This window comes from Actinomyces radicidentis, from assembly GCF_001553565.1.
GTDB classification, from domain to species: domain Bacteria; phylum Actinomycetota; class Actinomycetes; order Actinomycetales; family Actinomycetaceae; genus Actinomyces; species Actinomyces radicidentis.
The window spans coordinates 2125487-2183157 of record NZ_CP014228.1; the positions used below are offsets into that span (position 1 = coordinate 2125487).

A 57671-nucleotide genomic window follows, 5' to 3' on the forward strand; every position below is an offset into this window, starting at 1 on the left:
GGCGGCAGAGCCCGGGCGCCCGCTGGCGCACGATGTCCCGATCTCGAGGTCAGGATGTCCCGATCTCGGCGAGGCTGGGAGGCGGGCGTGCGGTTTCTCGCACGGACCGCCACCGCCACGGGAATACCGCGCCATGACGCCGAGAACCCGCCCAGCGCCGTCGCCGACCGCCCCTCCCGCGGGCCGCCCGCTGACCCTAGGATGCAGCCATGGCGGACACGAGCAGTGAGGCGACCCAGGAGACCGGACCCAAGGACGACTTCGTCCACCTCCACGTCCACACCGACTACTCGATGCTCGACGGCGCCGGCAAGATCAAGGACTACGTCGCCGAGGCCAAGCGCCTCGGCCAGCCCGCCCTCGCCATCACCGACCACGGCTACATGTTCGGCGCCTACGAGTTCTACGACGCCTGCAAGTCCGCCGGCATCAAGCCCATCATCGGCGTCGAGGCCTACATGACGCCCGGCACCTCCCGCTTCGACAAGACCCGCGTCTTCTGGGGCGACGAGTCCCAGCGCTCCGACGACGTCTCCGCCCGCGGCTCCTACACGCACATGACGCTGCTGTCCCGCAACGACGAGGGCCTCCACAACCTCATGCGCCTGGACTCCTACGCCTCCCTCGAGGGCCAGTTCGGCAAGAGCCCGCGCATGGACCGCGAGCTCCTCGGCCGCTACGGCGGCGGCCTCATCGGCACCTCCGGCTGCCCCTCCTCCGAGATCCAGACCCGCCTGCGCCTGGGCCAGTGGGACGAGGCCCTGCGCTGCGCCGGCGAGCTCCAGGACATCTTCGGCAAGGAGTTCTTCTACGTCGAGCTCATGGATCACGGGCTCGAGATCGAGCGTCGCGTCACCAAGGACCTCCTGCGCCTCGCCAAGGAGATCGGCGCCCCGCTCGTCGCCACGAACGACTCCCACTACGTGCGCCCCGACGACCGCGTCGTCCAGGACGCCATGCTGTGCATCAACTCCGGAAGCGTCCTCACCGACCCGGACCGCTTCCACTTCGACGGCGACTCCTACTACCTGCGCCCCGGCCGCGAGATGCGCGAGCTCTTCAAGGAGATGCCCGAGGCCTGCGACAACACCCTCCTCGTCGCCGAGCAGTGCGACGTCCACTACCAGAGCGTCGACGAGGGCGCCTCCTTCATGCCCGCCTTCCCCGTCCCCGAGGGCGAGACCATGGAGTCCTGGTTCATCAAGGAGTGCTGGAAGGGGATGGACAAGCGCTTCAACGGCAACATCCCCGACGACTGCCGCGCGCAGGCCGAGTACGAGATCGGCGTCATCGTCCAGATGGGCTTCCCCGGCTACTTCCTCGTCGTCGCGGACTACATCAACTGGGCCAAGGACCACGGCATCCGCGTCGGACCGGGCCGAGGCTCGGGCGCAGGCTCCATCGTCGCCTACGCCATGGGCATCACGGAGCTCAACCCCCTCAACCACGGCCTCATCTTCGAGCGCTTCCTCAACCCCGAGCGCATCTCGATGCCCGACATCGACGTCGACTTCGACGAGCGCCGGCGCGAGGAGGTCATCGAGTACGTCAAGGACAAGTACGGCGGGGACAAGATCTCCCAGGTCGTCACCTACGGCGTCATCAAGGCCAAGCAGTCCCTCAAGGACTCCAGCCGCGTCATGGGCTACCCCTACGCCGTCGGCGACCGGCTCACCAAGGCGATGCCGCCCTCCATCCAGGGCAAGGACATCTCCATCAACGGCATCTTCAACCCGCAGGACAAGCGCTACGGAGAGGCCGAGGAGTTCCGCAAGCTCCACGCCGAGGACCCCGACGCGCAGAAGATCGTCGACCTCGCCCGCGGCCTGGAGGGCATGACCCGCCAGTGGGGCGTCCACGCCTGCGCCGTCATCATGTCCTCCGCGACGCTCACCGACGTCATCCCCATGATGCAGCGCCTCCAGGACGGTGCCTACATCACGCAGTTCGACTACCCGACCTGCGAGCACCTCGGCCTGCTCAAGATGGACTTCCTGGGCCTGCGCAACCTCACGGTCATCTCCGACGCCCTGGAGAACATCGTCGCCAACGGCAAGGACGCGGTCGACATCGACCACATCGAGCTCGACGACCGCGAGACCTACCAGATGCTCTCCCGCGGCGAGACCCTCGGCGTCTTCCAGCTCGACGGCGGCGGCATGCGCACCCTCCTGCGTCTCATGAAGCCCGACAACTTCGAGGACATCTCCGCCGTCGGCGCCCTCTACCGCCCCGGCCCCATGGGCGCGGACTCCCACACGAACTACGCGCTGCGCAAGAACGGGCTCCAGGAGATCGTCCCGATCCACCCCGAGCTCAAGGACGCCCTCGAGCCCATCCTGTCGACGACCTACGGCCTCATCGTCTACCAGGAGCAGGTCATGAAGATCGCCCAGGAGCTCGCGGGCTTCTCCCTGGGCAAGGCCGACAAGCTCCGCAAGGCCATGGGCAAGAAGAAGCCCGAGATCCTGGCCAAGGAGTTCGTCGGCTTCCGGCAGGGCATGCTGGACAACGGCTACTCCGAGGAGTCCATCCAGACCCTGTGGGACGTCGTGGTCCCGTTCTCCGCCTACGCCTTCAACAAGGCGCACTCCGCGGCCTACGGCGTCGTCACCTACTGGACCGCCTTCCTCAAGTGCCACTACCCGACCGAGTACATGGCCGCGATCCTCACGTCCCAGAAGGACAACAAGGACAAGCTCGCCGTCTACCTCGGCGAGTGCCGCCACATGGGCATCCAGGTCCTCCCGCCGGACGTCAACGACTCCCGCGCCCAGTTCTCCGCCGTCGGGGACGACATCCGCTTCGGCCTGGCCGCGATCCGCAACGTCGGCACGAACGTCGTCGACGGGATCATCGCCGCCCGCGAGGAGAAGGGCGCCTTCGAGAGCTTCGAGGACTTCCTCGACAAGGTGCCCGCGGTCGTCTGCAACAAGCGCACCATCGACTCCCTCATCAAGGCCGGCGCCTTCGACTCCCTCGGTCAGACCCGTCGCAGCCTCCAGGCCTGCCACGAGGAGTTCGTCGACGAGGTCATCGGCGTCAAGCGCAACGAGGCCGCCGGCCAGTTCGACCTGTTCGCCTCGATCATGGGCGGCGACGACGCCGGCGCCGACGACGTCTTCGGCAACGGCCCGGTCTTCTCCACCGAGGTCCCGAACCTGCCCGAGTGGGACAAGAAGGACAAGCTCGCCTACGAGCGCGACATGCTCGGCCTCTACGTCTCCGACCACCCGCTCCTGGGCCTCGAGGGCGTCCTGGGCAAGCTCGCCGACGTCGAGATCGCGGACCTCATCGAGAACGAGGAGCGGCCCGACGGCGCCATGGTGACCGTCGCCGGCCTCATCACGTCGCTGCAGCGCAAGACGACGAAGCAGGGCAACCTCTGGGCCATCGCCCAGATCGAGGACCTCGGCGGCTCCGTGGAGGCGCTGTTCTTCCCGAGCACGTACCAGACGGTCTCGACGATGCTGGCGCCGGACACCGTGGTGACCGTGCGCGGGCGCCTCAACCGCCGCGACGGCCAGGTGGCGCTCTACGCGCAGGAGATGACCATCCCGGACGTCTCCTCCGCGACGCACGAGGCCGTCACCATCACCCTGCCGACGAACCGCTGCACCGGGCCGCTCGTGGAGCGTCTGCGCGACGTCCTCACGAAGCACCCGGGGATGTCGACGGTGCGCCTCAACCTCACGAGCCCCGGTCGTGAGGTGCGCACGCAGCTCGACAACTCGCTGCGTGTCGAGGCCTCGCAGGCCTTCTACTCCGACATCAAGGCGCTGCTCGGACCGGGCTGCCTCAAGCACTGACGGTGCGGCGGGCGACGGCGCGCCAGGGGCCGCCCGGGCTGGATTGCGCCGAACTCGTCCCTTCCGTCCCGAGGCCCACAGCAAGGATGGTGGTCTCGGAGCGGAACCCACGAGTTGAGCGCGATGACCGGGTGGAGCGCCGGGGCTCCCCAAGTCCAGCTCGTGAGCACCGGGTCCCCAGAACCGCATCGCCGGACGTCGCGTGTGCGACCCGCTCACCAGGATGTCCGGCATGAGCCTTGATGCGCCGCCATCCCTGCCCTTGCCGCGTCTCCGCTTCGCCTCAGAGGCACCGGGTGCCCGGCCCGGAGACCTCGACGGTGCACGGGTGGTCATGCGCGGATGCGTCCTTGTGCCCCGCCCCGACCGGGCGCTGTGGGAGCAGCAGCGCGAGATGACCTTGGCCCGCGCCCTCGCAGCCCTGCGATCATGCCCCTCCGCCCGGGCCCTCACGCACGAGAGCGCTGCGCTGCTCGGTCAAGTCCCTTGTTGTGGTGTTCTTTCAGGCGGTCAGGGGCAGGGGTTGGGTGTCGTTGGTGAGGGTGTGGGTGAGTCGTTGCATGGAGGTCTGGGACAGGTAGCGGCGTTCGCCGTACTGCCACTCCTCGTGCTGCTCGAGCAGGACGGCGCCGATGAGGCGGGTCACGGAGTCTGGGTTGGGGAAGACCTGGACGACGTCGGCGCGGCGCTTGATCTCGGCGTTGACGCGTTCGATGGGGTTGTTGGACCAGATCTTCTTCCAGTGCTCGGTGGGGAAGGCGGCGAACGCGGTCAGGTCAGCCTCGGCGGCCTCGAGCATGTCGGCGATGTCCGGGAAGGTGCCTCTCAGGGAGTCGGTGACCTGGTGGTAGGTGGCGCGCACGGCCTGGGGGCTGGTCTGGGCGAACACCGTGGAGATGAGGGCGTTGACGGGCTTGGAGCGTGCTGATCCCAGGCGGGAGGTGATGTTGCGGGCGAAGTGCACGCGGCAGCGCTGCCAGGCCGCGCCGGGCAGGATCGCCTTGACGGCGGCCTTCAGGCCGGCGTGGGAGTCGGACACGACCAGGGCGACACCCTCGGGCCGGGAGGGCCCGCACACGGCCAGGCCCCGCTCGCGCAGGGAGCGCAGGAAGCTGGTCCAGAAGTCGGTGGACTCGCTGTCGCCCACGGCCATGCCCAGGATCTCGCGGCGCCCGGCGGCGGAGACCCCTACCGCGACGACGGTGGCCTGGGAGACGACGCGGTGTCCGACGCGCACGTCGAGGTAGGTGGCGTCCAGGTAGAGGTAGGGGAACCAGGTGTGGTCCAGAGGCCGGTTCAGGAAGGCACCGACCGTCTGGTCGATGTCGGCGCAGATCCGTGAGACCTGGGACTTGGAGATGCCGGACTCGCAGCCCAGGGCCTTGACCAGGTCATCGACCTTGCGGGTGGAGACCCCCTCGACCCAGGCGGTGGCGATCACCGCGTACAGGGCCTTGTCGACCCTCCTGCGCGGGGACAGCAGGGACGGGAAGAAGGAACCCCGGCGCAGCTTGGGGATGGCCAGGTCGACCTCCCCGGCAGTGGTCGCCACCGTCTTGGAGCGCGTCCCATTGCGGCGCGTGATGCGATCCGGGGTGCGCTCGTAGCGGGAGGCGCCGATCACCGCTTCGGCTTCGGCGTCGATGAGGTCCTGCAGTCCGGCGGCCAGCAGACGGCGGAACATCTCGTCGCGTGAGGCCTCAGGGTCGGCCAGGAGTTCCCCGATCAAGGCGGACAAGGCAGACTGATGGTGGGTCATCGCGGGTCCCTTCAGATGGTTCTTGGCGGAATCACACCCGCGATGACCCCCAGCCACCTCGACCAGCGGCCCCCGCGGGAATTGCCACCACGCTAAGGGACACACCCCGCTGCTCCACGGTCTTCCGCTGCTCAACCCCGAGCCCGACGTGCGCGTGGCAGTGCCGAGCCTGCCGAGAACAGGACGGCGCAGTCTGGGACGGGCTCTGTACTCGGACTCCCGGGGAAGCACGTGGGGCCGGGAGGTCTCGCTCGTCCGGAGCAGCCGGTCGCTGGAGGACGACGACGTCACCCGGGTCGCAGGCCTCCCGGTGACGACCCTCCGACGGACGGTCGTCGACTGCGCTATGGACCTTCCATCGCGGGAGGCGATCTGCGTCGTCGACGCCGGGCTCCGTCGGTTGTGTGAGCCGGACCGGTGGACTGGGCGTTGTGCGATCGACCCGGACGATGAACGAGCGCGGCTTCTGAACCTCCTCGAGTCGCTGCCTGCGCGCCGCGGCGTTCGACGGGCGCGTGCCGTGCTGGGCTTCGCCAGCCCGTGGGCCGAGTCTCCGGGGGAGAGCGTCCTGCGATGGCGGCTCGCGGTGGATGGGCTTCCCGATCCCGTTCTCCAGCAGGTGGTCGAGGACCGTGCGCACCGGTGGTTCATCGATCTCGCCTGGCCGGCCTCGGGGCTCGCCGTCGAGTTCGACGGGTACGCCAAGTACGGGACCGCCGAGGACCTGCGAGCCGAGAAGCGGCGCGAGCTGCGGCTGCAGGCGCTGGGATGGACGGTGCTCCGGTTCGACTGGGCCGGGATCGGGCGCTCCGATGAGCTGACGGCGCGGGTTCGTGCGCACCTGGCGCCGGGTGAGGCTCCTGCTCCGGTGCGCACCTATCTGCGCGCGTAGGCGATCCAGCACGGCGCGGTGCGAAGACGCCGAACTCGTACTTTTCGCCCCGAGACCCACAGCGAGGACGGTGGTCTCGCAGCGAAAGGTACGAGTTCGGCGTGCGGAGGCGGGCGGGGAGCCGGCGCTCAGTCGCGGAGGGCGACGACGGCGCCGTCGGCACCGGTGGGGAGGTCGACCTCGACGACGTCGCCGTCGGACAGGTGGTGCCCGCGCCGGGTCTCGACCTCGCCGTTGACGAGGACGTCGCCGGACTGGACCGCGACCCGCGCCTCCGAGCCGTCCTCGACGAGGTTCGCGAGCTTGAGGAACTGGCCGAGCTTGATCTCGCCGCGCACGGGCACGGACGGGTACGCGGGGTCAGGGGCCTGGGGAGTCGTCATGGCGTCAGTCTCCCAGAGATGACGCGTTCGCCAGAAGCCGGGCGGCTCGGGGCGAACCGCCCCGAGCCGCCCGCAGAAGGCCCGGCACCGTCACCGGCCGTCGTTGCCCGCTGCCCGCCGCCCGCTGCACTGGCCGGCGCCTTTCGCCCGTCGTCCCGTGGTGCGCCGACCGGCCGTGCTCCGTGCTCGCCGTGGGCATACCAAGCACCCGTGCTCGTGCCCGACTGGTGAGAAGCCGCGTGCGAGCGACCAATGGTCACAATAGGATCACGGCGTACGGGGTGCTCCCTCGCGTCCCGTACCTCTGATTCGACGACCGGTTTTCCCTGCGAACCGTCCGCTCCCGGGACTCGGGGTGCGCGCGGACCCGGGACGCCTCGGGGACCGTCGCGCCGAACCAGGTCCCGCGCAGCGGCCGTGCGTGATGCGCGCCAGCGGGGGTGCGCTGCGACGCGCTCCGCCGGCAGGCTCCGGGAGCAGGTGGGGGAGGATGGGGTCATGGCCCCGTCCTCCCCCACCTTCGCGTCCGGGGACCTCCCCGCCGGCGACACCGGATCCGACGCCGCCGGCCGTCCGGGCACGCCGGCCGCCGATCCGCCGCTCTCCACCTCCGACCTCGCCCTCACCGAGGGGGAGCGGTACCCCGTCGGCGAGCGGCTCTTCACGCTGACACCGCGCCTCGCCGAAGCGGCCCGCCGCGCCCGCGCCGCGCTCATCGAGGCGGCCCGGCACGGCGAGGTCCTCACCTACGGCGAGCTCTCCGAGGAGATCGACGGCATGGTCCTGCCCCGGCACATGGGGCCGCTCATGCACATGCTCGGCCACGACTGCCGCCTGCGCGACGAGCCCCTCCTGCCCGCCCTCGTCATCAACAAGGCGAAGGGCGAGGTCGGTTCCGACGACGACGCGTGGGCCGCCCCGGAGCGCCTCGAGGTCTGGGAGTACTGGGCGGAGCGCTGAGGCTGGGCTCTCAGAACACCTCGACGGCGGTGCCCTCCACGGGCAGCCCGGCGATGAAGCGCTCGAGGTAGCGGGCGTACTCGGCGACCTCCTCGGGCGTCGCCGTCAGCGTCACCGACTCGTCGTCGGCGAAGACGGTCTCCTCGAGCCAGTCCTCCAGCGTGGCGCCCTCGCCGTGCAGCGTGTAGGCGGCGAGCAGCGCCATGCCCCAGGCCCCGCCCTCGGTGGCCGACGTGCCCACGGACACGGGCGTGTCGAAGGCCGCGGCGAGGACGCGCTGGGGGATCTCCGGCGTCCTGAAGATGCCGCCGTGGGCGCGCATCGAGTCGATCGGCACGTCGGCGGAGCGACGCAGCACCTGCACGCCGTAGGCCATTGACGCGAAGAGCGCGAAGAGGTGGGAGCGCATGAGGCCGGCCAGTGACAGGTGCGCGTCGGGTCGGCGCATCGTGAGCGGGCGGCCCTCCGCGAGGCCGACGAGCGCGTCGCCGGACAGGAAGTTGTAGGACATGACCCCGGCCGTGTCCATCGTCCCCGTGGCCGCCTCGCCGAGAAGCACGTCGAAGAGCCGGCCGCGCTGGACGGGGTGCCCGATGGCAGCGGCGAACTGGGAGAAGACCTCCACCCAGGCGTTGAGGTCGGAGGTGCAGTTGTTGGCATGCGCCATGGCGACCGGTGCCCCCGACGGCGTGGCGACGAGGTCGATCTCGGTGATGAGGCTGCGCAGCGGCTGCTCGAGGACGATCATCGCGAAGGCGCTCGTGCCGGCGGAGACGTTGCCGGTGCGCGGTCGGACGGCGTTCGTGGCGACCATGCCGGTGCCAGCGTCGCCCTCGGGCGGAACGACGACGGCGCCCGGCCGGAGCTCTCCGCTGGGGTCGAGCAGGGCTGCGCCGTCGGCCGTGAGCGCGCCGACGCGCTCGCCCGCGACGGCGATGGTGGGCAGGACCTCGGCCAGGTGCCAGGGCAGGCCGCGGTCGGCGACGGCGTCGTCGAAGGCGGTGATCATGCCGGCGTCGAAGGAGCGGCCGTCGGCGCCGATGGGGAAGACGCCGGAGGCCTCGCCGACGCCGAGGACGTGGTCGCCGGTGAGACGCCAGGTGACGTAGCCGGCGAGCGTCGTGATCCGGTCGATGCGAGCGACGTGCTCCTCGCCGTCGACGACGGCGTGGTGGAGGTGCGCGATGGACCAGCGCTGCGGGATATTGAGGCCGAAGAGCTCGGAGAGGGCCGCGGCGGAGTCGCCCGTGATGGTGTTGCGCCAGGTGCGGAAGCCGGTGAGGAGCTCGCCGTCGGCGCCCAGGGGGAGGTAGCCGTGCATCATTCCGGAGACGCCGAGGGCGCCGACGGTCGTGATCGGCGAGCCGTAGCGCTCGCGGTAGGCGGCGGCGAGCGTGGCGTAGGCGTCCTGGAGGCCGGAGACGACGGCCTCGATGCGGTAGGTCCAGATCCCGTCGACGAACTCGTTCTCCCAGTCGTGCCCACCGGTCGCAAGGACGGCGCCGTCGGCGTCGACGAGGACGGCCTTGATGCGGGTGGAGCCGAACTCGATGCCGAGCGAGGCGCTCGTGAGGTCGGGGGAGTCGGGGTGTGAGGGCGTGGTGGTCATCCGAGTGCTCCGTTGCGTCGACGATGAGGTCCTCGCGCCGATGGTAGGCGAGCCGACGCCCCGATGTGAGCGTTCAACCTCGGTGGCGGAGCCGGGGGAGCGGGCGGCCGGTCACCTCTGTCGCCGGGCGACCGGCCGGCGAGCTCCGATGCCGTGCAGCCCGGTCCTACCGCACCGGCTCACGGGACGATGTTTCCGACGCGTGACGACCTCGCGACCACCCGACCCGCCCCTGAAACCTGCTCATGATGTCCTGCGAGACGGCAGCGTCACGCCCGGCGGCGTACCCCTTCCCGGAGGTGAACGATGTCGTCAGAACCGGTGGTCCACGCCTCGAGCGACTCAGGCACGCCGCGCTCAACACCCTGCGCGGCTGCCTCGGCAACCTCGTCGAGTCGTTCGACGTGTACACGTACACGGTCTTCGTGACCTACTTCGAGGCCCAGTTCTTCGACCCGGCGGACAAGAACTCAACGATCTACGCCTATGCCGTCTTCGCCATCACCTTCCTCATGCGGCCGCTCGGCTCGTGGTGGTTCGGGCGCTTCGCGGACCGTCACGGCCGCCGCGCCTCCCTCAGCCTCTCGGTGACGATCATGGCGGGGGCGAGCCTCGTCGTCGCCTGCCTGCCGACCCGCGCCTCGATCGGCGCGTGGGCGGCGGTGCTGCTCATCTGCTGCCGCCTCGTCCAGGGCTTCACCACCGGCGGCGAGTACGGCACCTCCGCCACGTACATGTCGGAGACCGCGACCCGCGACCGACGCGGCTTCCTCTCGAGCTTCCAGTACGTCACCCTCGTCGGCGGGCAGGCCCTGGCGCAGCTGGTCCTCCTCATCCTCACGAGCGTCCTCACCGACGACCAGCTCCACGCCTGGGGCTGGCGCATCCCCTTCGTCATCGGAGGCCTCGGCACCTTCGTCGTCCTGTGGATCCGCCGCTCCATGGAGGAGTCGCTGTCCGAGGGCCACCTCCAGGAGATCGCCGAGGGCAAGGACCGCCAGTCCGGCTCCCTGTCCGAGCTGCTCACGCACTACTGGCGCCCGCTGCTGCTGGTCTTCCTCATCACCCTGGGCGGGACGATCGCCTTCTACGTCTACTCGGTCAATGCCCCCGCCATGGTCAAGGCGGCCTACGAGGGCAGCGCCGGCACGGCCACGTGGATCAACCTCGCGGCGCTCGTCATCCTCATGGTCCTCCAGCCGGTCTACGGCCTCATCTCGGACAGGATCGGCCGCAAACCGCTGCTCGTCCTCTTCGGCTGCGGCGCGCTGGTCTACACCTACGTGCTCATCCACTTCCTGCCCCGCACGACGACCCCGGCGGCCAGCCTCCTGCTGCTCGTGGGCGCCTACGTCTTCCTCACCGGCTACACCTCGATCAACGCCCTGGTGAAGGCGGAGCAGTTCCCGGCGCACGTGCGCGCCCTGGGCGTGGGCCTCGGCTACGGGCTCGCGAACTCGATCTTCGGCGGCACCGCCCCGATGATCTAGGAGTGGGCCAAGCCCCGTGACGCCGTCGGCACCTTCATCGGATACGTGACGGTCTGCGTCGCGATCTCGCTCGTCGTCTACGTCTTCTTCCTGACGAACAAGGGCGACACGCACCTCGACGCCGAGCAGGGCCACTCCTTCCGCCGCGACTGGGTGCCCGACGACGACGGGCGGGGTGTCCGCGGGCACGTGACCCGTGGACGCCCCGCCCGTACGTTCAGGCCTCAGCCGCGGTCGACGGCGTCTGGCGCCGGCTCGACGGCGCTCTCAGACGCGCTCTCGTCCCACTCATCGGTGTCGGTCTCGTCCCCGAGCTCGAGGTTGAGCACGAGGGCGCGTTCCCCGCCGGGCTCGCTCACGCGCAGCGCGTGGCGGGCGACGTCGAAGACCGCCTCCCCGCCGTCGGCGGCGAGGGCGACGGCCCGGGCGAGGCGCTCGGCGTCGTGGTGCCGGCCGACGACGTCGACGGTGCGGGTCCCGACGGCGTCGACGCGCTCGCCGGCCAGTCGGACGGCGTGAGCGCCGTCGGCGCTCAGCGAGACGGGGACGACGTCGTCGGACTGACGGACGAGGCGGGCCTGGATCCAGTGGGTGTCGTGCCCGGGGCGGTAGCTGCCGCAGCCGGAGCCTCCGCAGGGTTCGGAGGGGCGGGTGGGCGTGAGGGTGCCGGTCATCGGCGTTCTCCTTGTTCGCGATCTTCCGCTCGCGGTCGCGGGCGGCGGATCTTCCTCCGGAGGCACCGGGCGCGATGACCGGTTGCCAGCCGACGAGCCGGAGGGCTTGGCGTCGGACTTCTTGATCCGCCGCAGAGTCTGCCACAGGCCCGTGCCGGGCAGCGGGGCTCGTCATCAAGGTGCAACCCGGAGCGGCCCTGCCTGAAACACGGCTGGCGTGTCATGACGGAGCCCGATGAGGCGCCCCTCACGTTCCCGACCCCTGGAAGGACCCCCGTCATGCCGACCACGCCGCTTCCCCAGGCGACCGCCGACGACGTCCTGGCCATCTCCGAGCAGCTCGGCCTCGGCATCAGCCGCGACGACGCCCCCGAGTACGCCTGGCTCGTCACCGAGCAGTCCCGCGCCTACGAGGCCGTCGCCGACTGGGACGCGACCGGCGGCACCTACACCGAGGACCGCTGCTTCACGATCCCGGACGACGCGGACAACCCCCAGCACGCCTGGTCCTGCCGCACCGAGATCACCGCCACCGGGCCCGAGGCGGCCGGCGGGCCCCTCGCTGGGAGGAGCGTCGCGATCAAGGACTCGATCCCCGTCGCCGGCGTGCCCTTCTACAACGGCTCCAACCTCTTCGACGGCTACATCCCCGACTTCGACGCCGAGGTCGTCACCCGGCTGCTCGCCGCCGGCGCCACCATCACCGGCAAGACCCACACCGAGTACCTGTGCCTGTCCGGCGACTCCCACACGAACCACTTCGCGGACACGCAGAACCCGTGGCGGGAGGGCTTCTCCGCCGGAGGCTCCTCCTCGGGATCCGGCGTCGTCGTGGCGCTCGGCGAGGCGGACATGGCCCTCGGCGCCGACCAGGGCGGCTCCATCCGCTGCCCGGCGTCCCTGTGCGGGATCGTCGGCCTCAAGCCCACCTAAGGGCTCGTGCCGTACACGGGGATCGCGACGCTGGAGGGCAGCTTCGACCACGTGGGGCCCATGACGGCGACCGTCGCCGACAACGCGCTGCTGCTCTCCGTGCTCGCCGGCCCCGACGGCGTCGACCCGCGGCAGGTCGGTCACGAGCCCGACGACTACCTCGGGGCGCTCGACGGCGGGGTCGAGGGGCTGCGGATCGGCGTCCTCAAAGAGGGCTTCGAGCAGCCCGACGCCGACACGCGCGTCAACAGCAAGGTGCGCGACGCCGTGCGCGTCCTCGAGCGGCTGGGCGCGACCGTCGTCGAGGTGTCCGTGCCCCGGCACGCCGACGGGCTCGCGCTGTGGACCCCGATCGGTTACGACGGCGTCACCGCCACCGTCTTCCAGGGCGGCGGCATCGGCATCGGGCGCGACGACTACTACCCGACCTCCCTCATGCAGTGGGCATTCGACCACGCGGACCGGCTCGCCGACGCCCCGCCGAGCGTCAAGATGTACTTCCTGACCTCGACCTTCGCCCGCCGGCACATTGGGAACGTCGGCTACGGGCACGCGATCAACGCCGGCCGGGAGCTGAGGCGCGCCTACGACGCCGTCCTGGCCGACGTCGACGTCCTCGTCATGCCGACGACGCCGACCACCGCCCGCCCGCTCATCGAGCGGGGGAGCGCCACCATCAGCGAGGAGGTCGCCGCCGCCGTCCCGCAGCTGAGCAATACCTGCCCCTTCGACATCACCCACCACCCGGGGCTGTCGATCCCGGCCGGCGAGGTCGACGGGCTGCCGGTCGGGATGATGCTCGTCGGAAAGCACTACGACGAGGCGACGCTGTACCGGGTGGCCGCCGCGTACGAGGCGACGGGGGAGGGGAGGTATCGGTGAGGGGCCTGAGCCGCCGATGCGGAGAGCCCCAAGGATCGGAGCACGTGCAAGCTCCGGGCCGCGCGCCGTGACTCCGGTGCCGCGAGCATGAACCATCGATGTTGATCAGATTGATGCAGGGTATGTCTCCCATCGGGCTTCCCGGTTGCGTATCGTGAGAGGCTGGCCGGAATCGTCTGGCCGTTCCATTCAAGTCGAGGACGACAGATGGCAGCCCATGCAAAGGTTCGGTACACCGCCGTAGGCCGGGACGGTGCGCGCGCGGTCCTCACACTGACGAGCGATGAGCAGCTCATTGAGGAGTGGGCCGGGCTCGATGCGGAGCCCACGTTCTCCGGCGCCGCGCGTCTCGTCGGCAATGCGGCCCTGTGCGCGCGTCTCCATCAGTACGTCGCGGCGAAGAAGGCGCAGCGCGTTGCGGCGCAGGGCCTCGACGCGGTCGGTCAGGGGGAGGAAGCAGCAGCCGAGGAGGTGATGGAAGCGCTCACCGGAATCGAGGACGATTCGGCCCGCGAGACCTTCACCGAGGAGGAGCTGGAAGAGGCACCCAGTTGGTTCGAGAACCTGTGGCACGAGGTCAAGACCGAGAAGGTCGAGCTTGACGTCGTCCTCGCCTGGCTGAGCGCCGAGACGGAGGCTGCGGAGAATTCGCTCCTCCAGGTTGCCGAGATCCTGGGATACGGCGAGTGGGTCTCTGATGAGCGCGATCGTGAGGCCTGGTGCTCGGCCTGCCTGCAGCGCACCGTCCACAAGTTCCTCGCGATCCCAGGACCCTGGTACGACGCCTGGTGCTGCCGCGGCTGCGGCGTCATCACGACCCGTTGCGCGGTCCCGGCCTGCGCGAACATGTCCGTGCGTGGGATGGGACCGACAGGGACCCGGGCCATGGCTGTGCCGATGTGCGCCGAGCACACCCATGAGATCCCTGACTTCGAGGCGAGTGGGTATCGAATTGAGGACCTCGAGCACTGGAAGGACCTGTTCGAGTACAAGCGCAAGGACGTCGGCAGGATCGCCAAGCGGGGAGCCGTTGCGGCCGGAGTCACTGTGGTGGCCGTCCCGCTGGCTGTCGTGGCCGCACCCGCCATCGGAGGTGCCGTTGGGGTTGCCACCTCGGCTGTCGGGAGCGGTGCGACGCTCTCCGGAGCTGCAGCGGTGAACCACGGGCTTGCGCTTCTCGGTGGTGGCACCATCGCCTCCGGGGGACTGGGCATGGCAGGAGGAACGCTCGTCATCGCCGCGGCTGGTGGTGCTGTGGGAGGCGCCTACGGCATGCGCGTCGGGACTGCCTATCTCGGGGAGGACGCTTCTTTCACGATTGAGTGCGTTCGAGATGGTGATGGGCCGGCCGTCGTCTACTCGAGCGGCTTCCTCACTGAGTCCGATGACGCTTGGTCCCGGTGGAAGCGGCTCATTGACACCGCTTACCCCGAGAATCCGGTCTACCGGGTGAGCTGGGGAGCCAAGGAGCGCAAGGACCTTGCGGCGCTCGCGGGCAAGGGCGCTGCGGGACATCGCGGAGTTGGCGCCGTCGCAATGGCTGCGCTGCGGGCGACCCGGCTCGCCGTCGCGAAGATCGCCCCGTTCGCGGTGCTGTCGACCGCAGTGGAGGTCGCTGCGAACCCCTGGACGGTGGCGCAGCGCAACGCGTCGGCCGCCGGCACGACCCTTGCCTCGATCCTCCGGCGCACTGAGAACAAGGAGGGCTTCATCCTCGTGGGACACAGCCTGGGTGCGGCTCTCATGACCGCAGCGATCGTCGGGCTCGCTGAGGACGACGAGACCTCGCCTGTGGTTGACGCGCACCTCTTGGGAGCAGCGACGTCGACGGAGATCGATGGCGAGCTCCTGGCTGCCGGCGTGACCGGCAAGGTCAGGAACTATTTCTCCCGCCGTGACAAGGTCCTTGCCGCGCTGTACAGGATGGCCTCTCTCGGCGGCGAGGCCGCCGGCGCAGTGGGCTTCAAGAGAGCGTCCGGGCGCGTGGTGAATATCGATGTGTCCGCAGAGGTTCCGAAGCACTCGGACTACGTAATGAACCTCGGGCTGAGGACGGAGTGATCTTCTGCAGGTCCCTGCCGGGGCGGCCAGTGGTGCTTCTCGTTTCAGACGTGGGACGCTGAAAGAGCGGGGCCTTGAGGCGGCGCTCGGGGGAGATGAGCTCCTGGGGCGTGATGATGCCAGCCTGCACGAGGTCGCTCGGAGGACGGGATTCGCTACGCCAGGCGTACTGCTCAAGCGTTGGGCAGGTCGAGTCGGTGGACGTCGGAGGCCGGTGCGTCGGTGACCTGGGGTGCGTTGAATGCTGCGTGCGAGGCAGTACTCGCGCGGCGCTTCTCCGTCAGCGTGCGGTGGTGGCGAAGACAGGCAACGCCGAGAACGAAAGCCAGCAGCATCGTTCCGATGACGGTGCCGATGTTGTCACCGTGGTTGTCCTGGAATGGCCCGCTGATTCCAGTCGTGATCAAGAGCCAGCCCAGAATGAACCAACGCCACCGCTTCCAGGACGACGGCTCGGCCCCGGTAGCCGGCGTCGAACTGGCTACGGACGGATTACTGAGGCCGTATGCCCGGGTCGCATTGCCTGGTACGGAGGCTGTGGATGATGCCGTGGATCTGACGGAGCCGTTCCCACATGTGTCGCGCGCTTGCGGTGTCCGGTGCTTCACATCGCAACCCAAGTGTGTGTAGACGAGCGCTCGTTTGGACCTCCGGCGACCCGAGCGCATCGCAGTCGTAATCGCCCTCTCGACCCGGTGGTAGGACGCCGATGAGACCGGGCGCTTGACCTGCGAGATCGTGTACGAGGCTCGACGCACGGGCTTCGGTACCACGGCCTTTCGGACGACGCGCTTCGCGGAGCGGACTGGGTGCGCCGCGCGGCGTACGGTCAAGTCCCTTGTTGTGGTGTTCTTTCAGGCGGTCAGGGGCAGGGGTTGGGTGTCGTTGGTGAGGGTGTGGGTGAGTCGTTGCATGGAGGTCTGGGACAGGTAGCGGCGTTCGCCGTACTGCCACTCCTCGTGCTGCTCGAGCAGGACGGCGCCGATGAGGCGGGTCACGGAGTCTGGGTTGGGGAAGACCTGGACGACGTCGGCGCGGCGCTTGATCTCGGCGTTGACGCGTTCGATGGGGTTGTTGGACCAGATCTTCTTCCAGTGCTCGGTGGGGAAGGCGGCGAACGCGGTCAGGTCAGCCTCGGCGGCCTCGAGCATGTCGGCGATGTCCGGGAAGGTGCCTCTCAGGGAGTCGGTGACCTGGTGGTAGGTGGCGCGCACGGCCTGGGGGCTGGTCTGGGCGAACACCGTGGAGATGAGGGCGTTGACGGGCTTGGAGCGTGCTGATCCCAGGCGGGAGGTGATGTTGCGGGCGAAGTGCACGCGGCAGCGCTGCCAGGCCGCGCCGGGCAGGATCGCCTTGACGGCGGCCTTCAGGCCGGCGTGGGAGTCGGACACGACCAGGGCGACACCCTCGGGCCGGGAGGGCCCGCACACGGCCAGGCCCCGCTCGCGCAGGGAGCGCAGGAAGCTGGTCCAGAAGTCGGTGGACTCGCTGTCGCCCACGGCCATGCCCAGGATCTCGCGGCGCCCGGCGGCGGAGACCCCTACCGCGACGACGGTGGCCTGGGAGACGACGCGGTGTCCGACGCGCACGTCGAGGTAGGTGGCGTCCAGGTAGAGGTAGGGGAACCAGGTGTGGTCCAGAGGCCGGTTCAGGAAGGCACCGACCGTCTGGTCGATGTCGGCGCAGATCCGTGAGACCTGGGACTTGGAGATGCCGGACTCGCAGCCCAGGGCCTTGACCAGGTCATCGACCTTGCGGGTGGAGACCCCCTCGACCCAGGCGGTGGCGATCACCGCGTACAGGGCCTTGTCGACCCTCCTGCGCGGGGACAGCAGGGACGGGAAGAAGGAACCCCGGCGCAGCTTGGGGATGGCCAGGTCGACCTCCCCGGCAGTGGTCGCCACCGTCTTGGAGCGCGTCCCATTGCGGCGCGTGATGCGATCCGGGGTGCGCTCGTAGCGGGAGGCGCCGATCACCGCTTCGGCTTCGGCGTCGATGAGGTCCTGCAGTCCGGCGGCCAGCAGACGGCGGAACATCTCGTCGCGTGAGGCCTCAGGGTCGGCCAGGAGTTCCCCGATCAAGGCGGACAAGGCAGACTGATGGTGGGTCATCGCGGGTCCCTTCAGATGGTTCTTGGCGGAATCACACCCGCGATGACCCCCAGCCACCTCGACCAGCGGCCCCCGCGGGAATTGCCACCACGCTAAGGGACACACCCCGGCGTACGGAACGAGGGACGAAGGTGCGGGAGAGGAAGCCCATGAGCGCATTCTGGTCGAGGTGACGCGACCTTTATTCGACTTTCGAATGAAGGTGTGACCGTCGTCGCCTGTGAGATCTGCCGCTCTCGGTGCGTGCGAGGTCAGCACACCTGGATGGTTGTTTCCTGACGATGGAGGGGCCTCATCGTGTGTGGCGGTAGACCCGAGTTTCTGCCCTGCTCAGCCAGAAGCTGCGCCGCTCGGCTTCTGGGCTGTAACGCGGGGGCAAGTGGCCCGGCTGGCTCGCAGCGTGGTGCGGTCTCGCGGCGCATATCGGTGACAGACTCCGACTGTTTCCCGCGTTCCCGACGACGAAGAGGTTCCCGTGTCCAAGGAGACCGAGCGCGCCGCGCTCCACAAGGCGATCTGGCAGGTGGCCAACGACCTGCGTGGCAGCGTGGACGGCTGGGACTTCAAGGCCTACGTCCTGGGCTTCCTCTTCTACCGGTTCATCTCGGAGAACCTCACCGAGTACATCAACCGCACCGAGCGCGATGCCGGCGACCCGGAGTTCGACTACCGCCTCCTGCCCCGCGAGGACGCCGAGTACGCCCGCGCCGGCATCGTGGAGGAGAAGGGGTTCTTCATCCTCCCCGAGGACCTCTTCGCCAACGTGCGCGAGCGTGCTGGCCGGGACGAGAACCTGAACGAGAGCCTTGAGCGGATCTTCAAGAACATCGAGGCGTCAGCGATGGGTGCCGGCTCCGAGTCGGACTTGCGCGGTCTCTTCGATGACATCGACGTCAACTCGAAGAAGCTCGGGAACACGGTTGCCCAGCGCAACGCGAAGCTCGTCAAGCTGCTGAATGCCATCGGGGAGCTCAATCTCGACTACGGAGACTCGGCGATCGACACCTTCGGCGACGCCTACGAGTTCCTGATGACGATGTACGCCTCCTCGGCCGGGAAGTCCGGTGGCGAGTTCTTCACGCCTCAGGAGGTCAGCGAGGTCTTGGCGAAGATCGCAGCGAACGGGCGCTCTCGACTCAACCGCGTATACGACCCCGCCTGCGGCTCGGGCTCCCTGCTGTTGAAGTTCGCGAACGTGGTCGGTAAGGACAACGTGGGCGGCTTCTACGGGCAGGAGGTCAACCTGACGACCTACAACCTGTGCCGCATCAACATGTTCCTCCATGACGTGAACTTCGAGAGCTTCGACATCGCGCTGGGGGACACGCTCGTGGAGCCGGCGCACTGGGACGCGGAGCCCTTCGACGCGATCGTCTCCAACCCGCCGTACTCGACGAAGTGGATCGGTAAGGACGACCCGACGCTGATCAACGACCCGCGCTTCTCCCCAGCGGGCGTGCTGGCTCCGAAGTCGAAGGCGGACCTGGCCTTCACGATGCACATGCTGTCCTGGCTGGCTGAGGACGGTACGGCGGCGATCGTCGAGTTCCCGGGCGTGCTGTACCGCGGCGCGGCTGAGGGGAAGATCCGCCAGTACCTGGTGGAGAACAACTTCGTCGACGCCGTCGTCCAGCTCCCGCCGGACCTATTCTTCGGGACGACGATCGCGACCTGCGTCATCGTGCTCAAGAAATCCAAGGCAGACAACAGCGTGCTGTTCTTGGACGCCTCGAAGGAGTTCGTGCGCGAGGGCAACAAGAACAAGCTCTCTCCGGAGAACCAGGCGATGATCCTGGGGACGCTGGGGGAGCGATCCGATGTCGATCACGTCGCCGCGCTGGTCCCCGCCGAGCGCATCGCGGAGAACGGCTTCAACCTGTCGGTGTCCTCCTACGTTGAGGAGGAAGACACACGCGAGGAGGTCGACATCGTCGAGCTGAACGCTCGCATCCAGCAGATTGTCCAGCGCGAGAACGAGTTGCGCGCCAGCATCGACGCGATCATCGCCGACCTCGAGGGGGAAGCGAAGTGAGCCGTATCGACGACATGGTCCGGGAGTTGGGCCCGGACGGTGTTGAGTTCCGCGCGCTCGGCGAAGTTGCTGCGCTGCGACGCGGGAGCGGAATGCCCAAGTCGGCCTTCTCCGATGACGGCGTCCCTGCCATTCACTACGGTCATATCTACACGCGCTATGGCATCTACACCAGGTCGGCGAAAGCCCACGTGCCGACGGATGCGGCGGAGTCACTACAGCCTGTGCATCCGGGCGAACTGGTGATCGCCAACACTAGCGAGAATCTTGAAGACGTCGGCAAGGCCGTTGCCTGGTTGGGAGACTCGGATGCCGTCACGGGTGGCCACGCCACGGTGGTGTCGTCCGATGTGCTCGACCCGAAGTTCCTCTCCTATTACGTTCGGACGCCTGCCTTCTTCGCGCAGAAGCGCCGCTTCGCGTTCGGTACGAAGGTGATCGAGTTGTCCGCGGTGAATCTCGCGAAGATACCCTTTCCGGTCCCGCCGATGTCCATCCAGCGTGAGATCGTTGGGATCCTGGATCAGTTCACGGAGCTCGAGGCGGAGCTCGAGGCGGAGCTCGAGGAGAGAAGGCGGCAGTACACCCGCGTGGCCGACGAAATCATCTGGCGTCGTGACGGTGCGACGCCCGTCGCGCCGCTCGACGAACTTGGAGCGCTCAGGCGTGGCCGTCGGTTTACTCGGGCTGACTTCGTCAGCGAGGGGATCTCCGCGATCCACTACGGTGAGGTCTATACGACGTACGGAACCTCGACGGCGCACGCTGTTTCTTCTGTACGCAAGGATCTGGCGCCGTCCCTGCGCTATGCCAAACCTGGTGATGTGATCATTGCCGGTGTGGGGGAGACTGTTGCGGATGTGGGTATCGGTGTCGCCTGGCTTGGAGATGTGCCTGTCGCATTCCACGATGACTCCTTCGCATTCACGTCTCAGCTTGATCCCCGTTATGTGTCGCACGTCTTTCGGACGCCTCATTACCACAGGGCCAAGGAGTCCTTCGTGTCGCGTGCAAAGGTGAAGCGTCTCGGGGCCAACGGCCTTGGGCGGATTGAGATCCCTGTCCCGAACCAGGAGCGCCAGATCTGGATCGCGGATCAACTCGATGCCCTTGAGGCACTTCACGCCGACCTAGGCTCAGGCTTGCCCGCTGAGATCGTCGCACGTCGCCAGCAGTACGAGTACTACCGGGACAAGCTCCTCACCTTCCCGGAGAGGAAGGACCACGCATGACCGGCAAGCACATCGAGCTCTTCCTCGTTGACGGAGAGGCAGGCGGCCTACGAACCGCCGACGTCTCCGGCTGGACCGGACACCTCCTGGCCGGCCCACGCTCCGACCTCAAGTGCCTCCTCGACCGCCCCGAAGCATCCGGCAACGGCGCCTACGTCCTACTCGGCGACGACCCCGACTGCGTCGAGAACCTCCGCTGCTATATCGGCAAGACCGAGTCCTTCACCAACCGATTCCGCGACCACGACCGCAAGAAGGACTGGTGGGACCGCGCCGTCCTCATCACGTCCCGCGACGCGTCCTTCAACGAGGGTCACTGGAGCGAGGTCGAGTCGCGCCTCCTGGAGATCGCTGCTGCCGCTGAGCGCTGCACCCTTGACGACAACAAGCAGACGCCCCAACCGCGACGGCTCTCCGAGGCGCAGAAGTCCGACGTCGAGGACTTCCTCGTCCAGCTCCGCACCATCCTCCCCGTGCTCGGCGTCAACATCCTCCGCACCTCGAACGCACGGAGCATCGCTGAGGAGACGCCGGCCCCCGCCGTCGAGCACTCGCCGATCTTCACGCTCTCCGTGCCACGCCGTGGGATCACCGCCCGAGGAGAAGTCGTCGGAGACGAGTTCCTCCTCCTCGAAGGATCTGTCATCAGCCCGCGCTGGACCGGGCGAGCCTCAAGCGAGGCCACCCAGCGCAGCTACGCCGCTATGAGCGCCCGCCACGCCAAGCTCGTCGCCGACGGGTCCCTCCAGGTCCACGGCGACACCGCCGTCGTCACTCGTGACATCCCCTTCGGGTCCCCGTCGCTCGCCGGCGCCATCGCCACCGGCCGCGCCTGCAACGGCCGCACCGCCTGGATCTGGGACGGCGGCACGTACGCCGACTGGGAGAACCGCGGGCTCGGCGACGCGGCCCCCGAGGTGTCGTCGCCGGCCCCAGATGAGGAGGACGCATGAGCGTGCGCGAAGCCCCCGCCGTCGGCATCGAGCCCGTCATCCTCACCGACGAGGCCACCGTCGTTGGCGAGTACGAGCCCGCCAAGCACGAGGACATCGGCTACCAGTCCGAAGCCCAGCTCGAAGACTCCTTCATCAAGCAGCTCCAGGCTCAGGCCTACGGGTACGTCACCCTCGACACCGAGGAGGCGCTCGTCGCCAACCTGCGCCGCCAACTGGAGGCCCTCAACGACTATCGATTCACCGACGACGAGTGGAAGCGCTTCCTCGAGCACTCCGTGGCCGCCGCCAACGACTCCGTCATCGACAAGGCCCGCCGCATCCAGGAGGACCACGTCCAGGTCCTCACCCGCGACACCGGCGAGTCCAAGAACATCCGCCTCATCGACAAGACCAACATCCACAACAACCGGCTCCAGGTCACCAACCAGTACGTCGCCGTCGGCGGCGCCCACGAGAACCGCTACGACGTCACGATCCTCGTCAACGGGCTCCCGCTCGTGCACGTCGAGCTCAAGCGCCGCGGCGTGCCCATCCGCGAGGCCTTCAACCAGATCAACCGCTACCAGCGCGACTCCTTCTGGGCCGGCACCGGCCTGTTCGGCTACGTCCAGGTCTTCGTCATCTCCAACGGCACCCACACCAAGTACTACTCGAACACCACACGCCTCGACCACGTCACCGAGGACAAGGGCACGCGCCGGCAGGCCAAGGCGGCGTCGTCGGACTCCTTCGAGTTCACCTCCTGGTGGTCCGACGCCCGCAACCAGCCGATCACGGACCTCATCGACTTCACGCGGACCTTCCTCGCCAAGCGCACGATCCTGGCGATCCTCACCCGCTACTGCGTCCTCACCACCGCCAAGAAACTCATGGTGATGCGCCCCTACCAGATCGCCGCCACCGAGGCGATCCTCCAGCGCATCAACACCTCCGCACTCAACAAGCAGACCGGGACCATCGCCGCCGGTGGCTACGTCTGGCACACCACCGGCTCCGGCAAGACTCTCACCTCCTTCAAGACCGCCAAGCTCGCCGCAGGACTGGCCGGCGTGGACAAGGTGCTCTTCGTCGTCGACCGCAAGGACCTCGACCACCAGACCATCAAGGAGTACAACCGCTTCGCCGCCGGTACCGTCGCCGCCAACCAGTCCACGAGCCAGCTCGCCGCCCAGATCGAGGACCCCGACGTCCGCATCATCGTCACCACGATCCAGAAGCTCTCCAACTTCGTCGGCCGGCACCGCAAGCACTCCGTCTACGACGGGCACGTCGTCCTCATCTTCGACGAGTGCCACCGCAGCCAGTTCGGCGACATGCACACCGCCATCACCAAGGCCTTCCGGAACTACCACCTCTTCGGCTTCACCGGGACGCCCATCTTCGCCGCCAACGCCGGTACCTCCGGCGGCTACGACTTGCGCACCACCGCCCAGGCCTTCGGGGACCAACTCCATACCTACACGATCGTCGACGCCATCCGGGACAACAACGTCCTGCCCTTCCACATCGACTACATCGACACAATCCGCACCGCCGACGGCGTCACCGACGCCGAGGTCTCCGGGATCAACACCGAGGCTGCGCTCCTCGCCCCCGAGCGCATCGGCCAGGTGGTCGCCTACATCCGCGAGCACTTCGACCAGAAGACCCGCCGCAACGCCTCCTACAGCCTCGGCGAGCAGCGTGTGCGCGGTTTCAACTCGCTCTTCGCTACCGCCTCCATCCGGGCCGCCCGCCTCTACTACGACGAGTTCAAGCGTCAGCAGGCCGGGCTTCCTGCGGGCCAGCGGCTCACTGTCGGCATCATCTATTCCTACGCGCCCAACGCCGACGCGCCCGGCGAGGTGGTGGCCGACGAGGCGATGGACACGGCCGGACTCACCGCCGACGACCGCGAGTTCCTCGAGCGCGCCATCGAGGACTACAACGAGACCTTCTCGATGAGCTGCTCGACGGATGCGAACGGGTTCGAGGCCTACTACGAGGACCTCTCGGAGCGGCTCGCCACCAAGCAGATCGACCTCGTCATCGTGGTCAACATGTTCCTCACGGGCTTCGACTCCAAGAGCCTCAACACCCTGTGGGTCGACAAGAACCTGCGCACCCACGGCCTCATCCAGGCCTTCTCGCGGACCAACCGCATCCTCAACGCCGTCAAGTCCTACGGGAACATCGTCTGCTTCCGCGACCTCCAGGCCGAGACCGATGAGGCGATCTCGCTGTTCGGGAACCGCGAGGCCGGTGGGCTCGTTCTCCTCAAGCCCTACCAGGAGTACCTGCAGGAGTACATCGAGCGGGTTACTGAGCTGCGGGCCGGGTTCGAGCCCGGGGGCGTCATCGCCTCCGAGGACGCCCAGAAGGAGTTCATCACCCTCTTCGGCAAGATCCTGCGCCTGCGCAACATCCTCACGAGCTTCGACGACTTCGTCGGTCAGGACGTCCTCGACCGAGGCGAATTCGCCGACTACCGCAGCGTGTACGTCGACCTCTACCACGAGCTCCGGCCCCGGAACGAGGCTGAGAAGGAGGTCATCAACGACGACCTTGTCTTCGAGATCGAGCTCGTTAAACAGGTCGAGGTCAACGTCGACTACATCCTCATGCTCGTCGACAAGCACCGCGAGCAGCAGGGCACTGGTGAGGACCGGGAGATCCCGGTCGAGATCGAGCGCGCCATCGCCTCCAGCCCGTCACTTCGGAACAAGAAGGACCTCATCGAGGACTTCGTCCGCTCAGTCTCCGCACGTGGCGACCTGGACGCCCAGTGGCAGGAGTACGTGGCGAAACGACGCGACGAGGAGCTCGCCCGAATCATCGCGGAGGAGGCGCTACGCGCCGAGGCCGCGACGGCGCTCGTCGACGCCGCGCTGCGCGGAGACGCCGAGATCGGGAACGAGGGAACCGCGATTACCCGTGTGCTGCCGCCGGTCTCGAGGTTCCGGAGGCCGGCAAGCGGCGAGGGGACCCTGGACGAGAAGAAGCATCGCGTGGTCGAGCAGCTGCGGGAGTTCGTGGACAGGTTCCGGGGGCTCAATTGACTGTAGAAGGCATCCCACTAACGACGGTTGGGATCCCGCTCGCATCGCTGCTCGTCTCCGTCCTCGCGTTGTGGCGTGCGTGGAGGTCGGGCCGCGAGTCGAATGCGGAGTTTCTCCACGAGATGAGGAAGCAATGGCTCTCGGTGCAACATGACTGGAATATTTGCTTGCTCGTCGCGTTTGGGTCTGCCCACCATTATGCTGATGCGACACGGGATGAGCGAGATGCGGCCGAAAGGTTGCGCGTGTCATTCGACGATGAAAGATGGTATGAGGCAAGTCTTGAACTGAGAGGGCATGTTCGTCGCGTGACTGATTTGATTGCCGAATGCGGTGAGGCGCTTGTGTCTAGCCGTTGGTCGGTCCGGGATTTGTATGAGGTGCTCGGTGCTGATGTGGGGCGCCATCACAGGCTACTTAGGACGCTGGCTCATCTCAGCGGAGGAACGCCGTGTGATGAGCTCTTTGTTCAAGCGACGGAATTCAATGCCCATGAAAGGAATGATCGCATTCTCCTCGTGGCTTTCCTTGTGCGCGCGGAGCAATGTCGCAGGGGAGATACGTACGCGCATTTTGTCGCCGAACTGGCTCGAGAACTTCGCGGTGATTGGCGTAGGCCGCTACGGGCGTGTTGTTCGCGCCTTGGTGTGGGGGGATCGTTCCGACGGCTGCCGAGAGGGGTAAAGTATTCTCTTTGGCGTGCGGCGCACCCCAAACTCTCGTCGGCGTATCTTCAGCCCGACGAGCCAATCGTTGGTGGTGCGGATCGTAGCCTGTTTCGTCGGTGGTATGAGCCGCGAATAGTTCAGGGGTTGCGTATTCGTCTGCTCCGTGAGAAGTCTCAGGGGTATGGATTGCGGGAGCGTGAGACATGGGAGAGGTTGCTTCGTGCTGTGAGAATGAGGGTAGTGGGCGAATAGGCTTACGCGGAGATTCGTTCGTGAAGTCGAAATGGACGTAGGATAGGTTTTCATTTTGAAAAGTTCATTTGTCCCAGTCGTCGCCGTCACCCGCGGCGGCCCCGCCGATCCCCCGACTGTCGAGTCCCTCCACCTGGTCGCCGTCGTCGCCCTCGTGCTGGACGGCTCGTTGCTGGGGTAGTCACCCTCGCGACCACCTACGCGGCGATACTTCTCTTCCTCCTGCTCCTCCTCGTGCAGCGCGCGCACCGGTACCCGCACCGTCGCCCTGGCGGACATGGACTTCGCGACGGTCGCGTGGGCTCAGGGACGTCGCTGAGGCGCGGTACCGAGACCCGCTCCAGGTGTCGTGCCTGTTCGAGCCGTCAGGAGCGCTGCGCCAACACCCCGACCGTCGTGCTCGGCTGCTCCGCGCAGACCTCGATCTCGGCCGCAGCCGTGAGTGACTCCGTCTGGTTCGGCGGGTAGATGACGACGCTCGACGCCGTGGTGGACGTGCAGCCGGCGATGATCCCGGGATTCGTCACCCTCAGCGGTGCGACCGCCGAGGCGCCCGGTGCTAGCGCGACGGTCACGCCTTCGGCGGCCTCCCGCTCGGCCGGTTCGCCCATCTGAGCCCCTGAGGCGTCGGTGAAGCTCACCCCGGGGAAGCCCGTGAGCGTGCACTCCGCGGAGCCTGTGTTCGTGAGGGCGACGTCCCAGTAGACGGAGCCGGCCGCACCGCCTCCCTCGGCGGGTGTCACCTCAGCGCTCACGGAGCCGGTGGCGCACGGGCTCGAGACCTGCGTGCCCGCGGCGTCGCTCGCGTCGACCTGGGGCGCGCCGTCATCGGACGCTCCGCTGTCGGGCTCCACGGCGGCGTCCGGCGGCGTGGTGGCGGGGGACGCTGAGCCTGACGGCTCCGCTCCGCCCGCGATGGCCGTCGTCGCCGCGGAGGTGCTCTCGGCCGGGGCAGCGCTCTCGTGCCCTGAGGTCCCCGCGCCGCACCCGGCCAGTGCGAGCGCCGTGAGTGAACCGAGCGCGACTGCCGTGGCGGCTCGGTGCGGGGAGCGTCCTTGCTTCGTGCGTGTTCTGCGTGCTGGTTCCATGCCCTCCACGGTACGAGACCCGGGACACGTTCTGGAGGGGAGTGCGGCCCCTGGCCGTCAGCACGGCGGCCTGTGAGAATGCGCCGAACGTCCTTGCGACGGCTGTCGGGACGGGCGGCCGGGCGGGCACCGCCGCTCGTAGTCTCAGTGCTGTGAACCCCAGCGCCTTCGTCCCCGTCGCCGCCGTCACCCGCGGCGGCCCCGCCGAGCACCCGACCGTCGAGTCCCTTCACCTGGGCGCCGTCGTCGCCCTCGCACAGGACGGCTCCGTCGCCTACTCGGCCGGCGACCCGGAGGTCCCCGTCTTCGCCCGTTCCTCCCTCAAGCCGCTCTTCGCCGTCGGGATGCTGCGCGCCGGCCTCGAGGGTGACGAACGCCAGCTGGCGCTGGCCTGCGCCAGCCACAACGGCGGCGCCGAGCACCTCGACGTCGTCCGCAGCCTCCTCGCCCGCTACGGCCTCACCGAGGCGGACCTGCGCAACACGCCGGGTGTGCCCCTCGGGAAGGCCGAGCGCCGCGCCTTCAACCGCAGCGGCCAGACGCCCGACTCCCTCCACCAGAACTGCTCCGGCAAGCACGCCGCCATGCTCGCCACCGCCGTCGCCCTCAGCGCCGACCCTGCTAGCTACCTCGACCACGACGGCCCGGTCGCCACCCTCGTGCGCGACTCCGTCGAGCGCCTCACCGGTGCCACGATCGACCCGGCCACCGTCACTCGCGACGGCTGCGGCGCCGAGGTCTACCCGCTCCCGCTCATCTCGCTCGCCCGCGCCTACGCCCGCCTCACCGCCGCCGAGCCCGGCACGCCCGAGCACGCCGTCGCAGACGCCATGGCCGCCCACCCCGACCTCATCGCGGGGGAGGGGCGCGAGGCCACCGCCATCATGCGCACCATTCCCGGCTCCATCGCCAAGGACGGCGCCGAGGGCTTCTTCGCGCTCGGTCTGCCCGGCGGGGCCGCCGTCGCCGTCAAGATCGCCGACGGCGCCATGCGCGCCGCCGTACCCGCGATGATCCCCGCGCTACGAGCCCTGGGCGTCCCCGAGGACCAGCTCGCGGCGCTCCCCACTCGCCCCGTCCTCGGCTGGGGACAGCCCGTCGGCGCCGTCGCCGGGCTCAGCACCTGAGGGTGCCAGAGTGCCCGCGTCGCCTCCTCGTACGAGGCGCCCCCGGCGTAGCCTGGCGCTGTCCACCCGCCTGATAGAGAGGTCAGCCATGGCCCTGTACGAAGTCCCCTTCGCCTCCTCCAACGGCCGAGACGAGATCCAGGCCTGGATCTACACGCCCGCCTGCGAGCCCCGCGCCGTCGTCCAGCTCATCCACGGGCTCGGCGAGCACTCCCGCCGCTACATCCACCTCATCGCCACACTCCTCGAGCACGGTTTCGTCGTCGCCGCTGACGACCACGCCGGCCACGGTGCCACCGCCATGAGGTCCGGCGTCTGGCAGGACTCCGGTGAGAACGGCACCGACGTCGCCGTCGACGACGAGCAGAGCCTGCGTGGCATCGTCACCGAGCGCTTCCCCGACCTGCCCTACATCGTCTTCGGGCACTCCTGGGGCTCGATGATCGCCCGCGCCCTCACCGCCGAGCACCCCGATGGCATCGCCGGCGCTGTCTACTGCGGGCCCGTCGCCCACATGCGCGGCCTTGAGGACCCCGCCATGGAGCGGGCCCTCGACGCCGCCATCGCCGAGCGCGGGGGAGAGGCCCTCGACACCGATGGGATCAGCGGCGGCATGTTCATCGGCGCCAACGACCGCTACGGCGAGGGTGTCCCGCCTACTGCCTGGGTCGCCCTCGACGAGGGCGTCGTCGCCGACCACGCCGCCGACCCGCTCAACAACTTCGGCGCCACGATGTCCCTGCGCTTCGCGAAGTCCTTCTGCGACCTCTACCGCCGCTGCTACGGCACCGCCTGGGCCGAGTCCATGCCGCGCGAGGTCCCCGTCCTCATCATCGCCGGCGCCCAGGACCCCGCCGGGAACTTCGGCGAGGGCGCCTACGCCCTCGCCAACTCCCTGTGGCTCGCCGGCTCGCGCGACGTGCGCACTCGCGTGTGGACCGGCGTTCGCCATGAGATCCACAACGAGCCGACGACGCGCGCTGAGGTCGAGGCGGAGGTCGTCGCCTTCGTCGAGCGCTGCGCCGGGACCGGCGCCCCGCAGACCGTCTGAGCGGCTCGCCGGACCGATCGCCGCCTCCACGCCGCCCGCGTCTCCGAGCTCTCAGGCCGCGCCCGTGAGCGCTACGCCGACGTCCTGCGGCGCCTGGGCGAATGAGTGCCACCTACCTCGGCCTGGAGGACCTGCTCGCGCTCGCGGACGACCTCGGCGTCCTCCAGGTGCGCGACCTCGGTCTGCTCGCCTCTGCCGCCCAACGGCCAGCCACCTCCCTGTACGGGGAGGAGGTCTACCCGGCGCTCGCGGACAAGGCGGCAGTCGTCCTCGAGTCCATCGTCAGGAACGACCCGCTCATCGACGGCAACAAGCGCCTCGGCTGGCTCTCCATGGTGGTCTTCCTCGGGCTCAACGGCGTCGACCTCGACGTCGAGGATGATGACGCCTACGAGATCGTGATCTCAGTGGCCGAGGGGTGCAGGGCCTGGCAGGCTACGGCCGCCTGGCTTCGCGAGCACGGTGTCGGCGACTGAGCCTCGCCGGCGCCGTCGCGCGCGCGAGTCGACATTGGCCGTCCGCCGCACAGGCCTTGCCAAAAGCGGCCTTGATCATCGGTATAACCGTTTTGCGGGGGAGTGTTAGGTAACGCTAACCTTCTGAGTTGTCCATCCGGAACGATCCCAAGGAGAACCCGTGCGACGCCGAACCATGCTGCTCGCCCTGCCCCTGCCCGCCCTCCTCGCCGCCTGCGGCAGCGCCGAGCCCGCCCGCCGTCGCGAGCCCAGCCCGACCGTCGCCGCCCCCGAGGGCACCTCCGGCTCTACGACCACCGCCACCGCCGACGCCGCCAAGGGGGTCCCCACCGCCGACGGCTCCTTCACCCTCACCGACGTCGCAGGCCGCGCCATCTCCTTCGCCGCACAGCCCTCCCGCATCGTCCTCGGCGAGTCCCGGCACTCCTACTCCCTCGCCTTCCTCAACAAGACCAAGCCCCTCGACAAGGTCGTCGCCTGGGGCAAGGACCTCCAGAAGGCCGCGCCCGACTTCTACGACCGGCTCCTCACCGCCGCACCCGAGGCCGCCGACCTGCCCACCATCGGCTCCGTCCAGGCGGGTGACCTCACCGTCGAGTCCCTCGTCGCCCACCGCCCCGACGTCATCCTCCTCGGCCTCGACGCCTACGAGGCGGCCCGCAGCGCAGGCCTCACCGACCAGCTCGACGCACAGGGCCTCACCTACGTCGTCACCGACTTCCGCCGTGACCCCGCCCGCAACACCGAGATCTCCGTCCGGCTCATCGGCGCACTCGTCGACCGCCGCGACGAGGCCGAGCGCTTCGTCAGCTATTACCACGAGCAGGTCGACCCCGTCCTCGCCGCCGCGAAGAAGATCACCGACCGCTCCACCACCCTCCTGTGGCGCAGCCCCGGCGTGTCCGACCCCTGCTCCACCTTCGCCGAGTCCAACCTCGGTCAGATCGTCACCGCCGCCGGCGGCACCAACATCGCCGACGAGCTCCTCTCCGGCCAGGAGGGCGTCCTCACCCCCGAGCAGGTCATCGCCTCGGACCCGGCGGTCATCATCGCCACCGGCGGCCAGTGGGGCGAGCTCAAGCGCAAGGACACCGCCGCCACCAGCTACGTCCACCTCGGCTACGAGGCTGACGCCGAAGCCGCCCGCGCCAGCCTCGACCAGCTCCGCGACCAGCCCGGCTTCGACCGGCTCTCCGCCTTCGCCAACAAGCGCGTCTTCGGCATCTACCACCAGCTCTACGACGCCCCCTACAACTTCCTCGCCTACCTCGCCTTCGCCGCCTGGCAGAGCCCCGACGCCTTCAAGTCGCTGGACCCCGACGCCGTCTGGACCGACTTCCACGAGCGCTTCATGCCCTGGAAGGCGCAGGGCGTCTTCGCGATCGGGCTGTGAGGTGAACGCCGTCGCCTCCTACCGCCGACGCACCGCCCGCAGGGCCGCCATCCTCATCGGCCTCGCCGTCGTCGTGGCCGCGGGCCTCGTCCTAGCGCTCATGGTCGGGCCCCTGCCGCTCGGCGCCGACGACGTGCTGCGCTCCCTCCTGAGACCGGGCGCCGACCCCAGCGCCGACGACGTCGTGCGCCAGCTCCGGCTGCCGCCCGCGGTCCTCGCGGTCCTCGTCGGCGCCGCCCTCTCGCTCGCCGGCGCGCAGATGCAGGTCCTCCTGCAGAACCCGCTCGCCGAGCCCTTCACCCTCGGGGTCTCCGCCGCCTCGGCGCTCGGCGCGGCCCTCGCCATCAGCGCCGGTCTCGCCCTCCCGCTCCACCCCGGCGCCACCGTGCCCGCGGCTGCGCTCGCGGGAGGCCTCACCGCCTCCCTCGTCATCTCGCTGGTCTCCCGGATGCCCGGTGTCACACGGGAGACGACCGTCCTGCTGGGCATCGCCCTGGTGCTCAGCTGCCAGGCGCTCCTCGCGCTCGTCCAGTACCGGGCGTCCACGGAGAGCCTCCAGCAGATCGTCTTCTGGTCCATGGGCTCGCTCATGCGCGGACGCTGGAACGCGGTGTGGACCGTCGGCGCGGCCCTCGCCGTCGTCGCCCCGGCCTTCTGGGTCAACGGCTGGCGCCTCACCGCCCTCAGCCTCGGGGAGCAGCGCGCCGCAGCCATGGGCGTCGACGTCGGGCGCACCCGCACCCGCGGGCTCGTCGGCGTGTGCGTCCTCGCCTCGCTCTCCGTCGCCTTCGTCGGCGTCATCGGCTTCATCGGGCTCGTCGGACCCCACGTGGCTCGCGGGCTCGTCGGCGAGGACCAGCGCTTCCTCATCCCCGCCTCGATGCTGTGCGGCGCGGCGCTCCTCACCGGCGCGCACGTCCTGTCCCAGGTGCTCGTGCCCGGCGTTGCCGTTCCCGTCGGGATCGTCACCGCGCTCGTGGGCGTCCCGGTCTTCCTCGCCATCGTGCTCGGACGCGTCGGTGTGCGCAGGAGGGCAGGAGCATGAGCCTCGAGATACGAGACCTGTCCTTCGCCTACGGCCGGCGTCGCGTCATCCACGACCTGAGCGTCCGGTGGGAGCCCGGGCAGGTCGTCGGGCTCCTCGGACCCAACGGCTGCGGCAAGACCACCCTCATCAGCTGCCTCGCCCAGCTGCGCCGTCATCGCGGCACGATCACCTTCGACGGACTCACCGGCGAGGCGATGCGCGAGGTCATCGGCTACGCCCCGCAGGGCCTGCCTTGCGACGCCGCGCTCACCGCGCTCGAGTCCGTCCTCGTCGCCTCACGGCGCGGACCCGTGTGGCGCACCAGCGACGCGGACCTCGACGCCGCGCACAGTGCCCTGGAGCGCACGGGCGCGGCCGCGCTCGCGGACCGCTCCCTCGCCCGGCTCTCCGGCGGTCAGCGCCAGCTCGTCGCCCTGGCCCAGGCGCTCGTCCGCGAGCCGCGCCTCCTGCTCCTCGACGAGCCGACCTCAGCGCTCGACCTGGCCCATCAGGTCGGCGTCCTCGACGCCGTGCGACGGCGCACCACGCAGGGGGAGGGACGCCTCGCCGTCGTCGCCCTCCACGACCTCAACCTCGCCGCCCGCGCCTGCGACCGCCTCGCCCTCATGGACGGAGGCCGGATCGCCGCCGAGGGCGCGCCCGCGGAGGTCCTGCGTCCCGGTCTCATCGAGTCCGTCTACGGGCTTGAGACCCACGTCGTGGCCGACGGCGAGCACCTCATGGTCGCGCCCGGACCCGGATGAGGTCCGTCTGAGCCCGCCCCCGGGCCCGCAGCAGAGGGCCCCGGCCCCGGGGCTGACAGCTCCTCGGTCCGGTGGTGCCGTCCTCCCGACGGCGGTGCCACCGGACCGAGGCTCCCGGCGGCGCGGCGGGCGTCGACTGGCGCACCGAGTGCACGCCGGCTCGCCCGCCTCGACTCACGCCAGCCCCGCCAGCGCCGTCGCCCGGGCGAGCTCGCGCAGGTCCGCCCCTCGCCGCTCGAGCCCGTCGCAGCGCCGAGGCAGCCCGTGGACCGCGTCAGCCCACTCGGCCGGAACCGCGCCCGCCCCGAGGTAGCTGCCCGCCATCGCCCCGGCGATCGCCGCGACCGTGTCCTTGTCCTGCGACCCCTCGAGGGCGTGGCGCAGGACGGCGGTCATCCATCGCGCCGACGTCGCCGCCCGGTCGACCGAGAAGAAGCCCTCGTCGCGCGCCGAGTAGTTCGCCTGCGTGAAGGCCAGGACCGCCTTGCCGAGCGCGTCCACCGTGAAGCCGTCCGAGGTCGGCGCGCCCGCCACGGCCCTCACGGCCGGGTCGTAGGCGCCGCCGTCGAAGAGCTCGTGCCAGTAGCCCTGCCGCTCAGCCGGCAGCAGCTCGATCGCGCGCAGCACCGGTGCCCCTGAGTACGGCATCCCCGCCCACTCCGGGCCCGCGACGTTCGCCCGGACGACCTCCGCCTGCAGGACGCAGGAGTCCCCGGCGAGCGGGTCCGCGTGCGTGAGCCCGGCGACCGCGCGCGCCGCGGCCGCCGTCGCCTCCGGGGCGCCCAGCCGCGTGAGCCCGACGATCCCGTTGCGCATGAGGGCTCCGTTGCCGGCCGTGCGGCCCGTGCTCGCGTGCAGTGAGGCGGCGGCCTCCCGCATGCGCGCGGCGATGCCGGGCTCGTCGCGGGTGGCGGCGACGGCGCCGATGACCTGCCGCGTCTGGGTGCCGACGTCGGTCGCGCCGTCCTCGATCATCCAGCGGCACCAGCCGCGGGCGATCTCGTCGAGAGCCTCCTCGCTCGTGAGGTCAGCGCCGGTGGCTGCGACCTCGGCGACGTAGAGCGCCATCTGCGTGTCGTCGCTCCACTCGGCCGGCGCGTAGTCGCCGTAGCCGCCACCGAGCATCTCGGGCGCCCCGGTGAGCGGGACGTCGCCGGGCTCGTAGGGCACGCCCATCGCGTCGCCGACCGCCTGCGCGAGGAGCACGCCCTCGGCGCGGTCGAGCTGGGACGGCGTGAGCGCGGGGGAGGAGCTGGCCATGGTGCCAGGTTAGGTAAGGGGCGCGCGGGCGGTGTTGGGGCGGAGGGCGCGGGCCGCGAAGCGGCGCTGAGGACTGCGCTGCCTTCAAGAGGCGGCAGCTCGAGAGCTGTGGAGCCCTGAGCCCCGCAAAGGGCCGCAGGTTCTCCACAGGGTGCGGCAGGACGGTGGCTGCGGGCAGGAAGGTCTCGATATGGTCACGCAAGCGCGACCGGTCGCCGGCTCTCCTGGCTCGGGCGACGGGTCGCGCCCCCACACTGCCCGAGATCCCCAACGGTGGAGGCCCCCGTGCTCCCCTTCTCCCGATCGACCGCCCACGCCCCGACGCCGGCGACGGCGACGCGCCGGCGGCGCGCGAGCGCCCTCGCCGTGGCGACGGCCCTAGCCGCCAGCGCGGCGGCGTGCTCGAGCGACGGGACGGTGACGGGGTCCTTGCCGAGTCCGAGCGTGGATCCCTATGACGTCGCCGCCTCGGTGCAGGCGAGCGAGAGCGCCACGGCGGCCGTCTCCCTGTCGGCGGAGGACGCAGCCCTTCGGGCGACGGCGCTCGCCATGGAGGCTCCGGACAAGCCCGCGCAGATGAGCGAGAACTCCCCCGAGGGCGCGGTGGCCGCGGCCGAGTACTTCATCAGCCTCTACCCCTACGTCTACGCGACCGGCGACCTCACCGAGTGGGACGCGACTTGCGAGCCAACATCGAAGCTCTGCTCATCGGTATCCAATTACGTAAGGGAATTGCACGCCGAAGGCGGCTGGGGCGATCCGTGGACCCAGACGATAAAGACGGCACGCTCGACAGAAACTGACGACGCAGGAACGCTCATCATTGAGCTGACTCTCGACTCCGACAAAATGGTCCGTTACCGCGGCGACGGGACCACGGAATCGGATTCGGCAGCGGAAGATCAGGTCTTCCGAGGGAGGTTTCTCTGGAGCGGCAGCGCATGGATCCTCCAGGTCGGCGAGTTCAAGTGATTGCCAAGCTCTTGTCGACTGTGGCAGTTGCAGTCCTAGTCACTCCGTTCGTAAGTCCAGGAGGAATGACGGCTCACTTGCCCACCGCGTTTTCCGGTCGAGGCGAGAACGACACCATTGCTGTCTCGGAAGATTCGACAACTCAGAGTTCAGGAACTCCTCAGGCACTTACGCCGTTGACGGGCCCATACACATCGGTCGGCGAAGTCCCGACGGGCTCCTACTCGTACCAGAGCGCTGCGAGCACCTACGTCTCCGCCCCGAAGAGCCACTACGTGGGTCCCCGCTCAGTGGTCGAGTCCACGATCTCGGCCGCCGGCCTGCCCTGCCTGACCCCAGCCCAGATCTCCACCTCCAGCGGCGCACGCCAGGCCGGCTGCACCCGCACAGTCCCCACCGCGACCCCAGCCGACCCCGCCGACCCCGCCCAGCCCGCGGCAGCGGCGGCAGCCGCCCGGGCGCCCGAGCCCATCGTCATCACCAGCACCGACGTCTCCCACCTCCTCGTCGACGGCTCCGGCATCACCCGCCAACCACCCGGCAGCCAGGTCCTGGTCAACCTCGACGCCATCGTCTACACCACCGACGCCCCACGCACCCTGACCACCCAAGTCAACGCAACCCCGGTCACCGTCCAGGCGACACCCACGAGCTACACCTGGACCTGGGGCGACGGCACCACCACGACAACCACGGACCCCGGCGCCGCCTACCCCAACCAGACCGTCACCCACCGCTACGCCTCCACCGCCCAGGACGTCACGATCACCCTCACCACCACCTGGACGGCCACCTTCACCCCAGACGGCCAGGACACCCAACCCGTCACCGGCACCATCACCACCACCGACACCACCGCACCCTTCGACGTCGTCCGCACCATCTCCTACCTCACCGACGACGCCGAGGAAGCACAGGGCCACTGAATGTCAACCGGTCGGTAGAAATCGCGCGTCCGACCGTGCCATCCTTGGCCCAGCGCACGCTGCGTCGTCGTCGCACCGCGAAGGAGCCACCCGTGACCGCCCAGCCCGTCCAGATCCCCACCGGTACGCCTGCCCCGACCGCGGGCACCCCTGAGCCCGCCCTCACCCGCCACCCGCAGGCCGACGGCCCCGAGCTCGTCACCACCTCCGCGCCCGTCATCGAGGTCGACGGCCACCTCTTCAAGGACCTCGCCCGCACGGGCGAGCTCCTGCCCTACGAGGACTGGCGCCTGACCGCGGACGAGCGCGCCACCGACCTCGCCGGCCGCCTCAGCGTCGAGCAGATCGCCGGCCTCATGCTCTACTCGCCCCACCAGCCCGTCCCCAACCACGGCGACGGTCCCTTCCCCGGCACCTACTCCGGCGGCAGGACCTTTGCCGAGGCCGGCGTCCCCGCCTGGTCCCTCACCGACCAGCAGCGCACCATGCTCACCGAGGACCACGTCCGACACGTCCTGGCCATCACGCTCCAGGACACCGACACCGCGGCCCGCTGGAACAACGCCCTCCAGGCCCTCGCCGAGTCCACCGGCCTCGGCGTCCCCGTCAACACCTCCACCGACCCCCGCAACGGCGCCGCCGAGGCCACCGGCGCCGAGTTCGCCACCCAGGCCGCCGACGTCTCCCGCTGGCCCGAGGGCCTCGGCATGGCCGCCCTCTTCGACCCCGACCGTGTCCGCGAGTACGCCGCGATCATCTCCCGCGAGTACCGGGCCCTCGGCATCACCACCGCGCTGGGTCCCCAGATCGACATCTCCACCGAGCCCCGCTGGATGCGCCTCCAGGACACCTGGGGCCCCCACTCCGGCCTCGTCAGCGACTACACGCGCGCCTACTGCGACGGCATGCAGACCTCCGAGCCCGCCGGCGAGCAGCCCGGCGCCGCCTTCGGCATCCCCAACGCCGTGCCCTCGACCACCGACGCCGGCTGGGGTTCCGCGAGCGTCGCCACCATGGTCAAGCACTGGCCCGGCGGCGGCTCCGGCGAGGCCGGCCGCGACGCCCACTACGGCTTCGGCAAGTTCGCCGTCTACCCCGGGCGCAACGAGGCCGACCACCTGCGCAGCTTCATCGGCGCCGCCTTCGAGCTCGACGGCCCCACCGGCACCGCCAGCGCCGTCATGCCCCACTACACGATCTCAGTGGGCTACGAGACCCCCGACGGCGAGCGCACCAACGACCCCGCCGCCACCGACGGCACCGCCGAGACCGGCCGCGCCAACTCCTACAACCGCACCATCGTCCACGACATGCTCCGTGAGAGCTACGGCTACGACGGCGTCGTCTGCACCGACTGGGGCATCACCGCGGACCCCGACCCCGAGATCGGCAGCTTCGGCCAGCGCTGCTACGGCGTCGAGGACCTCACTGTCGCCCAGCGCCACGCCCTCGCCATCGACAACGGCGTCGACCAGTTCGGTGGCAACTCCGAGGCCGCCCCCGTCATCGAGGCCTTCCGCATCATCGCCGAGCGCGACGGCGAGGAGGCGGCCCGCGCCCGCTTCGAGGCCAGCGCCACCCGCCTCCTGCGCACCTTCTTCCGCGCCGGCCTCTTTGAGAACCCTTACCTCGACCCGGCCGTCTCGACCGCCGTCGTCGGCTCGAAGCCCTTCGCCGACGCCGCCCCCGCCGCCCAGCGCGACAGCCCCGTCCTGCTCAAGAACGGCTCTGACGGCGCCCCCGTTCTGCCGCTCGGCGACGACGTCGCGCGCGTCCACGTCCCCACCAGGCACGTCGACGCCGGGGTCGGCTTCATGCGCTTCCCCAAGCCCGCGCGCGACATCGACCCCTACGTCGCAGCCTCGAGCTCCTACGAGCGCACCGAGGACCCGGCCGAGGCCGACGCCGCCGTCGTCCTCATCGAGTCCCCGCTCACCGACCCCTACTCGATCGAGGACCGCGAGAACGGCGGCAACGGCTACCTGCCGATCTCGCTCCAGTACCGGCCCTACACGGCGAGCACCGCCCGCGCGGAGTCCCTCGTCCAGGGCGACTACCGCGAGGCGGAGCACCCGAACCGCTCCTACCGGGGCAAGACCGCCACGGCCCTCAACGAGTCCGACCTCGACGCCGTCCTCGCCGCCCGCGAGGCCATGGGGGACAAGCCCGTCATCGTCGTCGTGCGCATGCACAACCCGGCCGTCCTCGCCGAGCTCGAGCCCTACGCCGACGCGATCGTCGTCGACTTCGGCGTCCAGCAGGAGAACGTCTGGGAGCTCCTGCGCGGCGGCTTCGAGCCGAGCGGCCTCCTGCCGATTACCCTGCCCGCCTCGATGGAGACGGTCGAGGCGCACGCCGAGGACCTGCCCTTCGACTACGAGCCCCACACCGACGCCGCTGGCCACGCCTACGCCTACGCCTTCGGCTACGGCCTGGACTGGGACGGAGTCATCGACGACGAGCGCACCGCCCGCTACACCGCGACCTACACGGACCAGCCGACCGCCTGACGGCGCGCGGCCCGAGCGCGCAGAGCGCGGGGCCGGGGCGGAACGCTCACCGAGAGCCCCCGGCCCGGCCCCGTCGCGCTCCGGGTGCGTCCCGCAGCGCAGCGCCGCGGCTGCGGCCGGAGCCCCGCCGTCGGCTCAAGACGCGGAGGAGGGGATCCGCAGCGGGCTCAACCCCGGGTCGCGGAGAAGACCCTCGACGCCGTGGGCGTGCCAGACGGCGACCGCCGACGCGATGGCGCTCGCCGGGCCGTGGATCCGCAGGGGCTCCGTGGAGCTGAACTCCATGAACAGCGTCTCCGCCTCCAGGTGCGGGAAGAACGCGACCGTCTGGTCGAAGTGGAACGACAGCCACATGCCGTCGAGCCGGTGCACGAGGACTCGGCGGTCCGTGATGAGGAACTCCGTGCTCTGGGTCTCCCGCCACTGCTCGGCGGCCTGCCTGACCACCGCCGACCTGCTCGCCCGGTTCCCGGCCGCGGTGAGGAGGAGCCCCGACGCCACGAACAGCGGCGAACCCATGAACAGCCCAGTGGTCCGCGTGTACGAGACGGTCGTCCCGTAGTACCGCGAGTAGGTCGAGGGGCCGTGGAAGAGCACGCGTTCGTCCCGGGGGAGGTTGATGCCCCACGGGTGCCCGAGATCCATGGAGCGCGGGCCGGCGAGGTCCCGGATGACGGCCTGCGCCTGGTCCACCGTGCGGCGTCGCCCCTCCATGACGGCCAGCGCTCGAGCCTCGACCTTGTTCCTGTGCCCGGCGCGGAAGCGGCGGGTACGCCAGAGGCGATGGGCGCAGACCCACGCGTTGACGCCTCCGCGAATGAGCAGGTATCCGCCCAGGATGATCGGGATGAGCGGCGAGAGCGCCAGGGCCGCGTCATGGCCGCCCTCGCGGACGGACAGGTCCATGAGGTTGTACGCGACGGCGCCCGACACCACCGCGAGGGTGAGCGGGACGGCCCATCGTAGGTGGTCGGGGACGCTCGGAGGGCTCGGGATGGCCGGGCGCGGGATCGTGAGGAGGTGACGCATGGGGGCCTCGTGAACCGTGGAAGGGGAATGTCACAGAAGAATAACGATGGGCGCTGCGCGCGTCGGAGCGGTCTTGCGATGCGTCGGACGCGGACCGGTGGAGCCGACCCGCGCACCGACACCTGAGACCGGCCGGGACCGGCGCTCGTTGAGACCGCTCTGAGCGCCCGGACCCGCCCCGATACGATGCGACCATGCTGAGCCGCATCGACCTGCGTGAGACCGACCTGACCGCCCGCGAGCTCGCCGAGGCCCTGCCGCGCGCCGAGCTCGACGTCGCCAAGGCCCTCGACGCAGTCACCCCGACCATCGAGGACGTCCGCGACCGCGGCGCCGCCGCCCTGCGCGACGCCGCCGAGCGCTTCGACCACGTCCGCCCCGAGCACCTCCGCGTGCCCGCCGAGGCGATCGGCCAGGCCCTCGAGACCCTCGACCCAGCCGTCCGCGAGGCCCTCGAGCTCTCCATCGCCCACAACCGCGAGGGGCACCGCGCCCAGCTGCCCACCGAGGTCCGCACCGAGATCGTCCGCGGCGGCGTCGTCACCCAGCGGTGGATCCCCGTGCGCCGCGTCGGCCTCTACGTGCCCGGCGGGCTGGCCGTCTACCCGAGCTCCGTCGTCATGAACGCCGTCGCCGCCCAGGTCGCCGGCGTCGAGCAGATCGCGCTCGCCTCCCCGCCCCAGGAGCGCTTCGGCGGCCTGCCCCACCCGACGATCCTCGCCGCCTGCGCCCTCCTCGGCGTCACCGAGGTCTACGCCGCCGGCGGCGCCCAGGCCATCGCCATGCTCGCCTACGGCGCCAAGGCGGAGAACGACGTCGACCGCGCCGACATCACCGCCGCCGGCGGCAACGGCGACGTGCTGTGCGAGCCCGTCGACGTCATCACCGGCCCCGGCAACGTCTACGTCGCCGCCGCCAAGCGGGCCGTGCGCGGCGTCGTCGGCATCGACGCCGAGGCCGGCCCCACCGAGATCGCCGTGCTCGCCGACGCCACCGCCGACCCCGAGCTCGTCGCCGCGGACCTCCTCAGCCAGGCCGAGCACGACCCCAACGCCGGCTCCGTCCTCATCACCGACTCGCCCGAGCTCGCCGACGCCGTCGACGCCGCCCTCGCTCGACGCGCCGACGCCACCAAGCACACCGAGCGCGTCCACGTCGCCCTCGGCGGCGACCAGTCCGGCATCGTCCTCGTGCGCGACCTCGAGCAGGGGATCGCCGTCGCCGACGCCTACGCCGCCGAGCACCTCGAGATCCAGACCACCGACGCCCCCGCCGTCGCCCACCGCATCCGCAACGCCGGCGCGATCTTCGTCGGCCCCTACTCGCCGGTGCCGCTGGGCGACTACCTCGCCGGCTCGAACCACGTCCTGCCCACCGGCGGCACGTCGCGCTTCGCTGCGGGCCTGAGCGTCATGGCCTTCATCAAGCCGGTCCAGCTCATCGAGTACGACGCCGACGCCCTCGAGGCGATGACGGAGCCGCTCACCGCGCTCGCCGAGTCCGAGGACCTGCCCGCGCACGGCGAGGCCGCCCGCGCCCGTCGACGCTGAGCACCAGGAGTCGGCCGGCGGCGCCGGGCGCCGCGCTCCCTGCCACCGCCCTGTGCACTGAGCACCGCGCAAACCGTGATGCTCACGGCAAACTGCGACGCCGTCGGCGCCACGTTCTGCCGAGAGCGCCACGGTGTGCGAGGAGACCTCGAGCGGGCGCGTATGCGGCCGTCTGGAGCTGCGCCGCGGTGCTGAGCGGGCCGCACGGGGCAGCGGTCAGATCCAGCCGTTCCGCTTCATGATCGCGTACACGATCGCCGCCGGCACGATGACGAGCAGCGTGCTCAGCACCAGCCCGGTGCGCGTCCCGTTGCCCGGGTAGGGCACGTTCTGGCCGAACCATCCCGTGACCAGCGTCGGGATCGAGATGACGGCCGCCCAGCCCGCGAGCTTCTTCATGACGTTGTTGAGGCGCTGGTCCTGGAGCGACAGGTGCGTCTCGAAGACGGAGGTGACCATGTCGCGCAGCGACTCCGTCCACTCGGCGGCGCGGAGCATGTGGTCGGTGAGGTCCGCGTAATAGGGGTCGAGCTCGCGCACCTCCTCGGGGCGGTGGCGCCAGATGACGTTGATGACCTCGCGCATCGGCAGGACCACGCGGCGCAGCGTGACGAGCTTGGTCCGCACGTCGTAGGCCTGGCGCTGGAACGCCGTCGAGTGCGAGCTCGGTGAGAAGAGGTCGTCCTCGAGCGCCTCGATGGCGTCGTCGAGCTTCTGGACCGTGTCGAAGTAGCCGTCGACGATGACGTCGAGGAGCGCGTGAACGAGCGTCGGCGTTCCCAGGCGGAGGAGGTCCCGGTTCGCCTTGATCTGCGAGAGGACGGAGGCCATGTTGAGCGCGTCCGTGGTGCGCACGGTGACGAGGCCGCCGGGGAAGGCGAAGCCGGCCACCTTGCTCAGCTCGTCCTCCTCGTCGCCGTCGGTCGTGGCGAACATCCGCAGTGTCGCGTAGGTGACGAAGTAGGTGTAGTCGTCGAGCTGCTGGGCCTTGGGCCGCTCGTGCGGGGCGACGGCGTCCTCGATGGCGTTCCGGTCGACGCCGAGCTCGTCGGCGAGGACGGCGAGATCGTCCTTGGAGGGGTGGACCAGGTCCGCCCAGAGGAGCACGTCCGGGTCGGCGAGCGCCTCGCTGACGCCGGAGATGTCGGTGGGGGCGTCCGTGGGGACGCCGTCGCGCCAGGCGAGTGCTCGGAAGGTCATGAGGGCATGGTGCCACCGCGGTGCCCGGGCGCTCGCGGCGGGCGGGTCGACCGCGGTGTGATGCTCGTCGGCCCCCTCAGCGCTGCGCGAGGACGAAGGGGTGCACGCTCGCGGCCCCGCCCTGCAGAAGCATCGCGCCGGCCACGGTGAGGGTCCAGCCGGAGTCGGTCCAGTCATCGACGAGGACGACCCGCGCACCCTGCAGGCCGGCGAGCGCGTTGCGGCTCCAGTCCGCCATGGTCAGCGACCGGGCCACGTCGGCGAGGCGGAAGGCGGAGCCGACGTCGTGCCGGCCGGGCTCGCCGGTGACGCCCATGATCCCGAGCGGCCGTGCCGCGAGCTGGTGGGCGACGGCCCGGCCGAGCTGACGCACGAGCTGGGGCCGGCGCCGCGACTCCACGATGACGACGACGAGCTCACCCGGCCCGCCCGCGCCGTCGCCGTCGGCCCCGTCCCAGGGCTCCTCGCCGTCGGGCAGGCCGTCGCCGTCGGCGTCCCCGGAGTCGATGAGGGAACCGAGGCGGTCCGCGACCTCGAGCACCGGGCCGCGCAGGACAGCCGGTACCTCGCCGTCCTCGCCGGACTCCACGAGGTCGCGCAACGGGCCGGAGATCCCGAGGCCGTCGAGGCGCCCGACGGCCATGCCCTCGCCGAGCCGCTCGTCCTCCTTGATCTTCCCCTTGAGGTCCGGCAGCCCGAGCCGGGCCATGCCGGTGGGCCACTGCTTGCGCGGCTCGAGGCTGACGCCCACGCGGGTGAGGGACTCGCGGGCGGCCTCCACCTCGGTCGCGCTGGCGGCGGCGGCGAGGTCGAGCCCGCCGCACAGGTCGCACTTCCCGCAGCGCCAGCCCTCGGGCATCTCCGGGTCGTCGAGGGCGGCGCGCAGGAAGGCCATGCGGCACTCCGGCGCCTCGAGGCGCTCGTAGCGGAGCATCGAGTCCTGCTCGGCGAGGCGGGCGGCCTCGACGCGCTGGTAGCGCTCGGCGTCGTAGACCCAGGACTCGCCCGTCGACTCCCAGCCGCCGCGCACCCGCCGCACGGCGCCGTCGACGTCGAGGACCTTGAGCATCGACTCCAGGCGCGTGCGCCGCAGGCTGGTCACCGTCTCGAGGACGTTCGTGCTCATGACTCCGTTGCCCTCGGCGCGGGCGGCGTCGAGCCCGGCGAGGACCTCGCGGACGTCCGGCTCGGGCGGGAAGCCCTGGGCGCCGAACCACTCCCAGATGGAGCGGTCCTCGGCGCCCGGCAGGAGGACGACCTCGGCTCGCGCGACCCCTCGGCCGGCGCGGCCGACCTGCTGGTAGTAGGACACGGGCGAGCTCGGCGCCCCGACGTGCACGACGAAGCCGAGGTCCGGCTTGTCGAAGCCCATGCCGAGGGCGCTCGTCGCGACGAGGGCCTTGACCCGGTTCTCCTTGAGGCTCACCTCGAGGCGCTCGCGCTCGGCCGGGTCCGTCTGCCCGGTGTAGGTGGCGACCTTGAGGCCCGCCTCCCTTAGGCGCTGGGCGACCTCGCCGGCGGCGGAGACGGTGAGGCAGTAGACGATGCCCGATCCCGGCTGGGAGCGCAGGTAGTCGGTGAGCCAGGCCAGGCGCGTCGCCGCGTCCGGGAGGGTGCGCACGCCCAGGTGGAGGGACTCGCGCTCGAGCGTGCCGCGCAGGACGAGGACCTCGGGCGCCTCGCGGCCCATGGCGCGCCCGGCGAGCTGCTCGGCGACGTCGTCGGTGACGCGCCTGTTGGCCGTGGCCGTCGTCGCCAGGACGGGCGTGGCGGGCGGCAGCTCGGCGAGCAGCGTGCGGATGCGGCGGTAGTCGGGGCGGAAGTCGTGGCCCCAGTCGGAGATGCAGTGCGCCTCGTCGATGACGACGAGCCCGGCGTCGGCGGCGAGGTGGGGGAGGACCTCGTCGCGGAAGACGGGGTTGTTGAGGCGCTCGGGGGAGACGAGGAGGACGTCGACGGCGCCGTCGCGGACCTGCCCCTCGATCTCGTCCCACTGGGTGGCGTTGGCCGAGTTCATGGTGACGGCGTTGATGCCTGCGCGCTGGGCGGCGCTCACCTGGTCCCGCATGAGGGCGAGGAGCGGCGAGATGATGACGGTCGCGCCGGCGCCGGTGCGCGCGCCGGGGGAGGGGACGGGGGCGCCGTCGCGCCAGCCGGCCCAGCCCTCGCGCAGGAGCACGGTGGAGACGAAGTAGACGGCCGACTTGCCCCAGCCGGTGCGCTGGACGACGAGCGCGCGGCGGTGGTCGACGACGAGCGCCTCGATGGCGCGCCACTGGTCCTCGCGCAGGGCGGCGTCGGCGCGGCCGACGAGCTCGCGGAGGACTGCCTCGGCGCGCTCGCGGATGGGGGAGTGCGTGGAGGTGGCGCTGGGGCTGCTCGTCTCGCTCATGCCGCCACGCTAACGCGCCCCTCCGACAGGAATCTGAAGGCCTTAGGGCTGTGACGCAGAACGTACAGGTTCCTGTCATACCTGCTTGACAAGGTTCGACAGGAACCTGTAACTTCGTCTCCATCAAAAACCGACAGGTACCCGTAGAAAGGTGCCCAGCACGACCCAGGAGAACCCCATGACGACCATGGACCCGAACCAGAACACCAACGCCCACCCCGACGACGCCACCGCCGACGCCACTGCTGCCGCTCAGGGGCAGCGTCCGGACCGCTCCGGCGTCGAGACCCGCCTCCACCGCCTCCAGCGCCTCGTGCGCCGTCGCCGCCACGAGCAGCGCGGCCCCCGCGGCGCGGGCCCCTTCGGCGACGCCACCCGCGGTCGCGGCCGCGTCATCGCCGCCCTCCAGATGCAGAGCCCCATCCCCACCCGCGAGCTGGCCTACCTGCTCGACATCCGCCAGCAGTCCCTCAACGAGCTCCTCAAGAAGCTCGAGGGCGACGGCCTCGTCGAGCGCACCCCCTCCGAGAAGGACAAGCGCGTCATGCTCGTCTCCCTCACCGACGCCGGTCGCGCCGCCGAGGTCGGGCGCGGGCGAGCCGACTACCTCACCGTCCTCACCGACGAGGAGGCCGCCCAGCTCGCCGGCCTCCTCGACAAGATCATCGACTCCCTCGAGGCCGAGCTCGGCGTCGCCGCCGACGAGGACCCCGCCGACTGGCAGGCCGAGGCCCGCCGCCGCATGGGCGACGATCGCTTCGAGGCCATGATGCGGATGCGCGAGGAGGGCTTCGGGCCCCGTCGCTTCGGTCCCGGCCCCTTCGGTCGCGACGGCGGACCCGACGGCGGCCCTCACGGCCACCACGACGGCCCCCACGGCCACCATGGCCGCCACGGTGAGCGTGATGATCACGAGGGCGGCCCGCGCGGCGGTCGCGGCGCGCACCGCGGCTCCTGGGAGCCCGACGGCGGCCCCCTCGGCGAGGGCGGGGCGCACGACGGGCGGCGTCGCGGCCAGCTCGGCCCCGGCTTGCCCGGCGGCGAGATCCCGGAGCGCGGCGCCCGAGAGTTCCGCGGCGGACGCCGAGGTCGCGGCGATCGCGGGCGCGGCTTCGGCCGCCAGGGCCGCTCCGGCCTCGAGGGCTGGGGCGAGCGCGCCTGACGCCGCCGGGCCCGGCGGGCCCACGCCGTCCCACCATCGGCCAGACCTCCCTGGACCAGCACGACGCCGACGGCGCCCGGCTCGTCCAGGGAGGTCTGGCTCGTCCGCGCTCAACGGCGTGCGGCCATGACCGAACCCCGCCCTCGCCGCGCCCTGTCTCGCTCCGCGGGAGCGTCGCGCCGTGACTTGCGACGCACCCGCCGTCGGCGGTTATGCTCCGCCCATCACCATCCCGAGCGGCCGAGAGACCTGGCTCCCCGACGCCGCAGCAACCACGCCGTCCGGCGGGGTGCTCCAGCCAGGAACGATGGAAGGCGACCATGCAGACCACCCGATGCGAGGCCGACGCCCCCGGCGCCTGTCCCCGTACCGCGAGGACGGAGCTTCCCCTGCCCGCGCAGCCGCGCGTCGCAGGGGCGGTCATGCCCCGCTGAGGCGCCCGGTCGTCTCAGCCCCAAGCCGCACGCGCCCGACGAGGGCGGCGCGGCGCCGGTCCCCACCGCCAGCCCGCGGCACCGCCGCAGCCACGAACAGGACCACCATGACCACGCGAATCCGCACCACCCACGTCGGCTCCCTCCCTCGCACCCAGGCCCTCACCGACGCCAAGGACAGCTACCTCGCCGGCTCCCTCGGCCGAGCCTCCCTCGACGAGGTCGTCGCCACCGAGACCGCCGGCGTCGTCAAGCGCCAGATCGACCTCGGCCTCGACGTCGTCAATGACGGCGAGTACGGCCACATCGCCGTCGGCGGCGACTACACCGCCTGGATGCTCTACGCCTACCGGCGCGTCTCCGGCGTCACCCCGCAGGACCCCGCCCACCCCGACTACGTCCCCGCGACCATCCGCCCCTCGCGCTCGCGCACCACCTCGATCCACCTGGCCGAGTGGACGCAGCACCGCGACTGGCTCGCCTTCGACGAGGCCTACGGCGACCCGGGCTCCGGCACCCTCTTCGGCGGCGCGGAGGACGTCTCCGCCGCCTTCTTCAAGGGCGAGGGCGGCCCGCTCCTGCCCGCCGTCACCTCCGCGGTCACCTACACCGGCGCCGACGACGTCGCCCGCGACCTCGCGGCCACCCGCGCCGCCCTCGAGGCGAACGGCCTCACGCCCGGCTCCGCCTTCATCTCCGCCCTCTCACCAGGCTCCGCCGGGCGGCTCGACGACGGCTTCTACGAGTACGACGACGACCAGGTCAACGCCTTCGCCGACGCCCTGCACCATGAGTACAAGGCGATCACCGACGCCGGCTTCACCCTCCAGCTCGACGCCCCCGACCTCGCCGACACCTGGGACCTGTTCAACCCCCAGCCGAGCCTGGCCGACTACCGCGCCTTCACCCAGGTGCGCATCGACGCCATCAACCGGGCACTCGAGGGGATCGACCCCGCCCAGGTCCGCCTCCACGTGTGCTGGGGCTCGTGGCACGGCCCGCACTCCACGGACATCCCCTTCCGCGACATCGTCGACCTCGCCCTCCAGGTCAACGCCAACGGGCTCTCCTTCGAGGCCGCCAACGTCCGCCACGAGCACGAGTGGAAGATATGGAAGGACATCGTCGACAACGGCCAGCTTCCGGAGGAGAGGTACCTCGTCCCCGGCTGCGTCTCCCACGTGACCAACGTGCTCGAGCACCCCGAGCTCGTCGCGGACCGCATCACCCGCTTTGCGGAGGTCGTCGGCCCCGAGCGCGTCGTCGCCTCCACCGACTGCGGGCTCGGTGGTCGCGTCCACGGCCAGATCGCCTGGGCCAAGCTCGCCTCCCTCACCGAGGGCGCCCGCATCGCCTCCGAGCGCTTCTGAGCGCGCGCCCCGGCGCCCGCGGGCGCGCTCCACGGGGCAGCGTCCCCGATCGAACCGGCGCCCCATCGCCGCACCAGCACCGACACGACCACCCGCACCACGACCTCCGCCCGGCCCCGCTCCCGCGGCCCGGCGCCCTGCAGCACCACCAGGAGAAGACCATGACCACCATCCGCACCACCCACGTCGGCTCCCTGCCCCGCACCGACACCCTGCTCAAGGCCAACGCCGACCACGCCGCCGGCACCCTGACCGACGCCGAGCTCGCCGACGTCGTCACCGAGGAGACCGACGCCGTCGTCGCCCGCCAGGCCGAGATCGGCCTCGACGTCGTCAACGACGGCGAGTACGGCCACACCATGACCGAGAAGGTCGACTACGGCGGCTGGTGGGCCTACTCCTTCGAGCGCTTCACCGGCCTCGAGATCCTCCACGAGCTCCCCGAGCACAAGCCCACCCCCGCCGGCAAGCTCGAGCTCGACGCCATGGGCGACCGCCGCGACTGGGTCGCCTTCGCCGACGCCTACTCCGACCCCACCAGCGGCATCCACCTCGCCACCCAGGGCGTTCCCGTGTGGCCCACCGTCACCGGTGAGATCCGCTACACCGGCCACGCCATCGTCGAGCGCGACGTCAAGGCCCTCACCGCTGCCCTCGAGAAGGCCGGCAAGCCCGTCTCCGACGGCTTCATCGCCTCCATCTCCCCGGCCGCCGCCGCCCGCATCGGCAACCAGTACTACGAGGACGACGAGGCCGCCGTCTGGGCCTGGGCCGAGGGCCTGCGCGAGGAGTACAAGGCGATCACCGACGCCGGGCTCACCGTCCAGATCGACGCCCCCGACCTCGCCGAGTCCTGGGACCAGTTCAAGGTCGCCCCATCCGTCGAGGACTACCGCCGCTTCTCCGCCGTGCGCATCGAGGCCCTCAACCACGCCCTGACGGGCATCGACCCCGACCAGGTCCGCTACCACATCTGCTGGGGCTCCTGGCACGGTCCGCACTCCACCGACCTCGGTCTCGAGAACATCGCCGACCTCGCCCTGTCCGTCAACGCCAACGGCTTCACCTTCGAGGCCGCCAACGCCCGCCACGAGCACGAGTGGCGCGTGTGGAAGGAGCTCGTCGAGGACGGGGGCCTCGCCGACGGCAAGTACCTCATCCCCGGCGTCGTCTCCCACGCCACGAACGTCCTCGAGCACCCCGAGCTCGTCGCCGAGCGCATCGAGCGCTTCGCGAGCGTCGTCGGCCCCGAGCGCGTCGTCGCCTCCACCGACTGCGGGCTGGGCGGCCGCGTCCACTCCCACATCGCCTGGGCCAAGCTCGAGTCCCTCGTCGAGGGCGCCCGCATCGCGAGCGAGCGACTCTGAGCGGCGCCGACCAGCGAGAGGATCACCTGCATGACTGACATCCGCACCACGCACGTCGGCTCCCTGCCCCGCACCCCGGAGCTGCTCGCCGCCAACGACCGCCGCACCGAGGGCACCATCAGCGACGAGGAGTTCGCCTCCGTCCTGTCCGCCTCCGTCGACGGCGTCGTCAAGCGCCAGCACGACCTCGGGCTCTCGATCGTCAACGAGGGCGAGTACGGGCACATCACCTCCGGCGCCGTCGACTACGGCGCCTGGTGGAACTACTCCTTCTCCCGCCTCGGCGGCCTCACCATGACCGACGAGGACCGCTGGGCCAACCCCGAGCGCGTCCGCTCCACGCCCGGCAACCCGCGGCTCACCTCCTTCCCGGACCGCCGCGACCGCGTCCGCTTCAACGAGGCCTACGAGGACCCGACCTCCGGGATCCTCACCGGCCGCAACAAGGTCGGCAACCCCAAGATCACCGGGCCCCTCACCTACATCGGCGGCGACGCCGTCCAGGCCGACGTCGACCTCCTCCTCGCCGGCCTCAAGGCCAACGGCCTCACCCCGGCCGACGGCTTCGTCGCCGCCCTCTCCCCGGGCTCGGCCGCCCGCATGAAGAACGAGTACTACGAGGACGACGAGAGCCTCCTCGCCGCCTGCGCCGACGCCATGCACGAGGAGTACAAGGCGATCACCGACGCCGGGCTCACCGTCCAGATCGACGCCCCCGACGTCGCCGAGTCCTGGGACCAGATCAACCCCGAGCCGTCGCTGGCCGACTACCGCGAGTTCATCGGCAAGCGCATCGCCGCCGTCAACCGGGCGCTGACGGGCATCCCGGAGGACCAGGTCCGCTTCCACGTGTGCTGGGGCTCCTGGCACGGTCCGCACACGACCGACATCCCCTTCAAGGACATCGTCGACCTCGTCCTCACCGTCAAGGCGCACGGCTACACCTTCGAGGCCGCCGGCGCCCGCCACGAGCACGAGTGGCGCCTGTGGGAGGACACCGCCCTGCCCGAGGACAAGGTGATCATCCCCGGCGTCGTCGCGCACTCGACCAACGTCGTCGAGCATCCCGAGCTCGTCGCCGAGCGCATCGAGCGCTTCGCCCGCCTCGTCGGCCCCGAGCGCGTCATCGCCTCGACGGACTGCGGCCTGGGCGGACGCGTCCACCCGCTCATCGCGTGGGCGAAGCTCGAGTCCCTCACCGAGGGCGCCCGCCTCGCCTCGAAGCGCTTCTGAGCGCTGAGGCGTCGGGCGCTCTGAGGCGTCGGGCCCGCCGCGGCCCGACTGCTCGCCGCGCCGCCCCGTCGTCGGACACCCGACGGCGGGGCGGCGCTGCGCCAGGGGCGGGGTCGACGGTGCTGCCCAGGCAAACCACGACGTCGGCGGCAGAGCGTGGCGGGGACGACACAGACGGCGACGACGTCATGGATTGCCGTGGGCGTCATGGGTTGGCCGGTGGGGAGCGGCAGGTGACGGTTCCGGTACGACCCCGCTCGAGGGACTGCGTCGTCGGCGTTGACAGGACTTCAGTCTCCCCGTAGTGTGTGCAGGACCACAACAAAAGACTCCGAGTTTGCACAAGAGACGCTCACGACTGCCAGACGGCAGTAGTGGGCGTTTTTCTGTGCCCGAGATTTTGGAGAAGACATGACAATCGGTGCCTCGACGCGGCGACTTCATCGGCTCTTTGACGATGACGGCCGCAGTTTCATGCTGGCGCTCGACGCCCACAGCTTCAGCCCGGCCCCGCAGAACGTGGACCGCGCGCTGAGCCTGGTGCCGCAGATGGCCCCGCTCGGCCTCGATGCCGCACTGGTGCCGTACGGCATCGCATCGCGACGACCCGAGCTGCTGGACGGGGTGGGCCTTGTTCTCAGGTGCGACGCGTCACGTAACGTCCTCGACCCGTCGGTCCCAGGCACGAGGATGGTGAATGACGCGGGTGACGCCGTCCGTGTCGGTGCAGACGCAGTCGTGGCCATGACCTTCCTCGGTGCGGCCGACGACGGACAGGACGCCGTGCAGGTCCTCGCCGCTCAGGCTCACGCCCAGGGGCTTCCCGTCATCGTCGAGTCTCTGCCGTACAGCTTCAGTGGCAAGGGCACACCGGGGCTCGCGCCCGAGACGGTGTCCGTTGCTGCGCGGCTCGCCGAGGAGCTCGGGGCCGACCTGGTCAAGACCCGTCTGACGGGGACGGACGACGACAAGGCTATCTTCGACGCGGTGACGGTTCCGGTCGTCGCTCTCGGTGGTCCCAAGACGGGTCTCAAGGAGTACCTCGAGTACCTCTCGCGCTGCCTGGATCTCGGAGCCTCGGGCGTCGCCGTGGGCCGCAACATCGTGGATGATCCTGAGCCGTTGGCCAAGGTTGCGGCCATGGCCGGGATCATCCACGACGGCAAGTCGGTCACGGACGCACTGGCCGTTTACGAGGCTCGCTGACGCCGTGGCCGTCTCATCCGTCTGGCGCGTGATCCCCTCGGTGCGCAATCCCAGACAGCTGGAGCAGGCCCTCGCCAGTCCATCTGACGAGGTGCTCCTCACCGGGGTCCACATCGGCAACCTGGCGGCTCTCGCCCGCCGCGCCCGCGAGTCCGGCAAGGAGGTCATGGTCCATTCGGACCTCGTAGGCGGATTTCGAGCGGACACCGAGGGCATCCGGCTCCTGGCCAACGAGTTCCACGTCGATACCGTCTTCTCCTCCTCGCTCTCGACGCTCGCCGCAGCGAAGCGAACGCCGCTCAAGCGGTACCTACGCATCTTCCTGGTCGACTCGCGATCCCTCGACAAGGCTGTCGAGTCCATCAGCGGATTCGACGGCGACGGGGTCGAGCTCCTCCCCGGGCCGGTCGCGGGTTATGTCCTCGACGAGTTCCGGAGCCTGCTTCCCGGGCGCCAGATCCTGGCCGGCGGCTTCGTCCGCTCGCGCCAGACCCTCGCACAGCTCAAGGCCGTCGGCTTCGACGGTGTCACAACAAGTTGCAACTCAATGTGGAGTGATCTTGATGAAGTACATCCTTGGAATTGATGATGGTGGCAGCGTCACGAAGGCTGCGCTGTTCGCCATGGACGGCACCCTCGTCGCGATGAAGGGTGGTCCCGCCGTCCAGATGATCTCGCCAGGGCCCGGCCAGACGGAGCGCGACATGGAGTCCCTCTGGCGAGCCAACGTGGAGGCCATCCGGAGCGTCATCGCAGAGTCCGGCGTCAGTCCGGACGACATCGCCGCCGTCTCCGCGACAGGGCACGGGAACGGCCTCTACCTCGTGGACGCCGAGGGCGACCCGACGTTCGGAGCCGTCATCTCTACGGATGAGCGCGCTGAGGCCCGTGTGTCCCAGTGGGTCTCTGATCCGGGGTTCGAGAGCGAGATCCTCCCGAGGACCGCCCAGTCGCTGTGGCCCGGTCAGCCGCCCGCGCTGCTGGCGTGGATCAAGAGCGAGCGCCCCGAGGTACTTGAGAGGACGCGCTGGGCCCTCCTGGCCTCAGGCTTCGTCCGCATGCGTCTGACAGGCGAGGCGACCGTGAACCTCTCCGACGTCTCGGGCACCAGCCTGTTCAACGTGGGGGAGCGACGGTACGACCGGACGATCCTCGACTTCTTCGGGATCCCGGAGCTCGCGGAAAAGCTCCCTCGCGTGGTCGGTGCGACCGAGCTCGCCGGCCGCGTCACGCGCAGAGCCGCCGAGGAGACCGGCCTCCGCGAGGGAACCCCCGTCGCCGGCGGAGTCTTCGACATCGCGGCGTCCGCGCTGGCATCGGGACTGGTCACCAAGAACCGGCTCGCCGTCGTGACCGGGACGTGGTCCATCAACGAGTTCGTCTCCGATGAGCCGGTCATCGACAAGGACCTGTTCATGACCTCGATCTACCCGACGGAGCACGCCTGGCTGGTGACCGAGGGATCCCCGACGTCGGCGGGCGCCTTCGAGTGGTTTATCAACGCGGTGCTCGCTCCTGCAGCACGGCTCGGGGGCGGTAACGTCGACGACCGCGGCCGCCTGTACGACGCCGTGGACGAGCTCGTGTTCTCCCAGGAGGTTGAGAACGGAGACGTGCCCGTCTACCTCCCGTTCGTCTTCGGCACCTCCAAGCACCCGATGACCCGTGGTGCGTGGACGCGGCTCGTGTCTGACAGCGGGCTCGGGGCGATCATCCGCTCGGTCTACGAGGGCGTGGTCTTCTCACACATGGAGCACATCGCGCAGCTCGAGAAGTACGCGGTCCTTCCGCAGGAGGCGATCTTCACTGGTGGGATCGCCAACAGCGCAAGGTGGACTCAGCTGTTCGCCGACGCCTCCCAACGTCAGCTCCACGTGACCCAGGTCAAGGAGGCGGGTGCTCTCGGCACGGCCATGGCAGGGGCGGTCCTCGCGGGCGAGTACGGGAGCATCGACGAGGCGGCAGCCGCGATGCACCCGGGCTATCGCGTCGTGGACCCCGACCCGACGAAGGCAACGAGGTACGCCGAGCGGTTCGGCGCCTGGAAGGCCGCCGTTAGCCGTCTCGAGGGAGGTCACGGCGATGACCGCTAATGAGGGCTTCCGCGGACGCCGCGCGCTCGTCACCGGGGGAGCGACGGGACTCGGACTGGCGGTCAGCCGCGCGCTGCTCGCCGGCGGGGCCGAGGTCGCCGCTACGTATCGACCCGGCGGTCACACTGAGGGGATCGAGGCGCTGGTGGCCAAGTACGGCGACCGCGTGCACCCCTGCCAGTGCGATCTCGCGGACTCAGGCTCCGTCGACCGGGCGTTCGACGAGGCGGCAGGCGCCATGTCGGGCGTCGACCTCCTGGTCAACAACGCAGGGATCTGGCTCAGCAACCCGTTCGAAGACATCGCGGTGAGGGACTGGGACCGGACCTTTGCCGTCAACGTCCGCGCCCCCTTCATCCTGTGCCAACGATTCATCCGGCAGGGAGTGCCCGGAAAGATCGTCAACGTAACCTCGCAGGCGGCCTTTCACGGTTCGACGAGCGGGCACGCGGACTATGCGGCGTCGAAGGCCGCACTCGTGACGATGACGATCTCGCTGGCGCGCGAGGTGGCGCGCAAGGGCGTGAATGCCAACTGCGTAGCCGTTGGAATGATGCGGAGCAACATGGTCAGGGAGGCACTCGAGAAGAACGAGGAGTCGTACCTGGCGAGAATCCCGAAGGGACGTGTCGCGGAATCCGAGGACATCACGGGCACCGTGCTGTTCCTGCTGGGACCGGACAGTGACTACATCACCGGGGCGACGATCGACGCCACCGGGGGAATGCTGATGAGGTGACATAAAATGAAGATTCTGGCGATCGCGGACGGTTTCATTCCCGCGGACTACATCCTGGAGGGTTTCAAGGGGCATCCCGAGATGTCCGACGAGCTCGAGGTCCGTACCTGGGTCCACGAGTCAATCGAGGCCCTGCAGGCTGACAACCTCGCCGTCGAGCATGGCGGGCCGGAGTCCGTCGAGGTGCCGGCCGAGCTGTTCGAGGGCGTCGAGGACGTTGAGGTCATCGTCACCCAGTTCTGCCCCGTTCCGCGGAGCATCCTGGAACGCGCGGTGCGTCTTCGCGCCGTCGGAGTGATGCGAGGCGGCGCTGAGAACGTCGATGTCGATGCCGCTGCGGAGCGCGGCGTCAAGGTGCTCAACACGCCCGGACGCAACGCCGAGGCGGTGGCCGAGTTCACTCTCGGACTGATGCTCACTGAGATGCGCAACATCTCGCGGTCCGAGGCGCGCCTTCGCAAGGGGAGCTGGGATCGCGACTTTCCCGATGCCGCTGCCATCCCTGAGATCGAGGGCAAGACTGTGGGCGTCATCGGGTACGGCCAGATCGGGCGCCGGGTCTCGCGGTTCGTGCGCGCCATGGGGGCCTCGGTCCTCGCGTACGACCCGTGGGCGACGGAGGTTGAGGATGGTGTGGAGCTTTTGGGGGACCTCCTCGACCTTGCGAGCCGGAGTGACATCGTGACGATCCACGCCCGGCTGACGGCGGAGACGCACCACCTGGTCTCGAAGGAGGTGCTCGCGGCCATGCGGCCGGGCGCGTTCCTCATCAACTCGGCGCGTTCCGGGCTGGTGGATGAGCAGGCGCTCCTCGAGGCGTTGCGCTCCCGCTCGATCATGGGGGCCGCGATCGACACCTTCGACCATGAGCCGCTGCCCCTCGATAGTGGCTTTCAGGATCTGGAGAACGTGACCATCACTGGTCACCTCGCCGGCTCGACGGTCGATGCGTTCAAGAAGACGCCCAGTCTGTTGGCGGACCGGATTGTGCGAGAGCTCGCGGGGAGGTGAGATACCCATGAGCGTTATTAACGCGGTCGTGGGCCTTGGGGCTCCCGTCATGATGCCGATCCTCTTCCTCGTCATGGGGCTGGTTTTCGGACTTGGATTTGGGAAGTCGTTCAAAGCAGGAATGCTCGTTGGTATTGGGTTCGTTGGAGTGAGCCTGGTAATCAACTACCTTCTCGACGCGCTGGGCTCGGCGACTCAGGCGATGGTTGACCGGCTGGGTCTTCATCTGACTGTGCTCGATGTGGGATGGGGTACTGCGTCGACAATTGGGTGGGGGTCTCCGCTTGTTCCGGTCGTGGTCGTCACCCTGCTCGTGGTGAACGCTTTACTTCTTGTCGTAGGTCTCACCAAGACGATTGATATTGACATTTTCAACTATTGGATCTTTCTGCTTGTGGGGGCCGTCGCCTATGCTGCGAGCGGACGTTTCTGGATCGGCGTCGCCGCTTGTGTCATTGCTTTCGTCCTCTCGCTCGTCGTCGGTGACCTCATCGCACCATTCGTTCAGAAGCAGTACGACCTGCGTGGCATCTCCTTTCCGCACTTCACATGTCTAAACTTCGTGCCTATCGGCATCGTCGTCAATTGGGCTGTCGAGCACACGCCTGGTTTGCGCAAGGTCGATATCAATCCGGAAAAGATTGCGAAGCGCTTCGGAGTGCTCGGTGACCCGATTGTCATCGGACTCTTGCTCGGCCTCCTCATGGGGATGGGTGGTGGTATCGGTGTGGACGACACTGTTCTTCTCGGAGTTAAGGTGGCGGCCTCGATGTACATCCTTCCCAAGATGATCGATATTCTCGTCGAGGGACTGACGACCGTCCGTGATGGTGCTGAGATTCGCCTCAAGAAGTGGTTCCCGAATCGCGAGTTCTACTTCGGAATGGATACGGCGCTCCTTATTGGCGAGCCTGCCGTCCTCGCCACGGGCGTACTCCTAATCCCGATCGCTCTGGTGTTGGCGTTCATCCTCCCCGGGAACAAGGTGTTGCCCTTTGTGGATCTGCCGTCACTCATGTTCCTCATGGCGCTGGTGACGCCCTTCTGCAAGCGCAATATGTTCCGCATGCTCCTAACCGGCACCGTGGCGCTTGTTCTGATCATGTACGCCGGCTCCGACCTAGGTGTGTGGTTCGCGCAGTCGGCGGGACAGTCGGGGATTGAAGTTCCCAGCGGTACACCGGAGATCACGAATCTCGTGGGTGGCGCTACCACACCCGTCGGCTGGCTCCTGATCCGCCTCGCGGCAATCTTCGGAGCTTGATCTCGGCTCTCGAGAGTGAGTACCCGCCCCGCCGTCGGCCCCCCGACGGCGGGGCGGCGCCGTGCTCAGGCCGGCCGGCGCTCGCGGGCACCGACGCCACCCGCGCCGTCGCACTGGCTAACCTGGACGCGTGGAGACCCTCGTCATCGCGGTGCTCGGCCTGCTCGTCATCGCCGCCTGCAACCAGCTCGCGCCCAAGGTCGGCGTCGCCTCGCCGCTCATCCTCCTGGCGGTCGGCGTCCTCGTCGGCTTCCTGCCCTGGGTCGGCACCGTCGACGTCGACCCCGACATCATCCTCGAGGTCCTCCTTCCGCCCCTCCTCTTCGGCGCCGCCGTCGGCATGCCCGTCATGGACTTCCGACGCGAGCTGCGCAGCGTCGCCGGCCTCGCCATCGGCCTCGTCGTCGTCTCCGCCCTCGCCATCGGCTTCGTCGTCCACGCCCTCGTCCCGGTGGTCTCCCTCGCGTGGGCGATCGCGCTCGGCGCCGTGCTCAGCCCCACCGACGCCGTCGCCGTCTCCATCGCTCGCGGGGCCGGCGTCAATCACCGCATCATCACGATCCTCGAGGGCGAGGGACTCTTCAACGACGCGACCGCGCTCGTGCTCCTCTCCGCCGCCGTCTCGGCCGGACAGGCCGGGGGAGAGGGGGTCACCGCCTGGGGCGTGGCCGGGGAGTTCGTCCTCGCCCTCGGCGTCGCCGTCGTCATCGGCCTCGTCGTCGGCGAGCTCGGTGTCCGCGTGCGCGGCCGCATCACCGACCCCGCCGCGGACACCGTCTTCTCCTTCGTCATGCCCTTCCTCGCCTCGGTGCCCGCGGAGCACCTCGGCGGGTCCGGCCTCGTCGCCGCGGTCGTCGCCGGGCTCGTCGTCTCGCGCCGCCGCGTCTCCGTCATGGGCGCCCAGAACCGGCGCTTCGCCCAGCAGAACTGGAAGACCGTCGAGCTCGTCCTCGAGGGCGGCATCTTCCTGTTCATGGGGCTGCAGGCCTACGGGATCTACCACGAGGTCGACGTCCTGCCCGACGGGCCCGGCGTCGGCCGCGCCGTCCTCGTCTCCGTCGTCGCCGGGGCGCTCACCGTCCTCGTGCGGGCCCTCTTCGTCGCGCCCCTGCTGGCCTGGCTGGCCTCGGCCCGACGCCGCAACGCGCGCCGCGTCTCTCAGGGAACCGAGCGCCTCACCCAGTTCGAGGAGCGCCTCTCCCACGCCTGCGACGTCGACGACGAGATGCTCGCCGCCCGCAACCTCACCCAGGCCGACTGGGAGCGCGCCCTGGACCGCTGGCGCC

Annotated in this window: 41 protein-coding genes, 1 pseudogene and 2 riboswitches (1 of these 44 cut by a window edge); of the genes and pseudogenes, 31 read left to right on the plus strand and 11 right to left on the minus strand. The window is 69.8% G+C overall.

Features of this window, described 5'->3' with window-relative positions; all coding sequences use genetic code 11:
- Nucleotides 1-209: 209 nt before the first annotated feature.
- Nucleotides 210-3809 (plus strand): DNA polymerase III subunit alpha, encoded by a 3600-nt coding sequence (dnaE, locus tag AXF14_RS09105; protein ID WP_067942686.1) that lies wholly within the window; start codon nt 210-212, stop codon nt 3807-3809.
- Nucleotides 3810-4311: 502 nt separating this feature from the next.
- Here the strand turns inward: dnaE and AXF14_RS09110 are convergent.
- Nucleotides 4312-5568 carry an IS256 family transposase gene (locus AXF14_RS09110; protein WP_067938833.1) on the minus strand — a complete coding sequence of 419 codons (1257 nt, stop codon included), beginning with the start codon at nt 5566-5568 and terminating at the stop codon, nt 4312-4314.
- A gap of 520 nt (nt 5569-6088) precedes the next feature.
- On the opposite strand from AXF14_RS09110, the gene AXF14_RS13715 reads away from it, so the two are divergent.
- Complete coding sequence (locus AXF14_RS13715; RefSeq protein WP_150118460.1) at nt 6089-6460, plus strand: DUF559 domain-containing protein; 372 nt, start codon at nt 6089-6091, stop codon at nt 6458-6460.
- A gap of 128 nt (nt 6461-6588) precedes the next feature.
- Here AXF14_RS13715 and AXF14_RS09120 read toward each other — a convergent pair whose 3' ends face one another.
- On the minus strand, nt 6589-6843 hold the full coding sequence (locus AXF14_RS09120) for an RNA-binding S4 domain-containing protein (protein WP_067942690.1): 255 nt from the start codon (nt 6841-6843) through the stop codon (nt 6589-6591).
- Between the two features lie 498 nt (nt 6844-7341).
- On the opposite strand from AXF14_RS09120, the gene AXF14_RS09125 reads away from it, so the two are divergent.
- Complete coding sequence (locus AXF14_RS09125; protein WP_335338912.1) at nt 7342-7803, plus strand: hypothetical protein; 462 nt, start codon at nt 7342-7344, stop codon at nt 7801-7803.
- 10 nt (nt 7804-7813) lie between these two features.
- Here the strand turns inward: AXF14_RS09125 and AXF14_RS09130 are convergent, their stop codons facing one another.
- The gene (locus AXF14_RS09130; protein WP_067942692.1) at nt 7814-9412 is read right to left on the minus strand and encodes a xylulokinase; all 1599 of its coding nucleotides are present in this window, start codon (nt 9410-9412) and stop codon (nt 7814-7816) included.
- A gap of 299 nt (nt 9413-9711) precedes the next feature.
- Between AXF14_RS09130 and AXF14_RS09135 the strand changes: the two genes are divergently transcribed.
- On the plus strand, nt 9712-10902 hold the full coding sequence (locus AXF14_RS09135) for an MFS transporter (protein ID WP_211260076.1): 1191 nt from the start codon (nt 9712-9714) through the stop codon (nt 10900-10902).
- A gap of 224 nt (nt 10903-11126) precedes the next feature.
- On the opposite strand, the gene AXF14_RS13990 is transcribed toward AXF14_RS09135, so the two are convergent.
- The gene (locus AXF14_RS13990; RefSeq protein WP_169798230.1) at nt 11127-11576 is read right to left on the minus strand and encodes a hypothetical protein; all 450 of its coding nucleotides are present in this window, start codon (nt 11574-11576) and stop codon (nt 11127-11129) included.
- A gap of 14 nt (nt 11577-11590) precedes the next feature.
- Nucleotides 11591-11703: riboswitch (SAM riboswitch) on the minus strand.
- Between the two features lie 152 nt (nt 11704-11855).
- On the opposite strand from AXF14_RS13990, the pseudogene AXF14_RS14515 reads away from it, so the two are divergent.
- Together AXF14_RS14515 and AXF14_RS09150 are read left to right on the plus strand one after the other, a co-directional pair.
- Nucleotides 11856-13391 (plus strand): annotated as a pseudogene (locus AXF14_RS14515) (amidase).
- 207 nt (nt 13392-13598) lie between these two features.
- Nucleotides 13599-15452 (plus strand): DUF726 domain-containing protein, encoded by a 1854-nt coding sequence (locus AXF14_RS09150; protein WP_067942698.1) that lies wholly within the window; start codon nt 13599-13601, stop codon nt 15450-15452.
- Between the two features lie 173 nt (nt 15453-15625).
- Here the strand turns inward: AXF14_RS09150 and AXF14_RS13720 are convergent, their stop codons facing one another.
- Entirely contained in the window at nt 15626-15859 is a 234-nt protein-coding gene (locus AXF14_RS13720; protein ID WP_150118461.1) for a hypothetical protein, read from the minus strand.
- A gap of 447 nt (nt 15860-16306) precedes the next feature.
- Nucleotides 16307-17563, minus strand: coding sequence for an IS256 family transposase (locus AXF14_RS09155; RefSeq protein WP_067938833.1), 1257 nt, complete (start codon nt 17561-17563; stop codon nt 16307-16309).
- 475 nt (nt 17564-18038) lie between these two features.
- Between AXF14_RS09155 and AXF14_RS09160 the strand changes: the two genes are divergently transcribed.
- From AXF14_RS09160 to AXF14_RS09175, 4 genes are read left to right on the plus strand one after another with little or no spacing between them, the layout of a single operon-like run.
- Entirely contained in the window at nt 18039-19595 is a 1557-nt protein-coding gene (locus AXF14_RS09160; RefSeq protein WP_067942702.1) for a type I restriction-modification system subunit M, read from the plus strand.
- On the plus strand, nt 19592-20827 hold the full coding sequence (locus AXF14_RS09165) for a restriction endonuclease subunit S (RefSeq protein WP_067942704.1): 1236 nt from the start codon (nt 19592-19594) through the stop codon (nt 20825-20827). The genes AXF14_RS09160 and AXF14_RS09165 overlap by 4 nt, the downstream gene beginning before the upstream one ends.
- The gene (locus AXF14_RS09170) at nt 20824-21780 is read left to right on the plus strand and encodes a GIY-YIG nuclease family protein (RefSeq protein WP_067942706.1); all 957 of its coding nucleotides are present in this window, start codon (nt 20824-20826) and stop codon (nt 21778-21780) included. The genes AXF14_RS09165 and AXF14_RS09170 overlap by 4 nt, the downstream gene beginning before the upstream one ends.
- The gene (locus AXF14_RS09175) at nt 21777-24821 is read left to right on the plus strand and encodes a type I restriction endonuclease subunit R (protein ID WP_067942708.1); all 3045 of its coding nucleotides are present in this window, start codon (nt 21777-21779) and stop codon (nt 24819-24821) included. Before AXF14_RS09170 ends, AXF14_RS09175 begins: the two co-directional genes overlap by 4 nt.
- Nucleotides 24822-26106: 1285 nt before the next feature.
- On the opposite strand, the gene AXF14_RS09180 is transcribed toward AXF14_RS09175, so the two are convergent.
- Entirely contained in the window at nt 26107-26595 is a 489-nt protein-coding gene (locus tag AXF14_RS09180; RefSeq protein ID WP_067942711.1) for a DUF4232 domain-containing protein, read from the minus strand.
- A gap of 386 nt (nt 26596-26981) precedes the next feature.
- Between AXF14_RS09180 and AXF14_RS09185 the strand changes: the two genes are divergently transcribed.
- The 6 genes from AXF14_RS09185 (at nt 26982) to AXF14_RS09210 (ending at nt 32667) form a co-directional block, all read left to right on the plus strand.
- A complete protein-coding gene (locus tag AXF14_RS09185; protein WP_067942713.1) occupies nt 26982-27956 on the plus strand; it encodes an asparaginase in 975 nt (324 codons plus the stop codon).
- An 88-nt stretch (nt 27957-28044) separates the two neighbouring features.
- Nucleotides 28045-29007, plus strand: a complete 963-nt coding sequence (locus AXF14_RS09190; RefSeq protein WP_067942715.1) for an alpha/beta fold hydrolase — start codon at nt 28045-28047, stop codon at nt 29005-29007.
- 101 nt (nt 29008-29108) lie between these two features.
- Nucleotides 29109-29483: a type II toxin-antitoxin system death-on-curing family toxin gene (locus AXF14_RS09195; protein WP_067942717.1), complete on the plus strand. Its 375-nt coding sequence runs from the start codon at nt 29109-29111 to the stop codon at nt 29481-29483.
- A 160-nt stretch (nt 29484-29643) separates the two neighbouring features.
- Nucleotides 29644-30876, plus strand: a complete 1233-nt coding sequence (locus AXF14_RS09200; RefSeq protein WP_067942719.1) for an ABC transporter substrate-binding protein — start codon at nt 29644-29646, stop codon at nt 30874-30876.
- 1 nt (nt 30877) lies between these two features.
- On the plus strand, nt 30878-31921 hold the full coding sequence (locus AXF14_RS09205; protein WP_067942721.1) for a FecCD family ABC transporter permease: 1044 nt from the start codon (nt 30878-30880) through the stop codon (nt 31919-31921).
- Nucleotides 31918-32667: an ABC transporter ATP-binding protein gene (locus tag AXF14_RS09210; RefSeq protein WP_067942722.1), complete on the plus strand. Its 750-nt coding sequence runs from the start codon at nt 31918-31920 to the stop codon at nt 32665-32667. Before AXF14_RS09205 ends, AXF14_RS09210 begins: the two co-directional genes overlap by 4 nt.
- A gap of 174 nt (nt 32668-32841) precedes the next feature.
- On the opposite strand, the gene AXF14_RS09215 is transcribed toward AXF14_RS09210, so the two are convergent.
- Nucleotides 32842-33927, minus strand: coding sequence for an ADP-ribosylglycohydrolase family protein (locus tag AXF14_RS09215; protein WP_067942724.1), 1086 nt, complete (start codon nt 33925-33927; stop codon nt 32842-32844).
- A gap of 285 nt (nt 33928-34212) precedes the next feature.
- On the opposite strand from AXF14_RS09215, the gene AXF14_RS09220 reads away from it, so the two are divergent.
- From AXF14_RS09220 to AXF14_RS09230, 3 genes are all read left to right on the plus strand, one after another.
- Complete coding sequence (locus AXF14_RS09220) at nt 34213-34899, plus strand: DUF6318 family protein (RefSeq protein ID WP_067942726.1); 687 nt, start codon at nt 34213-34215, stop codon at nt 34897-34899.
- Between the two features lie 176 nt (nt 34900-35075).
- The gene (locus AXF14_RS14520) at nt 35076-35825 is read left to right on the plus strand and encodes a hypothetical protein (protein WP_236755469.1); all 750 of its coding nucleotides are present in this window, start codon (nt 35076-35078) and stop codon (nt 35823-35825) included.
- Nucleotides 35826-35917: 92 nt separating this feature from the next.
- Nucleotides 35918-38335, plus strand: coding sequence for a glycoside hydrolase family 3 protein (locus tag AXF14_RS09230; RefSeq protein WP_236755471.1), 2418 nt, complete (start codon nt 35918-35920; stop codon nt 38333-38335).
- 135 nt (nt 38336-38470) lie between these two features.
- On the opposite strand, the gene AXF14_RS09235 is transcribed toward AXF14_RS09230, so the two are convergent.
- The gene (locus tag AXF14_RS09235) at nt 38471-39364 is read right to left on the minus strand and encodes a hypothetical protein (RefSeq protein ID WP_067942728.1); all 894 of its coding nucleotides are present in this window, start codon (nt 39362-39364) and stop codon (nt 38471-38473) included.
- Between the two features lie 194 nt (nt 39365-39558).
- Between AXF14_RS09235 and hisD the strand changes: the two genes are divergently transcribed.
- Complete coding sequence (gene hisD / locus AXF14_RS09240) at nt 39559-40914, plus strand: histidinol dehydrogenase (protein WP_067942730.1); 1356 nt, start codon at nt 39559-39561, stop codon at nt 40912-40914.
- 216 nt (nt 40915-41130) lie between these two features.
- On the opposite strand, the gene AXF14_RS09245 is transcribed toward hisD, so the two are convergent.
- Together AXF14_RS09245 and AXF14_RS09250 are read right to left on the minus strand one after the other, a co-directional pair.
- Nucleotides 41131-42114 carry a magnesium transporter CorA family protein gene (locus AXF14_RS09245; RefSeq protein WP_067942732.1) on the minus strand — a complete coding sequence of 328 codons (984 nt, stop codon included), beginning with the start codon at nt 42112-42114 and terminating at the stop codon, nt 41131-41133.
- Between the two features lie 76 nt (nt 42115-42190).
- Complete coding sequence (locus tag AXF14_RS09250; protein WP_067942734.1) at nt 42191-44506, minus strand: RecQ family ATP-dependent DNA helicase; 2316 nt, start codon at nt 44504-44506, stop codon at nt 42191-42193.
- 151 nt (nt 44507-44657) lie between these two features.
- Here AXF14_RS09250 and AXF14_RS09255 point away from each other — a divergent pair, with 151 nt between their 5' ends.
- From AXF14_RS09255 to AXF14_RS09305, 11 genes are all read left to right on the plus strand, one after another.
- Nucleotides 44658-45668, plus strand: a complete 1011-nt coding sequence (locus tag AXF14_RS09255) for a MarR family winged helix-turn-helix transcriptional regulator (RefSeq protein WP_236755473.1) — start codon at nt 44658-44660, stop codon at nt 45666-45668.
- 224 nt (nt 45669-45892) lie between these two features.
- Nucleotides 45893-45982, plus strand: a riboswitch (SAM riboswitch).
- Between the two features lie 227 nt (nt 45983-46209).
- Nucleotides 46210-47472, plus strand: coding sequence for a cobalamin-independent methionine synthase II family protein (locus tag AXF14_RS09260; RefSeq protein WP_067942736.1), 1263 nt, complete (start codon nt 46210-46212; stop codon nt 47470-47472).
- 161 nt (nt 47473-47633) lie between these two features.
- Nucleotides 47634-48839, plus strand: coding sequence for a cobalamin-independent methionine synthase II family protein (locus tag AXF14_RS09265; protein WP_067942738.1), 1206 nt, complete (start codon nt 47634-47636; stop codon nt 48837-48839).
- 30 nt (nt 48840-48869) lie between these two features.
- Entirely contained in the window at nt 48870-50072 is a 1203-nt protein-coding gene (locus AXF14_RS09270; RefSeq protein ID WP_067942739.1) for a cobalamin-independent methionine synthase II family protein, read from the plus strand.
- A gap of 411 nt (nt 50073-50483) precedes the next feature.
- Nucleotides 50484-51278: a class I fructose-bisphosphate aldolase gene (locus tag AXF14_RS09275; protein WP_067942741.1), complete on the plus strand. Its 795-nt coding sequence runs from the start codon at nt 50484-50486 to the stop codon at nt 51276-51278.
- 4 nt (nt 51279-51282) lie between these two features.
- Nucleotides 51283-51864, plus strand: a complete 582-nt coding sequence (locus AXF14_RS09280) for a glycerol-3-phosphate responsive antiterminator (protein ID WP_067942743.1) — start codon at nt 51283-51285, stop codon at nt 51862-51864.
- Complete coding sequence (locus AXF14_RS09285) at nt 51842-53371, plus strand: FGGY-family carbohydrate kinase (protein ID WP_084355486.1); 1530 nt, start codon at nt 51842-51844, stop codon at nt 53369-53371. The genes AXF14_RS09280 and AXF14_RS09285 overlap by 23 nt, the downstream gene beginning before the upstream one ends.
- Nucleotides 53361-54110 carry an SDR family NAD(P)-dependent oxidoreductase gene (locus tag AXF14_RS09290; protein ID WP_067942747.1) on the plus strand — a complete coding sequence of 250 codons (750 nt, stop codon included), beginning with the start codon at nt 53361-53363 and terminating at the stop codon, nt 54108-54110. Before AXF14_RS09285 ends, AXF14_RS09290 begins: the two co-directional genes overlap by 11 nt.
- A 6-nt stretch (nt 54111-54116) precedes the next feature.
- Nucleotides 54117-55121, plus strand: coding sequence for a 2-hydroxyacid dehydrogenase (locus tag AXF14_RS09295; protein WP_067942749.1), 1005 nt, complete (start codon nt 54117-54119; stop codon nt 55119-55121).
- Nucleotides 55122-55128: 7 nt separating this feature from the next.
- The gene (locus AXF14_RS09300; protein ID WP_067942751.1) at nt 55129-56385 is read left to right on the plus strand and encodes a PTS transporter subunit IIC; all 1257 of its coding nucleotides are present in this window, start codon (nt 55129-55131) and stop codon (nt 56383-56385) included.
- 130 nt (nt 56386-56515) lie between these two features.
- Nucleotides 56516-57671, plus strand: the 5' portion of a protein-coding gene (locus tag AXF14_RS09305) for a cation:proton antiporter (protein WP_067942753.1). The gene runs 833 nt beyond the window's last position; the window shows 1156 of its 1989 coding nt (coding positions 1-1156); it begins with the start codon at nt 56516-56518; its stop codon lies beyond the right edge, outside the window.

Bases quoted from the DNA above. Each gene is read 5' to 3' on its own strand.
- AXF14_RS09175 (WP_067942708.1), top strand. From the start codon at position 21,777: ATGAGCGTGCGCGAAGCCCCCGCCGTCGGCATCGAGCCCGTCATCCTC.
- AXF14_RS09130 (WP_067942692.1), bottom strand. From the start codon at position 9,412: ATGACCACCACGCCCTCACACCCCGACTCCCCCGACCTCACGAGCGCC.
- AXF14_RS09250 (WP_067942734.1), bottom strand. From the start codon at position 44,506: ATGAGCGAGACGAGCAGCCCCAGCGCCACCTCCACGCACTCCCCCATC.
- AXF14_RS09210 (WP_067942722.1), top strand. From the start codon at position 31,918: ATGAGCCTCGAGATACGAGACCTGTCCTTCGCCTACGGCCGGCGTCGC.
- AXF14_RS09190 (WP_067942715.1), top strand. From the start codon at position 28,045: ATGGCCCTGTACGAAGTCCCCTTCGCCTCCTCCAACGGCCGAGACGAG.
- hisD (WP_067942730.1), top strand. From the start codon at position 39,559: ATGCTGAGCCGCATCGACCTGCGTGAGACCGACCTGACCGCCCGCGAG.
- AXF14_RS09290 (WP_067942747.1), top strand. From the start codon at position 53,361: ATGACCGCTAATGAGGGCTTCCGCGGACGCCGCGCGCTCGTCACCGGG.
- AXF14_RS13990 (WP_169798230.1), bottom strand. From the start codon at position 11,576: ATGACCGGCACCCTCACGCCCACCCGCCCCTCCGAACCCTGCGGAGGC.
- AXF14_RS09265 (WP_067942738.1), top strand. From the start codon at position 47,634: ATGACCACCATCCGCACCACCCACGTCGGCTCCCTGCCCCGCACCGAC.
- dnaE (WP_067942686.1), top strand. From the start codon at position 210: ATGGCGGACACGAGCAGTGAGGCGACCCAGGAGACCGGACCCAAGGAC.
- AXF14_RS09275 (WP_067942741.1), top strand. From the start codon at position 50,484: ATGACAATCGGTGCCTCGACGCGGCGACTTCATCGGCTCTTTGACGAT.
- AXF14_RS09300 (WP_067942751.1), top strand. From the start codon at position 55,129: ATGAGCGTTATTAACGCGGTCGTGGGCCTTGGGGCTCCCGTCATGATG.
- AXF14_RS09110 (WP_067938833.1), bottom strand. From the start codon at position 5,568: ATGACCCACCATCAGTCTGCCTTGTCCGCCTTGATCGGGGAACTCCTG.
- AXF14_RS09170 (WP_067942706.1), top strand. From the start codon at position 20,824: ATGACCGGCAAGCACATCGAGCTCTTCCTCGTTGACGGAGAGGCAGGC.
- AXF14_RS09245 (WP_067942732.1), bottom strand. From the start codon at position 42,114: ATGACCTTCCGAGCACTCGCCTGGCGCGACGGCGTCCCCACGGACGCC.
- AXF14_RS09155 (WP_067938833.1), bottom strand. From the start codon at position 17,563: ATGACCCACCATCAGTCTGCCTTGTCCGCCTTGATCGGGGAACTCCTG.
- AXF14_RS09235 (WP_067942728.1), bottom strand. From the start codon at position 39,364: ATGCGTCACCTCCTCACGATCCCGCGCCCGGCCATCCCGAGCCCTCCG.
- AXF14_RS09295 (WP_067942749.1), top strand. From the start codon at position 54,117: ATGAAGATTCTGGCGATCGCGGACGGTTTCATTCCCGCGGACTACATC.
- AXF14_RS09125 (WP_335338912.1), top strand. From the start codon at position 7,342: ATGGCCCCGTCCTCCCCCACCTTCGCGTCCGGGGACCTCCCCGCCGGC.
- AXF14_RS09120 (WP_067942690.1), bottom strand. From the start codon at position 6,843: ATGACGACTCCCCAGGCCCCTGACCCCGCGTACCCGTCCGTGCCCGTG.
- AXF14_RS09150 (WP_067942698.1), top strand. From the start codon at position 13,599: ATGGCAGCCCATGCAAAGGTTCGGTACACCGCCGTAGGCCGGGACGGT.
- AXF14_RS09260 (WP_067942736.1), top strand. From the start codon at position 46,210: ATGACCACGCGAATCCGCACCACCCACGTCGGCTCCCTCCCTCGCACC.
- AXF14_RS09215 (WP_067942724.1), bottom strand. From the start codon at position 33,927: ATGGCCAGCTCCTCCCCCGCGCTCACGCCGTCCCAGCTCGACCGCGCC.
- AXF14_RS09270 (WP_067942739.1), top strand. From the start codon at position 48,870: ATGACTGACATCCGCACCACGCACGTCGGCTCCCTGCCCCGCACCCCG.
- AXF14_RS09195 (WP_067942717.1), top strand. From the start codon at position 29,109: ATGAGTGCCACCTACCTCGGCCTGGAGGACCTGCTCGCGCTCGCGGAC.
- AXF14_RS09285 (WP_084355486.1), top strand. From the start codon at position 51,842: ATGAAGTACATCCTTGGAATTGATGATGGTGGCAGCGTCACGAAGGCT.